Raw genomic sequence first — 57,671 nt, 5'->3', positions numbered from 1 at the left:
AGTAATTCACCATCCCCAGCTCAATGGCTTGCTGACGATTATTGGCAAGCCCTAGCGCTAAAATAAAGCAGATTTCATAGCTAACAAATAAAAATGCCCCCCAAAATAAATAGCGTCTAGGGAAAAGATGAATTTTCGGTAATCCCATTACAACAACCAAAACCAGGCTGCCTATCGAATAGATCAGTGCCGCACCACCAATAGGACCAAAGTTTTCGCTCGTACTGCGAACAAGGCCTACCATCGTGCTCCACAATAAAATGGATACGACCCCGTAAAATGTTGCTGCATATCGTCCGAGTTTCATCTTCCTGATCAACACCTTATTTCATATTTATCTTGGTTATTATTTTCCTCCAAAACCTTACGCTCTAAAGGCAATAAAGCAAGTTTTTTATATTTATTGACCAGAGAATGAAGAATAAAAAAGGCGCCTAGAAACAAATCTAAGCGCCTTCTATTTTCTTTCAACTGTGGTCAATTGCAGCCAACAGCGATCAGCGGCTGCAAAACTAATGGGCTTCGTTCTTAACCCACTGCTCAACTGACTCTTTTTCCCAAATTCCTTCATTGAGCTGTTTTTTCAGCTCTGGATGTTCATTAATATCAAATGTTGGAATTTTTCCAGCGCCTAATTGCTGGTTGTAATCTTTCGCGAGTTTGAATGCCACACCGGACAACAAGAGGATGGCAATCAAGTTGGTAATTGCCATTAATCCCATCGAAACATCTGCAAGCTTCCAAATCAGTGGCATTTCACCGAGTGCCCCGAACATCACCATCCCCAATGTTGCTAAGCGGAAAATAAACAGCCCGGCTGTATGGTTATTTTCCAAGAAAATCATATTGCTTTCTGCATAAGCATAGTTGGCAATGATTGATGTAAAGGCAAAGAAGAAAATTGCAATCGCAACGAAGATACTCCCCCAACTGCCCACCGCAGAAGATAAAGCTAGCTGAGTCAGCTCAATACCATTGATTTTACCCACTGGACCATCTAACACGCCAGAAGCCAAAATAATAATGGCTGTAGCGCTACAGATCACAATGGTATCCATGAATACACCCAACATTTGCACGTAGCCTTGGGAAGCTGGATGCGGTGGATAAGGTGACGCAGACGCCGCGGCATTTGGTGCAGAACCCATTCCGGCTTCATTCGAGAATAATCCGCGCTGAATGCCTTGCGTCATCGCTTGAGCGATACCATAACCAATGGCGCCGCCTGCGGCTTCCTGTAAACCAAAGGCGCTACGGAAAATCAGCATAAAGACATCCGGTAAACGCTCAATATTTTGACCAACTACCCAGAAAGCCAGCACTAAATAAGCAACAGCCATAATTGGCACAACAAATTCGGCAACTTTAGCAATTGATCTTAATCCACCAAAAATAATGATGCCACTGAGGATCACTAAGGCGATTCCAACATAGAGTGGGTTAAAATCAAATGCCACAGCAGTTGCTTGTGCAATGGAGTTCGCTTGAACTGCATTAAAAACCAAACCAAATGCAATGATTAATAAGATAGAGAACAGTACACCCATCCAGCGTTGTTTTAAGCCTTTCTCCATATAATAAGAAGGCCCGCCGCGATAGTTACCTTGGTCATCTTTGGTTTTATAAAGCTGCGCTAATGTGCATTCAACAAATGACGTTGCCATTCCTAGTAATGCAACGACCCACATCCAGAATATAGCGCCGGGGCCGCCTGCTGTAATCGCGATAGCAACACCCGTTAGATTTCCAGTACCGACTCGAGCCGCTAGGCTGGTACATAATGCTTGGAATGAAGAAATACCTGAACTGTCCGATTGAGTGCTATTTTTCAGTACTCCGAACATGTGACCAAAATGCCTGAACTGAATAAATTTAGATCGTATTGTAAAATATAAACCGGCTCCCAGTAATAAATAAATTAATAACGAGCCCCAAATAAGATTGCTGATTGAGTTTATAAATTCTATCAAATTATGCTCCTTTTATTATATCCACTAATAGAGGTATTAGTTGGTGAGTTATTTAGCTCCATATTATTTAAGTAATTAAAAACATAAAAATATAAACCATGATGGTTCATCATGAATAATCAATGTTATTAAACAAGACCCATGAATTATATTTTTTTTACTTTCTCTGTAAATTTTTTTCTGGCTCTCAGCCTATTTAATACTTAAGACAGCGAAAAATCATGTAAGTCAGAATAAAAAAATGAAACTAAATAGCAGTTAAAACAAAATGATACAGATTTATTGACTACTTTAAGAACAATCTCAATCAATTGATTAAAAACATGCCAATTTTTAACCAGAATTTACAATTATAAGTAAAAAAATATTAAATTTAATTAACTGAAAGCGTATTTAATTAAAATAATATTTCCGTACTTTTTAAATTGAATAACTAATTGATGGCTTTTAATTATTACTCTTTTGAATAACCATTGAAGATAAATATTAAATATAGTTTGATACGTCTTTACTGAATTATATTTACTTATTTTAAATCTACCGATTAAACCTATTTCAGATCAAAATAATCATTTTGCAATCATCATAATAAGATTATTGCTAATGTTTTATGATACCAATACACTTATCGCTAATTTGCTTTCTACATCAAAGGGTAATATATGGAAATCCACATCAAAGTTTCTGACGATTTAGTCTCAACGCTCTCTGAAAAATCCTATGACGCGTTCACTGCTGAATTGCACGCCAGAGTTTTAGAAGTATACCCAGGTAGTAACCTTTTCATTACACATGACAGTGGTGCAACCACCTTCAATACCAAAGGCTTCCATGATGATAAAGAAGCGCATATCGTTCTTCATGAACTGGTTGAAGATGTTTTCCGTCATGGTCACTGGTTAAAAGCATAATACTCTAGCCCTATTTTCCAGCCTCTCGCGATAACCGCTAGGCTGGAACTCATCGCTCTCACCCTTCTCCCTATTTCAAACCCTGATCAAGATCATAGTTAATGATGATGTTAGTCAACTTTGTATAAAAGTCCTTTTCTTTTAAGCGTTATATGATAATGTATATAACGAATTTTCATTTACATTGCTTTTGCTAATTTATAGCAGCCAGTATCTATTACTGGCTTTTTTTATAGGGGAAATTTAGGCGAACGCCTGAATTGAGTTCTCAGATATTCCGTCAATCTCGCAGAGAAAACTACTGCGATTTTTCACATAATGACACAATGGCAGTGCGTAGTTCCGGTGTATCACTAGTAATCAATTGATGATGCTCAGAGAATTTTCCACCTTGTACACTGACGCTAGCAACAAATGGTAATTTATCACTTTGCTCACGGGTTTGATAAAAACCACAGACTCGGTAACTTTCACCTTCTTTGAATTCGCTTTTCAGAACAATTTTGACATCATCAAAAGTCAAAGGGCTTCCTGAACTTAACTTGTTCTCGATAAGCTTTTCAGCTTGCTTGGTGACATCGCTATCACCGATTGTTGTATAAAACTGATAAGCAAATACGCCTAACGCCAATAAAATCACTATCAGTAGCTTGCTTTTTATACGTTTCAATCTCAAATCCTTCTCATACTACACTTATGGGCTTATCGATCATGTTAACACCTTTCCCCTGTCAATAATAAGTATCTCGATATTCATGCCGCACAAAAAGCTCCATCTAATTGACAAAATAAAAATGAATTTGTTTTACATTTAAAATTTTATGATTTATATAATATTGACTCTCAGTCTTTATAATACGACCACAATTTATTTAACAAATATTTATCAGTGTGAAGAAATAATGAATAACTGTGTTTGAAATATGAAACCCTCCTATATTTAGGTAAATCAGATTGAAATAAAAAACCACAATGACAAACTGATAATAAATAAAGAGGAGAATCAAAATGAAAAATTTTAAATCACTTATTTTAGTCGGTAGTTTATTAGCGGTGAGTTTCTCTACATTTGCTTATCATGGTAATGGTTATCACCGAAATGGCAATGGAAGTTGGTGTAATGGATCTAACCAAGCTCAGTATGATAGACCATGCGATGGTAACTACCGTGGGCAATACATGGGGCGCCATCAAGGCATGATGCAATACTCCACAGCTGTACAAACCACTCAACCAGAAGAGGCGTTAAAGAAAATTACAGCGGAAGTGCCAAAAGGTGAGAATAACAAAAAATACATGGTGAAAGTGGCAGTGGTTGAAATCTCACCAAGCTTAGCCACACAGGAAGTCCAATAAATTTTACTCTGTATAATAATAGCCAGTAATATCTTTAATAATGCTGGCTATTACGTATTAACTAAAAATTAGCTATTTATACCTATTGGTAAATATCCTTGCCATAATGCTTGATATTTATTTCCATTCTTATTTTTATTTAGATGAATATAATATTCACCAATTTTTTGTAGCAATAAACAATCATCGACATCTTTTAAATTATCTTTATGCTGTTGCTGGCTATTAACTAAAAGTTGGCTAATTGCTTTTTGTTTAGCTTCTTGGGCATTTTTTGCCACAAACAGATCAAACTCATGCAGCTCTGCAAGTGTAGATGAAATATATCCGCCTACATTGATAAAATAGAGTTTGTATTCACTGTCTGATGGTTCTTTGCTCAAACTGATGTCGAATCCATCTGCCCAATTGATATCTGCATACCCATCCACATGGATTTTATCTTTATCCCCAAACCAAGCATCTCGCAATAATGGCCAAGCTTCTTCTGGTGTGTTGACTGCGGCAAACTGCACATCATGTACTTCAATATTGGATTTTCCGGCATTACCACCAACATAAAACATAAATAGCTTCATTATTATCTCTCTGTGATTAGTTATCGCTGTATATTTTAATATATAACCATATCAATTCAACGTGCAATAATTAACATTATTGCAAAAAATAACCATTAAACTAAATTACTATTTAAAATCAAATAATTATATAAATTTAAAAATTAACCCCATCTAAAAACACTCCTTACAAACATAACAAAATGAATAAAAAATCACTTTAACTATATATTTATTTACAACTGAATTATTTCTAGTAATCTAATCACACAAAATAAATATATTTCAGGGACTCATTATGGATCGTCGTTCATTTCTAAAATCAACCTCACTTGTTGCTGGTGGCTTAGCACTAAATTCAGTTTTAAATCAAGCAAGTGCAAATACTAACGCCCTCGTCAAACCGAATGCTCAACATCCGTTATTACTCAATTTCAATGAGAACTCATTGGGAATGTCACCTAATGCACAAAAAGCGGTCATCGAAGCCTTACCAGGTTCATTCCGTTATCCTGATGATGCGCGCTCCGAACTTATCGGCAATATTGGTACACTGCATAGCCTAGACAGCAAGAATGTGACCCTCGGAAATGGTTCATCAGAAACCATTCAGGCGGCTGTCGCCATGCTCGCAAATAAGGCAAGAAAAGAAGGCATAAAAATTCAGCTTGTTACCCCAGATCCTACATTTAACTATGCTGAACTCTATGCACTCCCACTCGGTGTAGAAATTACTAAAGTTCCATTAAAATCAGATTTGAGTTTTGACCTGAAAAAAATGGAGCAAATCGCTAATGATTTCGACGGTTTATCCATTATCTATATCTGTAATCCAAATAATCCAACGGCAATGATAACGCCACATACTCCGCTCGATAGCTGGATGAAAAAAGTTTCAGACAAACAATTTTTTATTGTTGATGAAGCCTACGCCGAGTTTGTTGAAGATCCACAATTTGTGAGCGCAATCGAATTAGTCAAAGCAGGACAAAAAAACCTGATCGTGACACGGACTTTCTCGAAGATTTACGCATTAGCAGGTTTGCGAGTGGGATACGGTATTGCTACCCCAGAAATCATTGAAGCAGTCGATGAGTTTATCTCGATTGATAACACCAATACTGCGGGTGCAGTCGCTGCCATTGCTTCATTGAAAGATAAGAAATTCTTAGAATATAGCCTTAAATCTAACAATCTTTCGCGTAAAATCGTTGAAACTGCGCTCAATGAATTAGGCTTAGAATATGCGCCATCACAAGCTAACTTTATTTTCCACAAAGTAAAAGGCGATGTGAAAACCTATAAACAGCGCATGAAAGAGGCCAATATTATGGTTGGCAGAGAGTTTCCACCTGTTATGGGCTGGAACCGTTTAACCTTAGGTACCCCACAAGAAATGGAACAGTTCGTTGCGGTACTTAAAGAATTTCGTCAAAAAGGTTGGGTGTAAGTAAAAACCCCCCTTCTTTACCAAGCATCTTCTACCCTACCATTCTCTATAAAGTAGAAGATGCTGATAACTAAAAAGGGCCTTTAAAAATAAAAAATGCGCCTGCAAAAATAAGAATAAAGCCAATAATATGGTTTATTGTAAAACTCTCACCGAGATAAAGCACAGAGAACCCAACAAATACACATAACGTAATCACTTCCTGCATCGTTTTCAATTCAGCAGCGCTGTAATATTGATGCCCTAAGCGATTTGCAGGTACCGCGAAGCAATATTCTACAAATGCAATTAACCAACTAAAGAATATGACAATATATAATGGCTTATTCGTAAATTTTAGATGCCCATACCAAGCGAACATCATAAATACATTGGAAATAACCAATAAGATGACAGGATAAAATTTTGCAAGCATGATAAGCCAATGGCAAGTTCAAATATGCATATATTATGCGAATAACTCCCCCTAAATTCAACCATCTTCCCATACTTGTTCATTATTACTCTCACGTATAACCAACTAAATAGCTTGCATTTTTTCCCAGCAGGAAAATAAATTGTACTTATAGGTACATTTTATTATTTACTTTAATCTCACCGCGACTACAATGAACTCAATTAATGTATTTAGAGGTACACTTTATGACGGATTTTATCATTGCAAATCAAAAGGCATGGGATCAACAAGCTGCATCTCAACAACCTTGGTCTACTCCGGTTGACAGCCAAACAATTGAAGAAGCAAAAAGAGGAAATTGGGAAATTCATCTAACGCCAACCCCATTAAATAAAGCTTGGCTTGGTAACGTAAAAGGGAAAAAAATTCTCTGTTTAGCTTCTGCCGGTGGACAGCAAGCGCCTGTCCTGGCCGCTGCGGGTGCCATCGTGACAGTATTTGATTTGTCAGAAAAACAGTTAGAACAGGACAGCATGGTGGCTAAGCGGGATAATTTAACATTGACGACAATTCAAGGAGATATGCGTCATCTCCCTATGTTTGAAGACAATTCATTTGATATTATTTTTCACCCAATTTCAAACTTATATATTCCTGATGTTAATCCTGTATGGCAAGAATGCTTTCGGGTACTTAAACCGCAAGGTCGATTGCTCTCAAGTTTTTTTAACCCTGTCGTATTTGTTGGTGATAGAGAATTTATGGATGATAAAGAAAAAAGTTCTGCTGAAAATACCATTATTCGACCTCGATATACCATGCCATTTTCAGAATTAGATCATTTATCTCAAGAAAAAATGGCGTTAAAACAAGCGAAGCAAGAAGCGTTTGTCTTTGGTCATTCACTGACTGACTTAATTGGTGGGCAAATACAGGCGGGCTTTAACATTGCAGGTTTTCAAGAAGATTGGCAGCCGAATCCTCGTTTTGTTATCGATAATTTCTTACCGACATTCCTAGCGACACTGGCAATAAAACCATAAGATCATAAGGCAGAGTTGATAATACAAAGACTAGTCTGCCTTTTAATTATTATGATTTATGACTATCGATTGCAATAACGTTCCCAGATCGGGTCAAATTGTTCAACGGGGACAATGTCATCAACTTTTTCAACCAGTGGAATAGATACCACTGTTTTACCATCTTTGTTTTTATGTAAACGAACAATGAATCGTTTATATCCGTAAGGTAAACCATCTTCAAACCCAAAAACTTCACCACAATAGTAGCCAGTCTCATCGCCCTCTTCATTCTGATTCAGGACATGATATTTCACATTTTTGTATGTTGCGGCTGATGGATATACCAGAAAATCTTCAACGGCGCTTTTGACTTTACTCTCCGCGTCCATCTCAGTATCTGAAGAAACTTCTGTCATCACACCTGCTATGTAGGAACAGCCAGCAACTAATAATAATACAAGGACTCTTAGTAACATTTTTCTCTATAGAATGGCGAATTAGAACACACTAAGTATTATTATAAATCGTCTAAAAAATAATTCGAGTGCAAATCTAACACAGAAATGTTGTATATGAATTTAAATGCTAAAAATCGCATTTTTTATTTGGTTTACGCCACGAAGGCGTTAAATTGATAAATTTCACTGGGTAAGCTGCCAGAAATACACTAAAACAGCTGCAGTGACTATCCAAATCAATGTTGCTAAACTTAAACAAATCCACGGTGTTAATTTGGTTGCAAAGACATAAACAGTGATTAAATACATTGCATAAGGGATTAATGACCATAAACCAAATAATGCTGTTTTTCTTAAGGCCTCCGCTCCTTGCTCCTGAACCACAATCACATGGGCAATTAATGCAAAAGTGGGAAACAAAGGAACCAATCCCGCAATATAATAAACTTTGCTTCGCGAGAGGATCGCAATAACTAAAACAGCAAGTGCACCAAATAGGCATTTTATTAATAAAGAAATCATAGCAAACTCAATAGGGTTAAGAGTAATTGTACTGATTATCACTCTAAACTACTCACATTGACTAGTTAGCTTTCATGAACAATCCTTTCCCGATCACATATTTAGACATGTGATTTTTTACACCCTATATGTTTATCGATGGTTGAATATTTTTTGCCATTATTCTGATATAACCTCTTTGTATAATGAAACAACTAAAGAGATAAAAATGACAATAAAAATTTCTGTACTCGTTGATAACAACACCCTGATTGACAGCTATTTCTGTGGTGAACCCGCAGTTTGCTACCACATTGAAGCTGACGGTAAAAAAATCCTATTTGATACTGGCTATTCCGACGTTTTCATTAACAATGCCAATATCCTCAATATCGACCTTGCTCAAATTACTGACCTCGTTTTATCCCATGGTCATAATGATCATACATGGGGAATTAATCACCTTATTCAATATTTAGACCGCCGAAATGTTGAATCCCAGCAATCCAAAAAATTGATTTATCACCCAGACGCTTTGCAACCTAAAAGTTATCACTCAAAAGTTATTGGCGCGAATACTCCAAAAAATGTTTTAACAGCCTACTTTGATACTGTTGAAACCAAAGGTGCTTACTCTGTTTCTGAGAATGTGATTTTCTTAGGTGAGATCCCAAGAAATAACACATTTGAAGGGAAAGAGCCGGTAGGTAAAACTATCGATGAACATAACAACAGCGTTGATGATTATGTTCTTGATGATAGCGCCCTCGCGATTAAAACCTCCGAAGGGCTGATTGTTATTACGGGATGCTCACACTCAGGGATCTGTAATATTGTCGAGCATGCTAAGCGAGTCACCAAAATAGACAAAATTGTGACTGTCATTGGCGGATTTCATTTACAACAAGCTTCCGATGAGCTGTTAAACCAAACCAGTGACTATTTTAAAAAACAGAATTTATTGCAGATCCACCCATGCCATTGCACTGACTTGGCTGCCAAAATTCATTTAGCGAAACACGCCCCTGTTCAAGAGGTCGGAGCCGGCATGCAACTCATCTACCCTGCATAAAATAACACTTAATCATGTAGCTAATTGAAATAGCATTTATATTAGCTACATGGCTTCATACTGATTGCCTTTACAAATATATTTATGTTCTTGAGCCCAGATCATTATCGTGTTTTGAGCCTGATAACATTCTCGTCAGCTCTTCACATCGAATAATTTTTCCATTCATCAAATGGAAACAAGCAAATACTTCAAATTCACTCACTGTGCCCTCTTTCTTTATTGCTCTCGCAATATGTTGTGTATGAACACAGTTTTCACCTTCTGCAATTGACTTAATGTCTATCGTGATGCTCTCGGTGGCTTCTTTTAACACTTGCATATGCGTACAGAACTCAGTGAAGTCAATCAATTTCCCATCAACTACTTGCACATAATCCGATGAAAAAAATTGTTTAATTACTACCAAATCCCCAATTTGTTTACCAAGAACCGCTTTCAATGCCTGTTCCACAAATACCATCTTATTCATGCCTATTCCTCTATATAATATTATTTTTTCATTTCTTAATATTATATTTGGCCAACTCACATGACTTTCAATCACACTGCTTTATTAGAATAAAAATAATTCTTATTTACATTAAGCAAATCCATTCATCTAATTTTTATCATCAAAACAAACTTATTGAATTTCATAAGTAGAAAGACTACAACGTAGAGTAATCGAGAAAGATTTCTTTTAAGGAATAATATGAAGCTGTTTAAATCTATTTGGCAGTTTTTTGGTATTTATCAAACACCCGCCGTTCGCTTAACTCATTGCATGATATTTTTATTGGTCATTGGCCAAATTATCATCAGCAATTGGATGTCTGTCAGTAAAAGTGGCGTGATCCCAGCAAGTGGGCTTGCGTATTATTTTACTTGGCTACACATTATCATTGGGCTTTGTTTATTATTTTTGGCGACTATTCTCATTTTTATCTGCCTTTCAAATCGAGGATTTAAATACTTCTATCCTTATTTATGGGGGGATCTCACTCAGATAAAAAATGATGTCAAAAGCTTATTTAATTTAAAGCTTCCCGACAGCTCACCAAAAGGGTTAGCAACAAGTGTCCAAGGGCTTGGATTGGGTGCATTGGCGCTAGTTGTCCTTTCTGGTGTGACTTGGTTTATTTTATGGTGGCAAAACTCACCATTAGCCCCTGAAGCGAGAAATATTCATAAAACACTCACGGGGTTAATCGAAGCTTATATTGTGGGGCATGGTCTCATGGGATTATTGCATTTTATCCTATGGAGAAAAGCACCCCATTAACCTACAGTTAATAGAATGAAGCATCCGTCGTACTATGTTTCTTCAATGTAATTTGCTTTCCATCCGAAATAAGTGTCAATACAAATTGGCACTTATGCGACACGCCCTGCTGGTTATACTCACATTGAGTATCAACAGTTAGCACAGACTGATCGAGCACTTTAACTTCTAGAATAAGATCATACGGCTTAGTTTCATCACTCGTATACCTTACGGAAATCTCTGAAAATAATTTATTATCATTGTAATAGGCAACATTGTATGAGCGATTATTTTCATCATAGTGAAACGTACTGAGCTTAGTTTTAGGTTCCGCGACCCATGAGCTATTAATGAAACCATCAGCATTATACTGGTAGGTTAATTTACCATCGGAGTCTTTTTTAGATAGAATTAAACAATTATTTCCAACTTCCATTTCTACTGGCCCATTAGAATCTTGACCAATCAATTTATTCTTCTCACGTTTAACAGAAAGCTCATTATGTACACTGTTGATATACTCATCTTTTGTACGAGTCATGCTAAAGCTTTCTATACAACCATCCTTTGCTATTTTCAAATCTGACTCATAGTTTATAGAACCATCTTCATTATAAACGACAGATTTAACATGCTTAACATTGCCTTTTACTGGATTAAAATCATACAGTTGAGCCATATTAAAAACAACCGGGTTATATTTATCCATAGGGACTGCACCGGCCTGAAATGGTAAAAAAAATGTTGTTATGCTGGAAGCCAGCGATAAGAACTTAATATTCATGCTGCCCTCTAATTTTTATATTTATTCTGATAGTTAAATTACTATTTATTTTAATGAACTTGAAATTTTATACGTAAAAACACCACCAGAAGGATGCGCCTAATTTTACTGTGCTTACGTTTAAAGTTAAAGGTAGACTACCTCACTGAGCTCAAGAAATTTAGAGCTTAGACGCGCTATCATACAAATGCTCTCGGCCATACTATCTTTATCTCTAACATAAAACTATTTTCATTTAAGTCATACATTTTTAAAATAAGAAAAAACCAGCACAATCTTTTAGCAAAGTGAAATAAGCTGCTAGAATTAATGTAAAGTTTCGCAAGTATGCCTGTTTTTAACAGATTATCTCATGGAAGATAAATTAATTTATTGAGAGTTATCTTACTGTTATATTGAAATATACAGATAATGCTGATTTACACAAATTTAAGTTCTACCTATACTCACCACTCAATTTTTCGTTAAGGAATAAACATGAATTGGTATTTAGAAGTCATCAAGAACAACTATGCTAATTTCGAAGGTCGTGCTAGACGTAAAGAGTATTGGATGTTTACTCTTATTAACATGATCATCATTATGGTTCTATATGCATTGATCATTTCATCTGTTGATTACACAACAGGTGAAATGGGTGGATTAGGAATGATTGCTAGAATTTTATTAGGGATCTATGCGTTAGCCACTATCGTCCCTTCTATTGCTGTATCAGTCCGTCGCTTACATGATACTGAAAAATCAGGTTGGTGGTATTTAATCTCATTTATCCCATTTGGTGCGATCGTATTGCTCGTCTTCATGTGCTTAGAGGGTACTAAAGGCGATAACCGTTTTGGCGCAGATCCAAAAGCATAAAAATAGTGCCCCTTATTAAGTAAGGGGCTTATTTAACCGTCTTTTAAAACTCTCTTCATAGCATCTTTAATCTATTTACTTCAATCCATTAGCCGCTAGTAAAATACAGTTTCCGTAACACTTCTTTTAGGTAACTTTATTGTTTTTCCATTTGATACGATTGTGAGTATAAAATTGCATTTGTGTGCAATATTTTGCTTGTCATAATCACATTTAGAATCGACAACTAAGATTGGCAATCCAAGTGCCTTAATTTCCATTTGAAGATCAAATGGCTTTGTTACGTCCTTGCCGTAACTAATGATACTTTCCGAGAACACAATATTATCTTTATAATATTTTATCGTCTCAGGAAGGTTATTTTTGTTATACGTGTTTTCGCTGTATTGAACTTTAGGCTCTGCACTCATTGAGCCTATAATTATCCCATCATTATTGTACTGATATATTAACTTTCCGTTACTATCAGTTCTGGAAATAATCAAGCAATTCGCAGCCACTTCCATTTCAACTGGCCCATTCGCATCTGAACCCACCAATTTATTTTTTTCTCGTTTGATTGAAAGCCAGTTATCAATGCTATTTAAATATTCATCTTTTTTTTGTTTCATTGTAAAACTATCAACACAACCATCACGACCAACCTTTAACGCAGATTGGTAATTAATGCTTTCATCCTCATTATAAACAAAGGTATTCAATTCTTTGATATTGCCTTTAACTGGATTAAAATCATAGAGTTGAGCAAGATTAAAAACGATCGGGTTATACTCATTTTTTTGAAATGCAGCAGATTGGAAAGAGACGGTAAATAATGCCAATTGAACAATTGAAGCTAAGTATTTGTTATTCATATAATTCTATACCTCAGAATTGCTAATTTGCTGTGTTCTAAATTTATAACTATTCTTTTCTAATTTTTATTTACATCATTAATTTTACTACAAATAATCCTAGTCATATTAACATTTATCAAACTAACTTCCAGCGCCATTTTTTATAAAAAAACAACAAATACGTATAAACACTTATTTGTTAAATCTCTTCACGTTGCATTCAGATAATCTTTAGGTAATAAGATTTACACGTATTTATACCTATTTAATTATTTAAATTTAATAAAAAACCGCACTAGGCGGTTATTGGTTCAAAACGAAACGGGATTAATTAATATAACTTTCAACAGGTTTTAGCGATAAAATAGCGCTTATTTTGTAGCCGGTTTTGCAGAATAGTTTTGCAGGGGTTTTGCAGAAGAATTTTTTTAGACAAAATAAAACGGGAGCTTTTAGGTTCCCGTTATTATTCACACTACGTAACAAATTACATGTGTTTAATGATTGCGTCGCCGAATTCGCTACATTTCAGTAACTTAGCGCCTTCTAATTGACGTTCGAAATCGTAAGTTACAGTCTTAGCCGCGATTGCGCCTTCCATACCTTTAACGATTAAGTCTGCCGCTTCAACCCAACCCATGTGGCGCAGCATCATTTCTGCGGACAGAATGATAGAACCTGGGTTTACTTTATCTTGGCCTGCATATTTCGGTGCAGTCCCATGAGTTGCTTCGAACAGTGCACATTCAGAACCGATGTTTGCACCCGGTGCAATACCAATACCACCAACTTGTGCAGCTAATGCGTCAGAAATATAGTCACCATTTAGGTTCATACACGCGATAACATCATACTCTGCTGGACGCAGCAGGATTTGTTGTAAGAATGCATCCGCGATAACGTCTTTAACAATGATATCTTTGCCAGTTTTTGGATTCTTGATTTTAACCCATGGACCGCCATCGATTAATTCACCGCCGAATTCTTCTTGTGCTAATTGGTAACCCCAATCTTTAAATGCACCTTCAGTGAATTTCATAATGTTGCCTTTATGAACTAAAGTCACTGAATCACGGTTATTATCGATCGCATACTCAATTGCCGCGCGAACTAAACGTTTTGTGCCTTCTTCAGAACATGGCTTGATACCAATACCGCAATCTTGTGGGAAACGAATTTTCGTCACGCCCATTTCATTTTGCAGGAAGTTGATCACTTTGTCTGCTTCTGCGCTGCCCGCTTTCCACTCAATACCTGCATAGATATCTTCTGAGTTTTCACGGAAGATCACCATATCAGTGAGTTCAGGCTGTTTAACTGGGCTTGGTGTCCCTTTATAGTAACGTACTGGACGTAGGCAGATGTATAAATCAAGCTGTTGACGAAGTGCAACGTTGAGGGAACGAATGCCGCCACCAACTGGAGTGGTTAATGGGCCTTTAATAGAAACGCGGTAATCGCGGATTAAATCGAGGGTTTCTTGCGGTAACCAAACATCTTTGCCATATAACTGAGTGGATTTTTCGCCCGTATAAATTTCCATCCAAGAAATTTTACGCTCACCGTTATAGGCTTTTTTAACTGCAGCATCGACAACTTTTAACATTGCTGGAGTGACATCAACCCCAATACCGTCACCTTCAATGAAAGGGATAATTGGGTTGTTCGGAACGTGTAATTTGCCTTTTGAATCAATGGTAATTTTAGCGCCTTCTGCCGGAACTACTACTTTGCTATCCATTAACCTCTCCTTCACTTGCGTATTTTGCTTGTTAATTTTTTGTAAGAGACCTGTCAATACTACTGCAATCTGCGTCGAACGCCAATGATTACTAAGCTAAGCTTTTATGCAGATCGCATTTAACGCATTATCTTCGTGTCCAAACACTCAATGAAATCAAAACAACTTCAATTAAATCATACCATTAAAACAAACATCAATACTCTAAAAAGTCAAATGCTAAGCTAAATAACCACCTAAATACTGAACGGCCTTATTCCATAGCTTATCTAAAATACTCTACCCAAACATTCGTACTGCTCACAGAAATTAATATATTGTCATATTATCTTTATGATTTAATAGATTTAATTAAATTATTCGTACTTAATGGTTTTAATGCACACAAACCAAAATCGCATTGATTTTTAATAATTTTAAATTATTGCCAATTTGATTAAATTCTATTTAAATAAATAATGAAATACCGTAATAGATTAAGAAAGATAAACTTTTATTTATTAAAAATATAATTATTAATTCAAGATAATATAAAAGGTGAATATATGGAAAAGTTATCGGACTTAATCAATCTCAAGCAAAAAATCTTCTTACAGCATCCTTTTTTTCTAAAACCCATCAACCCATCCTTACCCATCAAAGAGTCACTGGCATTTTTACCGAAACTTACATTCTTTATTTTGGCCTTTGGGGACATTAATAAATACATTCTTCCCTTTGAAAATCCTCAAGATGATTTAGAGATAGCGGTCAATAATCATGCTTTAGAAGATTCCGACCATTGGTATTGGTATATCGATGATCTCCGCACATTGCGAATGAATGAGCCACAACTTATTACGGATACCTTGGTATGGTTATGGTCGCCACAAATGGAAGCTAACCGTAAGCTCGTTTATGAATTAATCAGCGCCATTGTCAATCAACCGGCTAAAATTCGCTTAGCTGTCATTGAAAGTATGGAAGCAACAGGGCGTACATTCTTCACTTACGTCAATCAAATCGCTAAATTATCGCCAATACCACTGAAATATTGCGGTGAGATTCATTTGGCTCACGAATCCGGTCATGCCATGGGCAGTGATGCAGAATTAATTGATACCATTAATTATACAGATGAAGAACACGCTCTTTGTGTGCATTTGATAGAACGAATATTTATCGCTTTTTCTCATTTTATCGATGAAATAAATCAATAAGCTATAAATCAATAACACCATAAATCAAGGGAGAGCTGCCTGTTGATTGCTCATATCTCTCCCTTAAATAACCAACCAAGACAGCCTTACTTTATCGCCAAAATATCGCTATTCTATTGCGCATTACATAAATGACTTTCAATAAATAATGATGAACGCACCTAACCGTAACCGCACCAAGCACACATCCTCACCGTCAAAGCCACATCGTTCATTGGCAACGAATTCATCTTCTCGCGTGGCACGCTCAACCCAGCCACGTAAAGTGATTATTTTCAATAAGCCATTTGATGTACTACCGCAATTTACAGATGAGCAAGGACGGGAAACGTTAAAAAACTATATTCCCATCTCTGATGTTTATGCCGCGGGACGTTTAGATAGAGATAGTGAAGGTCTGTTAGTCCTCACCAATGATGGCAAATTACAAGCTCAGCTTACCCAGCCGCAGAAAAAAACAGGAAAAATCTACTATGCTCAAGTAGAAGGCATTCCCGATGAAAGCGCGCTCGCAAAATTTCGTCAAGGATTAACCCTAAATGACGGACCCACCCTACCCGCAGGCATCGAATTAGTCAGTGAGCCAGAATGGTTATGGGCGCGAGTTCCACCGATCCGTGAGCGGAAGAACATCCCTACTTCTTGGTTGAAGATCACGCTTTATGAAGGAAGAAATCGACAAGTTCGTCGGATGACTGCCAATATTGGTTTTCCCACATTGCGATTAATACGCTACGCCATGGGGAATTTTACGCTCGATAACTTATCTTCCGGCGAATGGAAGGAGGTCACTGTTGTTTAAACCCAATGTTACCGTTGCCACCATTGTCCATGCCCAAGGGCGTTTTTTAGTGGTCGAAGAGTGGATTAATAACAAACCCACATGGAATCAACCCGCAGGACACCTTGAAGCCGATGAAACATTAGTACAAGCTGCCGTTCGTGAACTGTATGAAGAGACAGGCATTATTGGTAAGCCTCAGACATTAATTAAAATTCATCAATGGATAGCCCCCGATAAAACCCAATTTATTCGTGTCTTATTCGCCCTTGAACTGGATGCTCCATGTGAAACTCATCCTCACGATGATGATATCAGTGCTTGTCATTGGGTTAGCGCAGAAGAAATTCTGACTAGCCAATGCCTTCGATCCCCTTTAGTTGCCCAAAGTATCCGCTGCTACCAAGAAGGTACTCGCTATCCTTTAAGCGTTTTAGCCGCCTTCGGTGATCATTACGAGTAACATTATTCTCCTAACGCTGGTGCAACAAGGGGGCAACGTGCTAAAGTATGGGGCTTGATTTTTCCGCATTGAGACTATTTCCCATGTCAAATAACAGTACCAAATCAGATAACAGCCAAATTAAGGTCATCGTCGGTATGTCCGGTGGTGTTGATTCATCCGTTTCCGCTTACCTGCTCAAGCAGCAAGGGTATCAGGTGGTCGGTCTGTTTATGAAGAACTGGGAAGAAGACGATAACGAAGAATACTGCACCGCAGCGACTGACCTTGCAGATGCGCAAGCGGTATGCGACAAACTCGGTATCGAACTGCGCACCATCAACTTTGCCGCTGAATATTGGGACAATGTATTCGAACACTTTTTAGAAGAATACAAAGCGGGTCGCACCCCAAACCCGGATATTCTGTGTAACAAAGAGATCAAATTTAAAGCCTTCTTAGAGTTTGCCGCCGAAGATCTGGGCGCAGACTATATCGCAACGGGTCACTATGTTCGTCGCCGTGATGTTGACGGCAAAAGCCAGCTATTACGCGGCTTAGATAACAACAAAGACCAAAGCTACTTCTTGTATACCCTCAGCCATGAACAAGTGGCAAAAAGCTTATTCCCTGTGGGTGAATTAGAAAAACCAGAAGTACGCCGCATCGCCGAAGAAATTGGTTTAGTGACTGCGAAGAAAAAAGACTCTACCGGAATCTGCTTTATCGGTGAGCGTAAATTCCGTGACTTCCTTGGTCGCTACCTCCCTGCTCAACCGGGTCCAATCGTTACCGTTGACGGTGAAACCATTGGCCAGCACGAAGGGTTGATGTACCACACATTAGGTCAACGTAAAGGGTTAGGCATTGGCGGCACCAAAGACGGTTCTGAAGAACCATGGTATGTGGTGGATAAAGACGTTGAAAACAATCAATTGATTGTGGCGCAAGGCCATGAACATCCACGTTTAATGTCTACTGGCTTAATTGCTCAGCAATTAGATTGGGTCGATAGACAAACGCTAACGGAGCCATTGCGCTGCGTGGTGAAAACCCGTTACCGTCAAGCGGATATCCCTTGTACAATCACCCCATTGAGTGCCGAGAAAATCCAAGTCACTTTCGATTATCCGGTTGCGGCTGTTACTCCGGGACAATCTGCGGTATTTTATATCGACGAAGTCTGCCTCGGTGGCGGCGTTATTGAAGCCCGTATTCAGGAGTAAATGTGGCTAAAAACTATTACGATATCACGCTAGCTTTAGCGGGTATCTGCCAAGCAAGTCTGATGGTACAAAAGCTCGCTCATGAAGGTACCTTTAATGAGCAAGATGGTAAAACCATGGTCGATAGCCTGACCAACATGAATCCATCCACCACGCTGGATGTGTTCGGTAATGACGAAGCGAATTTAAAAACCGGTTTAACTGCCCTGCTGGGTATGTTAACCGGGGGTAATAGCGGGATCTCTGCGGAAATGACCCGCTATATGCTTAGCATCATGGCATTAGAGCGCCGCTTAAGCAAAGATGACAATGCCATGAACCAACTCGGTCAACGAATTGAGCAATTTGAGCGTCAAGCCAGCTATTTCGAACCGATGTCTGAAGGTGTTTTTAACGCACTCGCCGGAATTTATGTGGATGTAGTCAGTCCCGCAGGCCCCCGTATTCAAGTGACTGGCTCCCCTGATATTCTGAAAAATACCGTTGTTCAAGCCAAAGTTAGAGCCACATTGCTCGCAGGTATTCGCTGCGCAGTTCTCTGGCAGCAAGTTGGTGGAAGTCGCCTCCAACTGATGTTTTCTCGAAGCCGTCTGTCTAATCAGGCGAAACAAATTTTGTCTCACCTATAAATCTGGAGTTGCTACCAATGGAATTATCCTCACTGACCGCTGTATCCCCGATTGACGGCCGTTACGGTGATAAAGTCAGCGCTTTACGCACTATTTTTAGTGAGTTTGGCTTACTGAAATTTCGTGTGCAAGTTGAAGTTCGCTGGCTGCAAAAACTGGCTGCAACCGCTCAAATCAAAGAAGTTCCTTCATTTGATGCCAACGCAATCGCTTACTTAGATGAAATCGTCGCGAACTTCTGCGAAAAAGATGCAATGCGTATCAAAGAAATTGAGCGCACAACTAACCACGACGTTAAAGCAGTAGAATATTTCCTGAAAGAAAAAGTGGCGCATATCCCTGCTCTACATGCGGTCTCTGAGTTTATTCACTTTGCTTGCACCTCTGAAGACATCAACAACCTGTCCCATGCATTGATGCTGAAAACTGCTCGTGAAGAAGTTTTACTGCCACAATGGCGTCAAATCATTGATAAAGTTAAAGCGATGGCGCACGAATACCGTACTTTACCTTTACTGTCACGTACTCATGGGCAGCCAGCAACACCATCCACTATTGGTAAAGAATTTGCTAACGTTGCGTACCGTTTAGAGCGCCAATTCCGCCAGTTAGAACAAGTGGAAATCTTAGGTAAAATCAATGGTGCCGTTGGTAACTATAACGCTCACATTGCCGCTTACCCAGAAGTTAACTGGCACGAATTCAGTGAAACGTTTGTGACCTCACTAGGCATTCAATGGAACCCGTTCACCACGCAAATCGAACCGCATGATTATATCGCAGAATTGTTTGATTGCGTTGCACGTTTTAACACGATCGTGCTGGACTTTGACCGTGATATCTGGGGCTATGTTGCTTTAAATCACTTTAAGCAAAAAACCATTGCCGGTGAAATTGGTTCATCCACCATGCCACACAAAGTTAACCCTATCGACTTCGAAAACTCAGAAGGTAACTTAGGTTTAGCAAACGCTGTATTAGGTCATTTAGCAAGCAAATTGCCAGTTTCTCGCTGGCAGCGTGACCTGACTGACTCAACCGTTCTGCGCAACTTAGGTGTCGGTTTAGGCTATGCCCTGATTGCTTACCAGTCCACAATGAAAGGCTTGAACAAGTTAGAAGTTAACGAACAGCACTTACTGGATGAATTAGATCAAAACTGGGAAGTCCTAGCTGAGCCAATCCAGACCGTAATGCGTCGTTATGGCATCGAAAAACCATATGAAAAACTGAAAGAATTGACTCGTGGTAAACGCGTTACCGCAGAAGGCATGAAACAGTTTATCGATGGTTTAGAGCTTCCAGAAAGCGAAAAAGAACGTCTGAAAGCGATGACGCCAGCTAACTATATTGGCTATGCAGTTAATTTTATTGATGAAATCAAGTAATCAATAGTTATTAAAATAGGCGGCATTCGTGTCGCCTGTTTTTTTCCTTTCCAAAAAATCTCAGATTCGACTATTTTTCCGATCTGTTTGACTTATATTTAGTTAAGATCTTGTTCCCTATCCCATCTCTTTCTACCATACTCACTATAATATTATCATTTGCATGCTTTCTTTATGTGAGGTTCTCAGATGCGCATTCTTATCGTCGAAGATAACGCCCTACTTCGTCACCATTTAACGGTTCAACTCAAAGAATTAGGTCATCAAGTGGATTCTGCTGAAGATGCAAAAGAAGCGGACTATTTTCTGAATGAAAGCCATCCCGATATTGCAGTCGTGGATTTAGGTCTTCCTGATGAAGACGGGCTTTCCATGATCAAACGCTGGCGCAGCAACCATGTCAGCATTCCGCTTCTCGTCTTAACCGCACGAGAAAGTTGGCAAGAGAAGGTTCAAGCGCTCAATAGTGGCGCAGATGACTATGTCACCAAACCCTTTCAATTAGAAGAGTTGGTCGCGCGGATGCAAGCGTTGATGCGCCGTAACAGCGGGTTAGCCTCCCAAGTGCTTGAACTTGAAAATTTTGTTATCGACCTTTCCCGCAAAGAATTTACGGTTAACGGCGAGTCGGTCAAACTCACCGCATTTGAATACACGATTATTGAAACCTTGCTGCGTAATAATGGAAAAGTGGTCAGTAAAGACTCCCTTATGCGCCAGCTCTATCCAGACGCAGAATTACGCGAAAGCCACACCATCGATGTGCTTATGGGGCGTTTACGTAAAAAAATCCAACAGTTCCATTCCCAAGAAGTGATTGTGACTGTTCGCGGTCAAGGCTACCGTTTCGATGTGAACAGCTAATATGAAACTGAGTAAATTTAGGTTCAAGCCCCTCTCTTTACAGGCGCGTTTTATTTGTGCAACGTCAGCCGTCATCCTTGCGCTAACCCTCGCCTATGGGATTGTGGCTGTTGTGGGTTATTTAGTCAGTTTTGACCGAACCACCTACACCTTACTACGTAGCCAAAGTAACCTAATTTACAGCCTTGCTCAGTGGCAAGATAATAAAATTGATATTCGCGTTCCCCCAAACTTTACGTTGAACAACCCCTCGTTGATCATTATTTATGATAAGAATGGGCAAACCGTCTGGCGCCAACGTGAAGTCCCCAGCGTCGAGCGTCTTATTCAACTCGACTGGTTAAAAAAGAATGGGTTATACGAAATTGATACTGATTTCGATGAAACGCGTCAATTAATGAATAATAACCCAGACTACAGCCATCGACTCAATGATATTGATAATATCGATGAGCCATTAACGCACTCCGTTTCAGTTAACCAGTATTTAGAAACTGAAACCATGCCAGCACTGACGATTGTTGTTGTCGATACATTACCTCAAGACTTACAAAGCACTGGCGTTGTCTGGGACTGGTTTGGTTACGTGTTACTCGCTAACTTTATACTGGTGATCCCACTGTTATGGCTCGCAGCCTATTGGAGTGTGCGCCCCATTAAGTCACTGATTTCGCAAATTAGTAGCCTTGAAAAAGGCGAACGAGAAACGTTGGATGAAAACCCGCCAGCAGAGCTGCGAGGCCTAGTGCGAAATTTGAATATTTTGCTGAGCAACGAACGCAAGCGCTATAGCAAATACCGCACTACATTGTCTGATTTAACTCACAGCCTAAAAACGCCTTTGGCGGTGTTACAGTCCACATTGCGGCTCCTACGTTCCGGTAAGCAAATGACCATCGAACAAGCAGAGCCTATCATGTTGGAACAGATAGGACGTATTTCTCAGCAAGTTGGCTACTATTTGCATCGCGCCTCGAACCAAGGGGATGAAAACCTGATGCTACGGGAAATTGCATCGGTGCCGTCTATCTTAGATAGCCTCTCTAGCGCACTGCATAAAGTGTATCTCAACAAAGGTGTCTCCATCACCGTCGATATCTCCCCTGAAATCACATGGCTAGGCCAGCCTAATGATTTTATGGAAGTGATGGGCAATGTTATGGAAAACGCTTGTAAATATTGCCTTGAGTTTGTGGAAGTCACCGCGCTTGTTGATCATGATAGCCTAACCATTTTTGTGGATGACGATGGTCCTGGCGTTCCCGAAAGTAAACGCAGCATGATATTTATGCGTGGGCAACGCGCTGATACCCTGCGACCGGGACAAGGTTTAGGGCTATCAATTGCGGTGGATATCATCGACCAATATGATGGCGAAATCACTATTTCGGATAGTCCACTTGGTGGTGCTCGCGTCGCCGTCACCTTTAGGCAGCAAGCGGTGATTGAAGATGCTTAGGCCTTGAATTGAGATAGCTAGGCATAAACGAAGATAATTCGTTCATCCGTCAATGAAGATGGCTAATCTGTGAACTGACGCCCTCTAAGCCCTGTTTTACAATCCATTTCCGGTATACTATTTAGGAAGTTTTGTCATAACTAGGGAACAATAAGATGGATTATAAACTGAATCTTGACTGGCAGAGTTTTCTGGACAGTCATTGGCAGAAACGACCTCTGCTTATCAAACAGGGTTTTACGCGTTTTATTGATCCTATCTCGCCTGATGAACTCGCGGGATTAGCGATGGAAGATGAGGTTGATAGCCGTTTAGTCAGTCATCAAAACGGCCTCTGGCAAGTTGCCCACGGCCCATTCGAGAGCTACGATCATTTAGGTGAAGAAAACTGGTCAATCTTGGTTCAAGCGGTTGACCACTGGCACCACCCAAGTGCCCAACTGATGAAACCTTTCCGTGTCCTTTCTGATTGGCGTATGGACGATTTAATGATCTCCTACTCCGTTCCGGGTGGCGGTGTAGGCCCTCATCTCGACCAATATGATGTATTCATTATTCAAGGCGAAGGTCGTCGCCACTGGCGTGTTGGGGAAAAAATCCCAATGAAACAACACAGCCCACATCCTGACCTACTGCAAGTACAGCCTTTTGACGCCATTATCGATGAAGAGATGGAACCCGGCGATATCCTGTATATCCCGCCTGGATTCCCACACGAAGGTTATGCCATTGAGCCATCACTGAATTATTCTGTCGGTTTCCGTGCACCCAATGCCCGTGAATTAATGAGCAGCTTTGCTGATCATTTAATCTCCAATGAGTTAGGTAGCTACCGTTACAGCGACCCTGATCTTTCTTTCCGTGATAATCCGGCTGAAATTTTGCAAGGCGAACAAATTAAGTTGCGCGAAATGATGGAATCACTGATTCATGATCCTGAGCTATTCCGTAAATGGTTAGGTGAATTCATTTCTCAATCACGTCACGAGCTGGATTTGGCACCGCCAGAGCCGCCTTATGAACAAGATGAGATTTATAATTTATTGAAAGACCAGCAAGAAACCCTATATAAACTCAATGGGTTGCGCGCTCTTCGTGTTGGTGACCAATTCTTTGTTAATGGTGAGTCTTTAGAGACTAAATGCTATGAAGCCGCAGATAGCCTGTGCCGTTTCGACTCCGTCAACCATGCAAATCTTGGTGACGCGTTAGACGATGTCAATTTTATCGCCTTAATGACAGCATTGATTAATAGTGGATATTGGTATTTTGACGACTAATTATTCCTATAATTAACCGCCAAAAAACAGCAAAATGCCCCGAATGTCATCACCTCACATCGGGGCATTTTTATCACTAATTTTTATATTAAGAACGTATCAAAACTATTTATCAGTATTACGTTTTGCATGGATAGCCGTTAATTCCGCAATTCGCATAATCACGCTCACCGCCTGCTCCATGCCTTCTTGAGTAATAAACTCATGTTTACTATGGAAGTTATAGCCACCAGTGAAAATATTCGGGCATGGTAAGCCTCGGTATGATAACTGCGCACCATCCGTTCCTCCACGGATGGGCTTGATAACAGGTTCAATATCGCAGTCCAGCATCGCTTGTTTAGCTAATTCAACAACATGCGGATATTTCATCACTTCTTTATGCATATTGTAGTAGCTATCATCCAATGTCAGTTCGATATAGCAGCTTGGGTGCAGCCCTTCACCTACTTTTTCCGCGATGCGAATAATATTTTTCTTTCTCGCTTCAAAATTGGCTAAGTCAAAATCACGGATAATGTAGTTCATTTCCGCTTTTTCCACGTTCCCCTTAATGGACGTTAGGTGATAAAAACCTTCATAACCTTCCGTATTTTCAGGGGTTTCATCCGGCGGTAACATGGAGTGAATTCGCGTTGCTAAACCTAGCGCATTAACCATCACGCCTTTGGCACTACCGGGATGGGTATTGTTCCCCACAATTTTGATGGAGACGTTGGCCGCGTTAAAGTTTTCGAATTCGAGTTCACCAACGCCACCACCATCAACGGTATACGCCCAGCGAGCATCAAATTCTTTAAAATCGATATGTTGTGCACCACGACCGATTTCTTCATCTGGCGTAAAGGCAATACAGATTTTTCCGTGTGGAACATTTTGCCCTTCTAAACGCACAATCGCGGTAATAATTTCTGCGATACCCGCTTTATCATCCGCCCCTAATAAAGTTTTGCCATCGGTCATAATCAGCGTTTTGCCAATCATTTCGTGCAATACAGGGAACATAACGGGGGATAAAACTTCATCACCAATACCCAGAGCAATATCGCCACCACGATAATTCTCAAGCACTTGCGGGCACACATTTTTGCCCGAATAATCTGGGGCGGTATCCAAATGCGAAATGAAACCTATCGCAGGCACATCCCAATCAACATTGGATGGCATGATAGCCGTTAAACAGCCGTGTTCCGACAGCGTCACTTTTTCAAAGCCAAGGATATTTAATTCTTTGGCTAACGCGCGGGCAAATTTTAGCTGGCCTGTGCTACTAGGTACTGTTTTTGCATTCAGTTTTGATTGTGTATCAAACGCAGTGTATTCAAAAAACCGCTCCAAGAGTTTGTCCATACTTCCTCCCCCTAAATATCAATGGGGATATTATGGGAAAGATCACAGAAACAATTATTGTTTCAAATCAGATTTGCAGCTAAAGAGTGAGGAAGATAACTAATTAATTTAATTTATTGTTCATTTTGGGCTGCACTTTTGGATAACGCAACGCGTTAAGTACTATGTTATATAATGACTATCTTATATAACTAAATGCGCTATAGAATGATTTCTAAGGTGGGAATACGATGGCAAAAACATTTTTAATTTACGGTGTCAGTAAAGGGTTAGGTAAAGCATTAGTTGAAGGAGTGCCTGACCAAACTGATACTGTGTACGGTGTTTCTCGCACTGAACCACCTTTCGGTGATGCGCAATTTCACTGGATACCTGCTGATCTTAGTGACACTCAATCAGCCTCAATCATCAAAAAGCAGCTAGGCGAAAAACCCATTGATACCCTCATTTATAATGTCGGCATTTGGGAAAAGCTCGCCTTTACTGAAGAATATGATTTCGAGTCCACCAGCGATATTGAATTACTCACCATGATCCAGACCAATATCAGCGCCTGCCTGTTGAATTTGAAAGCACTGCTTAGCAACTTGCGTTTAGGTACCAATAGTAAAATTATTTTAATTGGCTCTACGTGGGGGCTGGATAATCATAATGGTAAAGAAGTCACCTTTAGCGCAACCAAATATGCCTTACGCGGGATTGTACAATCACTGAGAGAAACCTTGCGCCAAGATAATATTGGTATTTCTATTTTGAACTTAGGTTATCTCGCCACGGAATATCCGTTATCTATGCCAGTTAGTGAGGTGATTGAAAAAAGTGAAGGTGCGTTAATTCCGCTGCAAGATGTGGTGAATGCGGTGCGCTTTATTCTTAGCACCAGCAGCGCCACCTGTGTAAAAGAAATAACCATGCCTGCTATGTTAGATGAGAATGTTTGATATCTACCATAAAAAAGGGAGCTAAAGCTCCCTTTTATCTTTATTCTTCGCTGTTTAACTTTGCCAGCAAGTCATCCACATATTCACTAACCACTTTACTCGCCAACCCATAATGGCGCTCTTCAAATTCGCTTTCCACTTGGCTTGGTTCTAAATTCAGTTGTACCGTATGAGCACCTTGTAAACGCGCCTCATGTACAAACCCTGCCGCAGGATAAACATGCCCCGATGTTCCGATGGAAATAAACAGCGTGGCTTCCCCAAGTGCTTGGTAGATCCTGTCCATTTCAAACGGCATTTCACCAAACCACACAATATGCGGGCGTAATGGCTGTGGGAACTGGCAGCAATGGCAACGCTCTTCTACGGATAAATCACCTTTCCATTCGAGGACTTGGTTTGACCAATTACAACGCACTTTTAATAATTCACCGTGCATATGCACCACGCGCTTGCTACCTGCACGTTCATGTAAATTATCAATGTTTTGCGTCACTAGCAGAAATCTATCCCCGAGCACTTGTTCTAATTTTGCTAATGCGTAGTGCGCTGCATTAGGTTGAATATTCTCTTGTTGCAGCTGTCGACGCCGTTCATTGTAAAAGCGCTGAACTAATTGCGGATCACGGGCAAAGCCTTCAGGCGTTGCCACATCTTCCACACGATGCTCTTCCCATAAACCATCTGCTGAACGGAAGGTTTGAATCCCTGACTCTGCAGAAATACCCGCACCGGTTAATACAACCACGTTAATGTTTTGCATACTGAGCAGTCTATTATCAATGTAGTAAGAACGATTGCGAAGTCGCTGACGGCGTTTACATTTATTTTTACTTATTTTTTTCAATCTACGGCGAAATCGCAACATCGGAAATTTCCTTTCATCCTTGCAGTGAATTTGTCGGTATAAAAAGTGAAAGTATAAACATGGTAAATTATGTTATTTATACATAATTTGGATAGTAACATACTAAAACCCTTCATCTCCTGCAAAGTAAAACAAATATCTCAATAACCTCGATTTAATAACTTTTTTATCATCAAAAAGACATTTTTTTCACTTTCAGATGACAAAAAACTTTATCCCCATCACACCTAACGGCTAAAATAGCCGCCATCTCACTATTTTGATTTCTCTTATTTGAAGGATTTCCATGGAAAAGTTTTTTGAAAGAATGATGTACGCTTCACGTTGGATCCTAGCGCCCATTTATTTGGGGCTATCACTGACATTGCTGGCGTTAACCATCAAATTTTTCCAAGAAGTATTTCATATTCTGCCCGATATTTTTAACATTCCAGAATCTGATTTGATCCTCACGTTGCTGTCGCTCATTGATATGGCGTTGGTGGGTGGATTACTGGTGATGGTAATGTTCTCAGGTTACGAAAACTTCGTCTCCCAATTAAATTTGTCTGATCATCATGAAAAGCTGAATTGGATTGGAACCATGGATGCAACGTCACTGAAAAATAAAGTGGCAGCCTCCATTGTCGCCATTTCATCCATCCACTTATTGAAGATTTTCATGAACCTCAAAAACGTCGAAAACGATAAGTTGATGTGGTATGTGATCCTTCATTTAACCTTCGTGCTATCAGCGTTTGTAATGGGTTATTTGGATAAAATGACCAAGAAAGCCAAGTATTAATCTCTCTCAATACACGCGATTCGGCATAAAACAAGGGAAGCTTACCGTAGCTTCCCTTTTTGTTTCCAAAATTATTTTTTCAAAAACGGTAAAATATAGCTCATTAACTGCTCAGGACACTCTTCTGTCACAAAGTGGCCACACTCGCCAAGCATCGCTCCTTGTAATTGGGTTGCTCGCCCTTGTAATGTCAATTGCGGCGCATCCCGGGTTGCCTGATCCGCCCCTATCGCCAATACCGGCATAGTGAGTTTTTTTTGCGCTCGCAGTTTATTTTGCTCAATCGTCTGTGGAATAGCGCGATAATAGGCAAAACCTGCCCTCAGCCCACCCGGTGAAGCATACGCATCAATATACGTCTGTGCGGCAACGCGATCACGACGATATGCCCAATGATCAAAAATAAAGTTAAGATACTCACGCTCTTTACCTGCTGTCAGCGTTTCCGGTAAATCTCGCACTTGGTTAAACATAAAATGCCAGAGGAAAATATTCTCCTCAGGATCCACAAAAATACTCGGTGCTGGCGCTAACCCCGGAATAACCGCTTCGGTTAAGGCTATCTTTTTCACGTCTGCGGGATAATCACTGGCCAGCGCATACCCCACCCACATGCCAATATCATGCCCTATCACTGAATAGTGAGTATGACCTAGTTGCTTCATCATTTCGTGTAATGTAGTTGCGGCAGCGCCCGTATCATAGCCATTGTCTGGCTTATCAGAATACCCTGTTCCCAGTGGATCGACAGCAATAGCGGTATAACCATTAGCTGCGAGCTCCGTCATCACATAGCGCCATGTATACCACGTTTGTGGCCAGCCGGGGATCAATAAGACCGGCTCCCCTTCCCCTGCGGTAACATAGTGAAGGCGCTGCCCGTTCACTTTCACATAGTGATGTTGAAAGCTAGCTTCATTCGCCTCAATGGTTGGAAGCGCAGCACTTTTGGCTGTTTGAGTTAGATTTCCTGCTGCTAACGTCGCTGTTACTTGCAAAGAGAGCGTCATCAGGGAGACGAGCAACACCTTTTTAAATACCGAATTCATATTTGTTCCATACACTTTTATGTGAGTAAAAAAGCCACTCATTCACGAGTCGCATTAATTGTTTGTCGATCAACAATAAATAGGTTAAAGGTTTTTTTAATTCTTTGTCAATCGATAAACAATAATTATTTGTCATTCGACAAAGAAGTGATAGTATGAACGCATTCTCATTCAGCGCATCATTATCATGTTTTAGGGGGACCATAGTTATGGCGGGAAGACCGAGAGAGTTCGACCGAGACGCAGCATTGAATAAAGCTAAGCTTGTCTTTTGGCAGCGCGGTTATGAAGGCACGTCGATGTCAGATTTAGTTTCTGCTCTGGGCATCGCTTCTGCTCGCATTTATGCGGCGTTTGGCTCGAAAGAAAACCTATTTCGCGAAGCTATCGCCCTGTATCTAAGCCAAGAAGGCGCTTTTGCAGATACCGCGTTACAAGAACCAAATACACGTCTAGCGATAACGCAGTTATTAACCCAAGCTGTCGAAACTTACACCCAACAAACGCATCCACAGGGGTGCATGGTTGTTTTATCATTGACCAACTATGCCAGTGAAAATGAAAACATTATGTCTTGGCTGGCGAGTTACCGGAAAGCCCGTACCATCGCCATCATACAACGTTTAAATGAGGGCGTAACTCAAGGGGATTTACCCAAGGAAACGAATACCCAAGCACTTGGCGATTATATATCAACACTATTTCACGGCATTTCGATTCAAGCTCGCGACGGGGTGAGTAAAGCGCAGTTGCTCGCGATGGTTAACGTTGCTATGACCGGGTTTGATTCTTTTATAACAGCATCAACTACCCACTGATTATCCGCTTCAATTTTAGGAAAAAATCGCTATGTCCTCATTCGGTTCATCTCGCAGTCATGCATGGGTTTGCACATGGCTTTCAACATCTCAACCCACCACCGGTGAGGCATTTCCGTTTCCATTGGAGATCCCAACCTTATTGAATAACCAAACCCTACAGCAAACACTGCGCATCACATTAGGCGGACAACAATTACGCCTTGTGTTTTCGAATCGTTATGGCTCTCAACCCTTAGTGCTGGGTGAAAATGCCATTGTTGTAAACTCACCATCTGGAAAATCATGGAGTGCGTCTGTTCTGTTTAATGGGCAATCTGGTGTTTCTATCCCCGCAGGACAAGTGGTGTACAGTGATGAAATCATCCATCCTATTGACGATTTGTCTGAAGTCACCCTACGAACCTATCTACCGGCCCCTACGCTTGTAGAGACCTTTCATTGGGATGCGCGACATTATTCTCAATTAACATCGGGTAACGGCGTTCATTCCAAAACGACGAAAGAAAGCCTGCCAATTAGTTCGCGTTTATTATTAGAGGCTGTTGAAATCCAGAATCAGGCGCCAAGCCAAGCGATTGTTGTCATTGGCGATTCCATGGTGGATGGCAATGGTGTCGAAATGGGAACTTATCACCGTTGGGTGGATTTTCTTGCTGAGCGTACCGTTTCTCAACACACTGCGGTGATCAATGCGGGGCAATCGGGCTCCCGTTTACTCAAAGATGGAATTGGCATCAGTACATTATCTCGCTTTACTCGGGATGTTATTGAGCAAGCTAGCGTAACCACTTGCGTTGTACAAGTGGGTCTCAATGATATAGGGCTTGCTCAAACTGCCCTCGCGCCTGCGGATATGACGCCTTCCGCTAGCCAGTTAATTGAAGGTTATCGTCAGTTACTTGATATAGCGCATCAGCATAATATTCGCGTCGTCGGCGTCACTCTTGTTCCGTTACGTTGTACAGACGAATATGGATTAGATAACTTCTATACCCCCGAAAAAGAAGCTATTCGCCAAGAAGTGAATGAATGGATACGCACTAGCGGTGAATTTGACGCATTAATTGACACTGAGCAACTTGTGCGCGACTCACAAAATCCTCAGCAATTAGCATTAATCTATGATTCCGGTGATCATCTCCACCTTAACCACGCAGGACATCTGTTGGTTGCGAATTCGATTTCCCTTGATACTGTTATTGGAGTTTAAAACAGTCATTAGCATTGAAAACCTTATCATTGAAAACCATAGGTACGAGAATAGCTTTTCGTACCTAATTATTCCGCTATTCTTTGATACGGCTTAACATTATCTTTAGCCACGCCATCATTCCCTATGTTACTATCCACCTACCTAATCTATCATTTAAAACAGCCTTGGATAACAGAATGAGTGACCATTTTGTCGGGAAATTTGAAGCCGAAATTAAGTTCAAACTACCCAATTCTGACACTTTTCTTAAGCAGCTTATCAATGATAACGCTGAAGCATTTACCGTAAATAATCATGAAGTTGATGACTTTTTTGATTATCAAGATGGGCACTTAGCCGCACAAAATATCAGTATGTCCGTGCGGGAGATGACGCCGTCTGGGATCAAACTATGGATAGTCAAAGGACCAAGCAGCTCCGAGTGTAAAGCGATTGATATTGCAGACTGCCAACATGTCAAAAATATGCTGAGCACTTTGGGATATCAATGTTACCTAACGATTGCGAAACAGCGCAGCATCTATTTCCTGGGTGATATTCATATCACCATTGATTATTTAGAAAGTATTGGTTGGTTTGCTGAATTTGCGATTATGACGGACGATGAGAGTGAGCTAGACAACTTATATACAAAGTTACTGTCTACAGCGCAACATTATGGTTTTACTGAAGCATTAATTGAAACCCGCAGCTACAAACAGATGTACCTAGAGAGTTTGATGAAATAGCCTTAGATAACATGATGAAATAAGGCGCGACTGTTGCCACTCGCGCCTTGTTGATTACTGACCGCTTAGAATACGGGCTGGGTCTAACTTACTTGCGCGTCTTGCTGGATACCAGCTGGCTAATAAGCTCAGAACAACCGTGGTGAACAGCACGTAAATCACATCCATCACATGCAGTTCGGAAGGCAGGAAGTCAATAAAGTAGACATCCCCTGATAAGATAGGATGACCGATAATCACTTCAAGTCCCTTAATCATCGTGGTTAAATTCAGGGAGATTAATACCCCCAGCACCACGCCGATAAGTGAACCAACCAGCCCCCCGATTAACCCATACCACAGAAAGATAGCGCGAATTTGCCTATCTTTTGCCCCTAATGTCCTCAGAACCGCAATATCGCTGCTTTTATCTTTGACTGCCATCACGAGCGTGGAGACGATATTAAAACAAGCGACCCCGATGACTAAAATCATCGCCAAGTACATGACACTGCGAACCACCTGAATGTCGTTGTACATATAGCCGTAATCACCTATCCAGCTTTTCACCACCACATGATGCATGGTTTTCAGCCCAGCGTCATACACCACTTTATCGGCTTCGAAAGGATCTTTCGCTTTAATTTCAAAACCGCTAATGCCGTTTCCATAACCGAGATATTCCTGTGCATCCGCCAGCGGAACTAAGGCGAGCTGATGGTCGAGTAACCCACTTAAGCGGAAAATCCCCGTTACTTGGACACGAATACGCTTAGGCTGCTGAATTTTCATGCTGTCATCGGTATTCGGGATCATAATAGTCACCCAATCCCCGACTTTCACATTCAGTGAATTCGCTACCCCTTGACCTAAAATGATCGACTGTTTACCCGCTTCAAAATGTTGCCACGCATCATTTAAGATAAACTCTGGCAATGCACTGACTTGGGACTCCGTCTCGTGAGACACGCCCATAATCTGGATGGCTTTCAGGTTCGCGCCGCGCTCAAGTAGCCCCGTGAAATTCACATAGGGGCTGACCCCTTGAACACCCGGCGTTTTGCGGATCACATTTTGGGCGAATTCCCAATCTTGATAAGGGGCTTCAACGGCGTAGATTTGCCCGTGAGGCACCACCGAAAGCACGCGGTTATTCAGTTCTCGCTCAAAGCCATTCATGGCGCTTAAGCCGATAATTAATACCGCAACACCTAAAACAATCCCGAGGGTCGAGACAATCGATACCAAAGACACCATGCCTGTCCTACGGCGTCCTCGGCTAAATCGCAATGCCGCTAATAGCGTCAGAGGCATTTTAATCATTACATTGCCCCCAACGTAATTTCCTGTTGCAGATGACCATCACGCATTTCTAAACGGCGGGATAAACGGCTCGCCAGTTTCATATCATGGGTGACCACTAAAAATGCGGTTTTTTGCTTACGGTTTAACTCACCCAATAATTCAAAAATCGCATCCGCATTACGCAAATCGAGGTTACCTGTTGGCTCATCCGCCAGCACTAACGCTGGGTCATTCACCAATGCACGGGCAATCGCAACACGTTGACGCTCACCACCGGATAATTCAGATGGACGGTGATTGGCTCGGTGCTCTAACCCTACCGCTTTTAACATTTCGGTGGCTTTCGCAAACGCCGTTGCTTTCGCCACACCGCCAATTAACAGTGGCATAGCCACATTTTCTAATGCCGTAAAATCAGGCAATAAATGGTGGAATTGATAAATAAAGCCTAGGTCTTTATTCCGAATAGCCGCACGCGCATCAGAAGAAAGCTGGTTAATCTGCTGCCCACGGAAAATCACATTACCTTGAGATGGCGTATCTAACCCGCCAAGTAAATGCAATAAGGTACTTTTACCGGAACCGGAGCTACCCACGATAGCCATGGTTTCGCCTTCATTCATCGTGAAGCTGACATTCTTTAACACTTCTGTGGAGAGTGCGCCTTCTTGATAAATCTTGCTTAAATGTTCACAGACCAGAAGTGGTTGGTTATTCATATCGTAAAGCCTCAGCAGGTTGTACCGCTGCCGCACGCCAAGAAGGATAAAGCGTCGCCAGCAAAGAAATCAGCATCGCGCACAGCGCAATAATTAAAATACCCGGATAATCGAGTACAATCGGGAGTGCCACTCCCCGTGGTAATAAGCCAATTAGCGGCATAATTACGTTCAGTTGGCTCGACAGCAGCGTGCCCAATACGGTACCAATCAATGTCCCGATAATGCCCGCGCCCGCACCTTGGATCATAAAGATAGTCAGGATTTTGCTACGCTTGAGCCCCAAGGTTTTCAAAATCGCCACTTCGCCTTGTTTTTCCATGACTAATAAGGATAACGAGGTAATGATGTTAAAGGCCGCTACCGCGATAATCAGGCTCAGTAGCAAGCCCATCATGTTTTTTTCCATTCTCACTGCTTGGAAAAATTCGCCTTTACGCTCACGCCAATCTGTCCAAACTAACCCTTCTGGCAGTGTCTGTTTACTCGCCACATCCACTTGCAGAGGTTCGTCCAGATATAAACGCCAGCCAGTAATATTTCCTGTTGGATAACGTAGCATTCGCGCTGCATCAGGCTGAGCAACAATCAATTCGCTCGTATCCGCTTCGCCATTGGTTTGAAAAATACCCGCAACCGTAAATAAACGCTGGCTAGGTATACGCCCCATTGGGGTTAATTGGCTCACCCCGGGGATAATCAAGCGCACTTGGTCACCGCGTTTTACGCCGAGGGTTTCCGCCAGTCGATTACCGAGAAAAACGTTGTATTCGCCATCGACTAAATCACGGCGATCCCCGCTTATCAGCTTATCGAGTAACAAGGAAGATTCATCGGAACGAATTCCCCCCATCATCCCCACCCCCACGTTAGTTCGGCTTTGTAAAACCACTTCCGACTGAACAATCGGCTCGATTTTCTTAACGCCTTTGAGGTTTTTTAAGTCCGTGATGGGATGTTGATTGGGATCGATATTTCCGGTATTTGAGGTCAATATGGCCTGTGGCATATAAGCAAGTATGCTATCTTGTAACGAACGTTCAAAACCATTCATCACAGACGTCACGGTAATCAATGCCGCAACACCAAGGGTTATGCCTATCGCCGACAAGCTGGACACAAAACGTCCAAATTTATCGACCGCGCGCCCACGCATATAGCGCAGACCTATAAAGAGTGAGACAGATTGATGCATGAAAACGTAATGTCCCTGTTGCCAAAGCGAAGTGTTCAGGGATAATAAAGGGTACGATTGATGAATGGAACCACCCAACCGCGCTTTTGTGGTTTTTTTTATTATAAATACTATTTGTTTAGATCACTTTCAGACTACTCAATGAGTTCTGTGGGTCGTTTAATTAATTTTTAATTGCCTAACTAATAATTAATTAACTAGTTAGCTATGAGAAGCTGAATATTTCTATGTCGTCAAATTATCGTTATGAACTGCCCAGTCGTGCTGGAGATGTCCGCCATTTAGGCTGCTTAATTGGTGCTGCAGGCCCCTTAGAATGCGCAGAAATGATTGAACGCCATCAAGGTCCTGTCGTGATTGTCACACGTGATATGCAAAACGCATTACGCGTTCGTGATGAACTTCAACAGTTTACCCAACATCCTATAGAGACACTGTCGGATTGGGAAACGTTACCCTACGATAATTTTTCGCCGCATCAAGAAATCATTTCTCACCGTTTATCCACTCTATACCGATTGCCAACCCTGCAAAAAGGGGCGCTGATCCTCCCCGTTAATACCTTAATGCAGAAAGTGTGCCCTGCTGATTTTCTAACGGGACATGCCTTGGTGATGGCTAAAGGCGATAAACTCTCGCGCGATAGTCTACGAGACGAGCTGGATAAAGCTGGATACCGCCATGTTGAGCAAGTACTTGAACACGGTGAATATGCCATTCGCGGGGCATTACTTGACTTATTCCCAATGGGTAGCGACCTGCCATTTCGTATCGACTTTTTTGATGATGAAATTGACAGCTTACGTACCTTTGACGTTGATACCCAACGCACCTTAGAAGAAGTTAGTGCAATCAACTTATTGCCTGCTCACGAATTTCCGACCGATAAAGACGCTATCGAGCGTTTTCGAAGCCAGTGGCGCGAACGCTTTGAAGTTCGCCGTGATCCCGAACATATCTATCAGCAAGTGAGTAAAAATACCCTACCAAGTGGGATTGAGTATTGGCAGCCACTGTTTTTCGCTGAGCCATTGCCTTCTTTATTTGAATATTTACCCGCTAACACCCTATTTGTTTCGCAAAATCTGCAAGAACCTGCAGAACGATTCCAACAAGACGCTCAACAGCGTTATGAAAGCCGTGGCGTTGACCCAATGCGCCCATTACTTCCCCCTGCCGAGTTATGGTTAACCGTCGAACAACTGAATCAGAACTTAAAAAATTGGCCTCGGGTGCAGCTGTCTACGGAAAAGTTACCGAAGAAAGCCGCCAATACCAATTTAGACTATCAGCCACTTCCGGATATTAGCACTCAAGGGCAAAGTAAAAATCCACTGGAAAAACTGCGTCAGTTCACCGAACAGTTTGATGGCACGATTGTGTTCTCCGTGGAGAGTGAAGGACGCCGTGAAACGGTGAGTGAATTACTCGCACGCCTGAAAATTCGTCCTGAAATTATCAGCAACTATTTTAGTCAAACCCAAGACCGCTTTGCCATTACGATTGGGGCGGCTGAACATGGTTTTATTCAACCAGAAAGCCACCGCGCATTAATTTGCGAAAGCGATTTACTGGGTGAGCGAGTCGTACGCCGCCGCAGTGACCAACGCCGCACCATCAATACTGACACGCTCATTCGTAACCTTGCAGAGTTACGCCCGGGTCAACCCGTGGTTCATATTGAACATGGTGTCGGCCGCTATCAAGGCTTAATCACCTTAGAAGCAGGTGGTATTCCCGCGGAGTATTTGATCCTCACCTACGCAGGCGAAGATAAACTGTATGTCCCTGTCTCTTCATTACATTTAATTAGCCGTTATGCGGGTGGTGCCGATGAAAATGCGCCGCTGCATAAATTGGGTAGTGACAGTTGGGGACGCGCTCGCCAAAAAGCGGCGGAAAAAGTGCGGGATGTGGCCGCTGAACTTCTGGATATTTATGCTCAGCGAGCCGCGAAAGCAGGCTTCGCCTTCAAACATGATAAAGAGCAGTATCGGGAGTTTTGCCAAGGTTTCCCATTCGAAACCACCACTGATCAAGAAATGGCGATTAACGCAGTATTGAGTGATATGTGCCAGCCACTAGCAATGGATCGCTTAGTCTGTGGCGATGTGGGCTTTGGTAAAACTGAAGTCGCCATGCGCGCCGCATTTTTAGCGATCAACAATAATAAGCAAGTGGCTGTACTGGTTCCTACCACGCTATTAGCCCAGCAACATTATGATAATTTCCGCGACCGCTTTGCGAATTGGCCAGTACGTATCGAAATGCTATCGCGTTTTAAAACGGCCAAAGAGCAGCAGCAAATTATTGCTGAGGCCGCTGAAGGCAAAGTGGATATTTTGATTGGTACCCATAAATTGCTACAAAGCGATATTCAGTGGAAAGATCTGGGTTTGCTGGTGGTGGATGAAGAGCATCGTTTCGGGGTTCGTCATAAAGAGCGCATTAAAGCGATGCGCGCTGACGTGGATATTCTGACCTTAACGGCGACGCCAATTCCACGCACCCTGAATATGGCAATGAGTGGCATGCGAGATTTATCGATTATAGCGACCCCACCCGCTCGCCGCTTAGCTGTAAAAACCTTTGTTCGCCAATATGATGATTTAGTCGTGCGCGAAGCGATTCTGCGGGAAACGTTACGCGGCGGTCAGGTTTATTATCTTTATAATGATGTGGAAAATATCGAAAAAGCCAAAGCGCGCCTGGAAGCCTTAGTACCTGAAGCGCGATTTGTTGTCGGTCATGGGCAGATGCGTGAGCGCGAACTTGAGCGAGTCATGACAGATTTCCACCATCAACGGTTTAATGTCCTGATCTGCACTACGATTATTGAAACGGGTATCGATATCCCAACGGCGAACACCATCATTATTGAACGTGCTGACCACTTCGGTTTAGCACAATTGCATCAGCTACGCGGTCGTGTGGGTCGTTCCCATCACCAAGCCTATGCTTACCTTCTGACGCCGCATCCAAAAGCCATGACCACCGATGCACAAAAACGCCTCGAAGCCATTTCTTCCCTTGAAGATTTAGGGGCTGGCTTTGCACTGGCGACCCATGACCTTGAAATTCGTGGTGCTGGCGAACTATTAGGTGAAGACCAAAGTGGGCAGATGACCACCATCGGCTTCACCTTATATATGGAGCTACTCGAAAGTGCGGTCGATGCACTGAAAGAAGGACGCGAGCCATCCCTTGAAGATCTCACCAGCCAGCAAACTGAAGTGGAACTGCGCATGCCAGTACTGCTGCCTGATGAGTATATCCACGATGTGAATATTCGCCTGTCTTTCTATAAACGTATTGCCAGTGCTAAAGACCAGACCGAACTGGATGAGCTGCGTATCGAGCTGATTGACCGCTTTGGGACTTTACCTGATGCAGGTAAATTCTTGCTATCTACAGCAGGCATTCGTTTACAAGCACAAAAACTGGGCATGAAACGTATTGAAGCTCATGAAAAAGGCGGGTTTATTGAGTTCAATGAACGCAACAAAGTCGACCCGATGTTCTTAATCAGCTTACTGCAAAATCAGCCAAAAACGTTCCGCATGGAAGGCCCTGTCCGTTTGAAATTCTTCCACGATTTAGCCGACAGAGCGACGCGTTTAGACTTTATCAAGCAGCTAGTCGCTGATTTTGATGAGCATCAGCTAGCGCCATAAACCAGAAATTGACAACAAAAAAGCCATCGATTCATGATGTTTCGATGGCTTTCTTTTATGTGGTTTTAACCAATAAATGACTACTTTTTATTATCTATAGAATGACCTATTGTTTCTAAGTGCCCCAGTGCATTGCTATTGCCCTGCGCCGCAGATTTTTGGAACCATTCTAAGGATAGGTGAGAATCACCGGATAAATGCTCACTGGTTTCATACATCATTCCCATCATATATTGCGCTTGAGAATGCCCTTGGCTAGCGGCTTTCAGATACCACTCAATGGCTTTTTCCTCATTCTCTTCAACCCCTTCCCCCACATCATACAGAGTACCAATTTCGTACTGCGCATCGAGGTCGCCACTTTTGGCTTTCAACATGAGTTCATTAAATGAGGGAATATTGCGCGACGTGAAACCTAAAAATTCCAGTAATTTTTTAAGCATAGTTTCTCTTTCTACTCAAACATTCCAAAGGTATTTTTGCCCGTTTTGACTTCCAGTACGGTAGACGGCTGGTAAGCTTTTGGTAGGTCATCTGGCTTCATACAGTAGAATGGCAAAATACTTTTTGCCCCTTCGCGCAGGGTTTCGCATGCTGCTTTACTGGACATGGTTAAATCTAACTGCCCATTTTCATTGAGAGGAATAAACACCGTTGGCTCATACGGCATTCTCACCTTACCAATCGTATCGCCAATACGGTAAATTACATCATAACCCACAATAATCTGCTCTAAACTTTTGGTGATCACACACGTTCTTGGTTCATTGCTCGAAAATGGCGGTAGCGACCTTCCTTGTAAGGATTGGATCATCAAAATGGTTCTGCATTCGCGTTGTGCGGGGTGCCAGCGAGATAACGACTCTTGCGTGAATGTGCCTAGAATACCCGTGACCGAACAGTTTTCATGTTCCACCATACGCGTTGCTCTAATGGGTTCGGTAGATAAAACAGTGGCAATTTTCACTTCGTCACTGCGCACAAAAGAGAAATAAACGACAGCAATTAGGCAAACAACAACGAATGCGGCTAACAACAACTTAATTTTTAGCTTCATCGCTTGCCCTTTTTTAAATAGTGAATGTGTTAGCTATTGTAGCTTATCTAGTATCAACTACATTAATTACATACAATAAATATGGTTTTTTAGATTAGTCTGAGTATGAGACATACATCTTATTTACTTACGCGTAATAAGTTTACCGCGAATAGTCGTAAATAATTAACTAAATCCATTTCAATATATTACATAAAATATAAAAGCCATCTATTTATTTGTTTTATAACAAAAAAATAAATCCTACCAATTAATGAGTATCAAGAGTGATTTAAATTAAAAATATGTCGCCTTTTTGTATTAAATCACACTTAACCCAAACTCATTAGGGTAATTAGCTGACTTTATGGCGTCTATTTAATGAATAAATATTTAAAATATATGTACCGCTTTAACTGGGTACTATTATTCTAAATACATCTTTATTCTGATTGGAGGATACACACGATTATTCACTAATAACCGTATGTATCCTTGCGATTGCAGAACCGAAAAAACGATAACTACAGATTAATGTAATTTCAGTTTAGGTCGAATAATACGGTTAATGCTGCCAACCAGCATCATTAAGCCCGTTTTTATATAGCCATGTAATGCAATTTGGTGCATGCGATATAGGGAAATGTAGACGAAACGCGCTATACGCCCTTCTACCATCATATCTCCACGCATTAAGTTCCCCATCAAGCTACCTACAGTACTAAAGCGAGATAACGAAACTAATGAACCATGATCTTTGTAAATGTAGTTTTTCAGTGGCTTATCTTTCATTAATGCCACGATATTGTCATAGCAAAGGCTTGCCATTTGATGAGCTGATTGCGCGCGTGGTGGAACAAAGCCGCCTTCCGGTTTTGCGCAAGACGCACAGTCACCAATCGCGAAAATTTTATCATCCAACGTGGTTTGCAGTGTCGGCTTAACCACCAATTGATTGATACGGTTGGTTTCTAACCCTGCAATATCTTTCATAAAATCAGGTGCTTTGATCCCTGCAGCCCACACCATTAAGTCCGCATAAATTTTGCCATCTTCTTTGGTATTTAAGCCATCGGCATCCGCGCTGGTCACCATGGTTTTGGTTAATACTTTCACGCCCAATTTATTCAATTCTTGGTGTGCAGCGCTTGAAATACGTGGAGGTAGCGCAGGTAAAATACGCTCGCCCGCTTCCACTAGCGTCACATTTAACGCATCAGTGTCTAACCCTTTAAAACCATAGCTCGTTAACTGCTCCACCGCATTATACAGTTCAGCAGAAAGTTCCACTCCCGTTGCCCCACCGCCGACAATAGCGATATTCACTTTTTCTTCCGCATTATCACGTACTGAATAACGCAAGAATAAATTCAGCATTTCATCGTGAAAACGGTGAGCTTGTGCAGGACTATCAAGGAAAATGCAGTTTTCTTTTACACCTGGGGTACCAAAATCATTCGAGGCACTTCCCAACGCCATGACTAAAATATCGTAATCAATTTCACGCAATGGCACTAACAGCTCGCCGTCTTTGTCACGCAATTCACCGAGAACCACTTTTTTATTTTCTCGGTCAATATTCGTAAGGGAGCCTAATTGGAAGTGAAATGCATTGTGACGAGCATGGGCTAAGTAGCTGATAGCATCAACACCATCATCCAGTGAGCCTGTTGCGACTTCATGAAGTAATGGTTTCCATAAATGACTTGGATTACGGTCAATCAGCGTGATATCCGCACGTTTTTTACGCCCTAATTTACGTCCTAAACGTGTTGCCAGTTCTAAACCACCAGCACCACCGCCTACAACAACGATTTTAGGTTGAGTTAAGGTCATACGCCCCTCATATAAAATATATTAATGTTATTTAAGATTTCTAATAACAAAAAACTTAAATAACACTAATTCGCCATGTTTTATTTTGTTTGGGTTTGAAGAATATCACGCTTGGGTATTTGGTCATACCAAATGTTGATGCAAATCAATTTAGTTGATTATTATGACAACGATCACGCTCGTCAAATCATTTTTTGAAAAAAAAAGAAACGAGTCAGCTTTATTTAACTTAGAGACAAAAAAGCCCGAGAATGGCGTTATTCTCGGGCTTGGAAACCTAGCATTTTGTGAGGGTATTTTACTTCACTTTCTTAATACGCTCGTCCGTCGGTAACTGAATTGGCGAATTATCTTTGAAGTATTTCATAAGCGCTTCGTTATCCGGCAAGCTATAGATACGATCTTTACCTTGTTTAAAGGCAGAGAAACGGCTACCACCAGTTGCCAGAAATTCATTGGCAGCGACACGATAGCTTTTTTTCATATCGATTGGCTTGCCATTTAATTTCATGGAACCTGCAATCACTTTATCACCTACCGCACGACTATCATCCCATTCGTAATAAAAACCGTGGGAAACTGGCATGACTTGCGGGCGTTCACGATCCCACTGTTGCTCTAACGCTTGTTTAATTTGCGCTCCAGTTAATGATTGCGTAACGACCACATTCGAGAAAGGCTGCACCGTAAAGATATCTCCGTAGGTCAGTTCCCCTGCTTTAAGATCAGCACGAATACCACCGCTGTTCATAAAGGCAATTTGGGCGCCGCCCGCATCTGGAGTAGCAGCAGCATATAATTGAGCATCCGCGATAATCTTACCTAATGTTGAATCGCCACCCGCCGCTAATTTCTTATCCGCAGGCGCACTCAACGTACCCATGACTTGCTCAGCAATCGGTTTAGAAATGCGTTCATAGTTTTGGATAAAACGGCTTAATTGTGGGTCTTTCTCATAACGGCTGGTTTCAACCGGAATATTTTTCGCATTAATACTGACGATATCGTTGGTTTTTCTATCAATTTCAATATTCAATTGAGACAATAATGTCCCGTTAGATTGTGCTGAAATAACTTTTTTACCATTAATATCACAGTTATACGCTTGATGCGTATGGCCGCTCACCACAAAGTCCACATCGGCATCGAGCTGCTTAACGATCTCAACAATAGGTCCTTTGATGTTATCGCAACGGTTAATATCTTTAACCTTGGTATCCACTTGCTGAGTTGCCCCTTCGTGGATCAACACACCAATGCTACGAATACCTTGCGCCTTAAGCAATTTCACTTGTTGGTTAATGGTTTCGGCTTCATTTTTAAACTCTAAGCCCGCAGTACCACTTGGTGTAACGATGGCTGGCGTTCCTTCCAGCGTTAAGCCAATAAATGCCATTGGTACGCCATCAAATTTCTTAACGTAATAAGAAGGGAATAGCGTTTCACCGGTCTCTTTGACAATCACGTTCGCGGCTAAATAGTTAAAGTCAGCCCCAGCAAAAGACTCTTTACCCACACAGCCTGCGGTTGGATGGCATCCACCATTTTGCTTTCTCAGTAACTCGATTTTACCTTTATCGAACTCATGGTTACCGACAGCACTGGTCTCAAGACCAATTGCGCTAAGCGCTTCAATAGTAGGCTCATCGTAGAACATCGATGACAGTAATGGACTCGCGCCCACTAAATCCCCTGCGCCCACAATAATGGTGTTGGCGTTTTCCGCTTTTAATTGCTTGACCAGTGTTGCAATGGATTCGATTCCACCGAGTTTACCATCCCCCGGCGCTTGTAATGCACCGTGGAAATCGTTAATACCAATGACTTGAACTTTGACGGTATCGCTCTGTTTCGTGGCACAGCCTGCTAATAAAGCACCTGATACCAGCAATGTCACTAAACTGATTTTATGATTCATCTATTCATTGCCCCCAATTACATTTTAAAGCGATAAGTGGTTGTCATCGAACCGGACAACGAATGTGCGCGACGCGACTCACCATCATACAGTTTTGGAGTGGAGTTATCAGACTCTTGCTGATGGTGCCAACCCATACCGCCACTTAATGAAACTGACAAGTTCTCAGTTGGCTTCCAGTAAGTAAATAAGCCAACCTGACCTTGTTTTAAACGCTCACCTGAGTAAGAGAATTCACTGTAGTTACTATTAGCCCCGACTGACCACGTTGGGTTAACTTGATATTCTGCTTTTAATGCCAGCATGGTTTCGCCATCACGCACATAGTCGATATCTGCATAAGCTGGTGAGTTAAAACGTCCACGGGTGTTACCAATTGGGTTACGCGCAAATTGCCCTACACCATTAGTTTTATGTGCGGTGGTATGCGTGATACCTGTCATTAAAGTCCATGGCGTTTCTGGAACGCGCCACTCAATTTCACCCGCATAGTGCCAAGCACGCTTATCAAAGTTTTGTTTGCCGCGTTTGGTATCTGTCGATGTACGTTTACCATCGCTACCGTATTCATGACCATAAATTTGAGAAGATAAGGTGATATCTGAGTTTAGTTTGTATTTGATCTCTAAGCCTTGTTGACGGAAAACATCATCCGCCTGACCAATAAAGTAAGAGGCTTTCAATGGTTTGGTGTTGTAGTTAATGCCACCCGTAACCACATGGTTGATATCATGATTGACACCATTTCCGTCACGGAAATACATTCTGTCAATATTCGGGCTATCACGACGCATTACTTTGCCATCAAGATAGAGTAAATCTAAGTTCCAATCGCTAATTGCGGTGTTGGTATAATAACCATTATAGGTGTTTAAAGATAAACGCTGGGAGTTGGTAAAAATACCTGTATTTTTCAACGTGAACCAACCCGCTTTACCTTTGAAATTAACGGGTTCAAAGTCTAATTTGAATTTAGCGTAACGTTGACCAATTTTGTTATAGCCTTTCGCTTCACCATCATCGTTATATAAAATCGCTCGGGAGGCGAAGTCTTTACTTGCCGCCAGTTTGATCGCGCCATAATAAGAGGCATCAAACCCGATAAAATCGGCAAAATATCCGGATTGGTAATCTAACTGAATATTCTGACCCCAAGCTTGTGCAACTTGTTTTCTGTAACGCTGCTCATTGGCATCGTAACGGTTTTCTGACTTTAGGTATTTCCACATATTTCGTGTAGAAAGCTCTAACTCAGAGTCTGCAACAAATGAGTTTTCCTTGATGGCATTTTCCCAATCGCCAGCATTAGCCCCAAACGCAACGAAACAAGATGGAAACAATATTAACGCTATTTTTTTGACTTTCATTTAAATTAAACCTAGTCGTGATTATTAGAATATAACTACCCGCACCCAATTTTTATTGGGCGTTATGACACCTTGCTATCTTTCAATAAGTAACAATTTTATTTAGCTTTAATTACTGCAATAGTCTTTAATGATTATTTAATTTAAGTAGCATCCTCTATTCTTTAAGCACAATTTATTTTCTGAGCATTAAGAATAAAATTTAATTATTTTATAAGTCGAAATAATTAATCCAAACATACGGATTTGATTTAAGTTCACACTATGATTTCAGACTTATTTGGGCAATATTCAACCGCACTCTTAAGGAGTGTTTTGGGTTGATATTCATAATGAAAAGTATGCTAACGTAATTTTGTGTCAATTAACACGATCGGTGTCACAACAAACTAGATGCATTGCAAATCACACATCATTCGATGTGATATTAATCACTTTATTGGCTATTACATCTATTAATTGAATTTCATATTTAAACAATAATTTTGCTATTTTAATCGCCTATATTTTAATGAAATGTTATTTACTAAAGTGAAATAACATTTTTATTTAAACCAATAATATTAAAGCATGACCTAGCTCTCCATTTTAAATAAATGGCCAAGTCAATCATCCTGTTTTTAAGCAATATACTGGTTTGATCAGTCACAATGGAGATTATTTATCACATATAGATAGATTATTTAACGCCAAATTTTTATTTGAACTAGGAATTATTCCTAGTAAATTCCATGTGGCAGCCAATATTGATGCGTGTTTTTTACACATATATTGAATATAGATACAGTATTACTAATCAAATAGGACAATCCCTTTCCTTGTTCCTATTCAACTTATACCAATAAGGTTACCCGTAACTTATTCAGTGAATTTAAGATAAAAAAAACCGATGGGTTATTATCCCATCGGTTCATTTTCAACACGATTTAATTAGCGGCTACGGTGTTCTTGCCACTTTTCATGTAATTCGACTAATTGACGGTGACTTTGCTTCCAACGATCCACAGATTGTAGCTCATTCAATGAATACTGGCGGCCACTGTGATACAGCTTAGAAGCGCGGCTGTCATTTTGTTTCGGTAGGTTATCCAGTACGCTCACCGCACCTTCACGATTATTACAAACAAGGATCATGTCGCAGCCCGCATTCAATGATGCTTTCGCTCTTTCTGGATAACTGCCCATAATGGCAGCACCTTCCATCGATAAATCATCAGAGAAGATAACGCCATCAAAACCAAGCTGCTCACGTAATACCGATTTTAGCCAGAATGGTGAACCACTCGCAGGACGATCGTCCGCTTGAGTATAAACCACGTGAGCTGGCATAATCGCATCAAGCAATTCACGCTGAATAAAGTCTTTAAAAATAGACATGTCTTTGCCGCGAATTTGCTCGAGTGGGCGGTCATCTCGTGGCGTTTCTTTATGGGAATCGGCTTTGACGGCGCCGTGCCCTGGGAAGTGTTTACCTGTGGTTTTCATTCCTGCGCTGTGCATACCGCGAATAAAACGCTCTGCCATCACCATTGCAATTTCAGGATCTGCATGGAATGAACGTTCACCAATGGCGATGCTTTCATGTCCTAAATCCAGTACAGGCGCAAAGCTAATGTCGATATCCATAGCAATCATTTCTGCCGCCATTAACCAGCCTGCTTCTTGTGCTAATTTAGCGCCGTCCATCTGGTTGTTCAGTGCAGCAAAAGCTTGCGCGGAAGGTAATGCGGTAAATCCATCACGAAAACGCTGTACACGGCCACCCTCTTGATCCACTGCAATCAATAAACGGTGTCTTGATGCATCACGGATTTGTCGCACTAACTCACGCAACTGTGCCGCATCATGGAAGTTACGGGTAAATAAAATCAACCCGCCTACCAGTGGATGAGCTAAAATTTCACGCTCTTCGTTGTCCAGTTCATAACCCTGAACATCCAGCATTATCGGACCCATAACATGCCTCACTTGATTAATTTTCACAAATTCTCGTGTATTCACGGAGATTTTATATTGCCCAATCAAAGACCAAAATAGTCTCGTAATGGGGAAGAATCATTTAAAAACTGCGCTTCTTGACGCTGGCACCACTGAACTTCATACCACATTAACGTCATGTATTTGACCCATGGCTCCCATTGTAGGCAGCGCTCTGCTAAACGCGGTTTATCTTTATAGGCGCCATAGGTGTGGCAATATTGCGTCAAAAAATAATCTCGTTGTTCTACCGTCAAGCTATTGAATTGAAAATAGGTTTCTAGGGACAACCCAATATCGGTATTTGCTGCATATTCCCAATCCACTAGCATTTTTGGCACCCCTTGCTCACACAGCACATTGCCCGGGTGAATATCCATATGGGCGGGTGCGAGCTTTAACACCTTTGGCATTGGCGTGCGGAGGAAGCGACGATGTATTCGCTTCCAGCGTGCAGAGACTCTTTTATTATCAATTAAATAGCCGTAATGAGCAATCTCATTACGTAACGGTAATCGGTAATTTAATACGCCATGATTATGGAGCTTGGCAACGACTCCTGCCAAGTTTTTTTGAAATTCAAAGGAAAGAAATTGTTCGCGGCTAGGATGATCTCCATCAACCCATTCCAATAATAACCAATGGGCATTCCGCCCAATGACTTGGGGGGAATAAGGAAAATCTTTCAGTTGCTTAAGAATATGCGCTTCTTTGCGGCGATTAACATACAACGCATTTTGCGCTTGCCCATCTGAGCGGGCGATTAATTTAATGGAGGGAGCCGTGTCTTGGGTTTGAATAGAGTCTCGATATTCAACTAAATAGCTGCCACCCGATAACCCCGCTAATGGAGAGACTTCCCAGCATGATGCTAAAACTGCTGGGAAGCATTCAGAAAGTAATGCAAACAGTGATGATTGATTACTCAATACTCTGTTTTCCAGACCACACAATTTCACCGGTTTGCACTTCCATTAACTGCATTTCAATGCTGCGTTCTTTGGTAGAGCCTGACATGACACTGTAAATCACATATTGCGCTTGGACATAACGCCCTAAACCAATCGCTTTACTACGAGTGACCAGACTATCATCCTGTGACAATCCCAATGTTTTGCGGGCTGCACTGACGACACCTTGAGGAACCACTTTAAACTTATTGGTTTTCATGACTTCATTGGTTAATGCAGCCGTTACTGCCTGTGAAGGCAAGCTTCCACTGGTATTATTTTTGACAGAATCAACCAGTAAGACTTTGCCACTTTCAACGCCATCATCCGCCACCATTTTATTGACTAAAGGCTGTAATGCCCCAGCCCAATCAATGGTTTGCTGCTTTGGTGGCATCGGTACTGTGTCTGTTGGTGGTGGCGGTGTTAATTCCGGCTGCTTTTCAGGCTGTTTCGGTGTTCCACCCGGTTCAACAGGAACAATTGGGGGTTTAGGCCCTTGAGGGACTGACGGACAACCTGCCAAAATAAATGCTGCTGCTGCGACCAATAAGATCCGTTTCATTGTGACTCTCCAGCCGTTGAAGGTAAGAAAACATAGATACGCGCATTACGTGCAAGCGGAGATGTCGTGACCTCTTTTAGCATCACTGACGAATTAGCAGGGATGACTTGAGGTTGACTCTTTGTTGAATCCACTCTCAGTCCTTGCTCGTCATACCAAAAGATACGATACATCACAGTCACCGGTTTCTTTTCAATATTGCTCATATTGATCGTTGCGGTCGCCGTTACGCTACCGACCTTAATCACCGGTTTTTCTACAATCACGCCCGCGGCTAGCACGGAAGGCTCCATCACGATGCGCTGCTGATCATTAAATGATAACCCTGTTTTTTTGTTCCAAGCACAACCACTGAGAAACAGCATAAGTAAGCCCAGTGTGGCGACGTATTTTAAGGTTGATGCAGCGCGTTTCATGATGAATTACTTAGCCAATAATGGGCCTAATGGACGTCCACCCACTAAGTGCATATGAATGTGGAAGACTTCTTGTCCTGAATGTTTGTTGCAGTTCATAATCAGGCGATAGCCATCTTCTGCAATCCCTTCTTCTTTCGCAATTTTCGCCGCCACGGTAAATAAGCGCCCTAATGCCAGCTCATCATCAACCGTCACATCATTCACGGTTGGAATTAATTTGTTCGGAATGATCAAAATATGCGTCGGCGCTTGTGCCGCGATATCACGAAATGCAGTGACCAGTTCGTCTTGATATACGATCTCAGACGGGATTTCACGTCGAATGATTTTACTGAAAATAGTCTCTTCTGCCATGACAAATTCCTTAATAATTTAATAGTTATCTATTTATTGCCCAGCGCGTAAATGGAATAAACGGTTGAAGTTTTCGGTGGTGATTTGTGCCATTTCCTCAACACTCACCCCTTTCAATACAGCCATATACTCCACCACATCACGTACATACGCAGGTTGGTTCTCTTTACCACGATGCGGTACTGGGGCTAAGTAAGGTGAATCTGTTTCCACTAAAATTCTATCCAATGGCACAACTCGTGCAGCTTCTCGGATCTGTTCAGCATTACGGAACGTGACAATACCGGAAAAAGAGATGTACATCCCTAAATCCAGTAAATCGATAGCCGTTTGTTGGTCTTCCGTAAAGCAGTGCAACACACCGCCACACTCGTCAACTTTCTCTTCGCGTAAAATAGACAGTGTATCTTCTCGAGCGGAACGAGTATGCACAATCACTGGCTTATTCACTTGACGACCAATGCGAATATGCTGACGAAATGACTCTTGCTGCAGTGCCGCATTCTCTTGCTGATAATAGTAATCTAAGCCCGTTTCACCGAGCGCGACCACTTCACTCCCCGCCGCTAATTGCGCCAACTTTTCAAAATCATAACCTTCATCCAAATTTAGTGGATGAATACCGCAAGAAAACGCGACATTGTCGCGCTTTCCAATTAACTGTTTCATGCTTTCAAAACCTGGCAAGGTGGTTGCCACGGCTAACATAAAGCCGACATCTCGTGCAGATGCCTTTGCGATAACATCATCGACGTTAGTGTGTAATTTTTCATAATCTAAACAGTCGAGATGGCAGTGTGAATCAACAACAAACATAGTCTACTCTTTTTATCTTGAAGGCGAAGCGAATAACGCTTCCCAGTGTAATAATTGGTTGGTCAGGATCAATTCCTGGTTCAGCGCAGGCACGGTTAATAGCTGATAACGACACGCTTGCCACTGGCTATACACATCTAATAGCTGCGAGCTGCTCATGGATGTTGCCAACAAAGTGACGCACGCCATTTTATCTTGGTTAACAACATACTGTCCTGCTTTTTGCTGCAATTTTATGCCATCGGCAATTAACCCGAGTAGCCAATTAATGCATTCAGGCCCATTGTCGGTATTTAACGCTGGCAGAAGCTTTAAAAAATCTTTCTGACGTAAGCTCTGCTCTAACTCGTTGCACAATAGCAGACGTCGTTGCCACTGCTCCGGCTCAAGCAACTGTAAAGCAGCAACAGGCGCGCCTTGGCACAAGGTTAACGCAGTCACAGCATCCTCTACGGATAAACCCGCCTGCTGTTTTTGCAGCCAATACAACGCAACTTGCTGGTCAGGCGCCGGTAAAAAGTGAGTTAAACTGCGACTTCTTAATGTGGCCAGCAAGCTATCTAATTTTTCACAGCCTAATAAAAAGTAGGTCTGCCCTGCGGGTTCTTCTAAGGTTTTGAGCAGCGCGTTAGCCGCAGCATCCGTCAATACTTGTGCATCGGGAATGGAAACGACTTTTGCACCACTTTGCTGCGCATGACCACTTAATGTATCAGTTAGCTTACGAACCGCATCAACACTGATGGTCGTTTTCCCTTTTTCAGGTTCTAGAACATGATAATCAGGATGTGTACCTGCCAACATTAAGCGGCAACTATGGCATTCTCCACAGCTTTTTAAACCATCTTTATTTTGGCAAATCAACCAACGGCTCACACCATAGCTTAATGCTTCAGCCCCATTGCCCGCTATTGAGTGAATCAACAACGCGTGGTGTCCACGCCCTGCTTGATAAGCGCTAATTAATTGACGGTAAGTTTCATTAAGCCATGGATACCAATTCATCATTAGTGCCTTATTTTGCCAGCCATGTCAGTAATGTGCTGCGAATATCGGCTTGCACTTGTTCAATATTTTGACTCGCATCGATGGTTAAAATAGTGTCATCTGCCGCAGCCAGTTCTAAATAACGCGCTCGGGTGCGTTCAAAGAAAGCCAGCGATTCTTTCTCAATACGGTCTAATTCACCGCGAGAACGAGCCCGTTGTAAACCCAATTCTGGCGGTAAATCTAAATAAAGAGTCAGAGCTGGTTTAAATTCACCAAGAACTAAATCTCTTAATGAGGCCATTAAATGGCGATCGATTTCACGACCACCACCTTGATAAGCTTGGGAGGATAAATCGTGTCTATCACCAATAACCCATTTTCCTGCTGCAAGTGCAGGTTTGATGACGGTATCAACTAACTGAACACGTGCCGCGTACAACATTAATAGCTCAGCTTTGTCGGTGACTCTATCACCTTCAATGCCTTGCTTTATCAATTCACGTAGTTTTTCCGCAAGCGGCGTACCACCCGGTTCACGGGTAAATACCATATCATGGATGCCAGCTTGCTTTAATGTGTCAACAACGGTGTTGATTGCCGTCGTTTTACCCGCACCTTCTAATCCTTCAATAACAATAAATTGGTTTTTCATTTCGTTTATCAATTCTTTTGCTCAATTTGTCGGTAAACCTTAACAGCGCGGTTATGGTCATTAAGATTGCGACTAAAAGTATGTCCACCTGTACCATCGGCGACAAAGTATAAATAATCTGTTTTTGCTGGGTGAGCCGCCGCTTTTATTGAGGCAAGGCTCGGCATGGCAATTGGCGTTGGTGGTAAACCATCAATTTTATACGTGTTATACGCGGTGTAGTTATCTAAGTCACTGCGATAAATTTTACCACGATAGTTTTCCCCTAACCCGTAGATAACCGTAGGGTCTGTTTGTAAGCGCATGTTTTTCTTCAAGCGATTCACAAATACCGAAGCAACCTGTGCACGTTCGTTGTCCACGCCAGTCTCTTTTTCAACAATCGATGCCATGATCAACATTTCATAGGCATTCTTATAGGGTAGATCTTTATCGCGACCTTTCCACTCTTCTTCCACCGCGGCTTGCATACGTTTATAAGCACGCTTGAGTATTTCAACATCACTGGTGCCCGCAGTGTATAAATAGGTATCAGGGTATAACCAACCTTCAAGGTTATCACCCTCTTTAAAATCCAGCATGGCATAAAGCTCAGTTGGCGTAGCATCTTGAGTCTTATGTTGCATATAAGGAGCGTCACGCAAAATATTGCTCCAATCCGCCAGTTTGTTACCTTCAATAAAACGAATACTAAATTGTGCTTCTTTGCCACTGGCAATCAACGCTAATAATTGCTCCACCGTCATGTTTGGCTGTAAGCGATAGGTTCCCGCTTTGAACTGAGCTAATTCAGGCCGTGCTTTTAGAAGAAGTTGAAAATTATGTCCCTCTTCAATAAATTTTTCCTTGATAAGCAACCCTTCTAAGGCCACTCGCCCTGTCCCAGCAGGCACAGTAAAGATTGTCTCTTGGACAACGTTGATAGGCTTTTTCGCATAATCAAGAACTTGGCGATATTGCAGATACACCACAATCGCGCCGATAACCGCAAGGACAAAGACAATCAGTGTTATTTTTTTCGCTAATTTCATTATGGGTCACTTAAATGTATTTTTTGTCGATGAATGATAAGAGTTAAATGGTTATCAGCTTTAAATTTGTCGCTGTAATAGTAAATACTCAAACAGTTCTCTTGATTGATAACTGATTGTTTTATCCTCTGAAAATCGGATGCTTTTCACCGGTAAAACCGGCATTAAAGCATTGCAAATAATCACTTCATCACATTGAGTCAAAATGGCAGGAAAGCGCTCGACTTCTGCCAGATGGTACTGGCTATTATTGAGCTGCGCTATGATCTTTTGTCTCATTAATCCATTAACGCCGGAGTGACTAAGAATAGGCGTATAAACATCACGCCCTATACGCCAAAAAATATTGGCGCTACAGCATTCAACAATGACGCCATTTGTATCCAACACCACGGCTTCATCCAATTTAGCATCGTCAATTTCTTGGCGGATCAACACTTGCTCTAAGCGATTTAAGTGCTTCATGCCTGCTAAGAGTGGATTGCGGCTTAATGGAATTTGGCTGAGCAACAACGATGCCCCTTGGCACTGTAATGCTGCGTAGTGTTTTGGGAAAGGCGAAACCATTACGATGATTGTCGGGTGTTCAAACCCTTGAGAGCTATAACCTCGACCACCCTGCCCACGACTTAACATGACCTTCACCACAAACTCTTCATCAGTTTGTTGTTCACAAATCTCTTCAATATGTTGCGTCAGTTGTGGCCAATCTATCACTGGTAATTTGAGTCGAGCGGAATCTTGCTGTAAGCGTAAAATATGCTTATCTAACATCTTTGCTTGTTGATTCACGCCATGGATAGTCGTAAAGCAGCCATCACCAAAGGCGATAGCGCGATCGGTAATATCAATTTGTTGACAAGAAACCCCGTTAACCCAATAAGTCATGACCATTTCTTATAATAAAAGCTGATAAATCAGGCAGTAACATAGTGTGTAATATCATAAACTAAAGCAAAGAGTACTGCAAAAAGAAGGCAAAAATAAAGCCCCAGCATCAAAGACACTGGAGCTTAGAAATGCACGGTATTATTGATTATTCCGCGTGATAGCGACGGAAAATTAAGGAACCGTTAGTACCACCAAAGCCGAATGAGTTACACAGAGCATACTCCATGTTTTCAACTTTACGGGCTTCACCAGGAACAAAATCAAGCTTACAACCTTCATCAGGATTATCTAAGTTGATTGTTGGTGGAACGATTTGGTCGCACAGAGACAGAATAGTGAAGATAGATTCAACTGCACCCGCTGCACCTAATAAGTGACCTGTCATGGATTTTGTTGAACTGACTAATACTTTTGTGTCTTCGCCAAATACAGAGATAACCGCTTGCGCTTCCGCTAAGTCACCTGCTGGTGTTGATGTACCGTGAGCATTGATATAGCCAATATCACTTGGCTTAACGCCTGCATCGTTTAGCGCATTTTTCATCGCTAATGCAGCGCCTTCACCATTTTCTGGTGGTGACGTCATGTGGTAAGCATCACTGCTCATACCAAAGCCTGCGATTTCTGCGTAAATTTTCGCACCACGCGCTTTAGCATGTTCATATTCTTCAAGTACGATGATCCCTGCGCCATCACCAAGAACAAAACCGTCACGGTCTTTGTCCCATGGGCGACTAGCCGCTTGTGGGTCATCATTACGGGTTGATAATGCACGCGCTGCACCAAAGCCCGCCACACCTAATGGTGTTGTTGCTTTTTCAGTACCGCCAGCCAGCATTACGTCTGCATCGCCGTACGCAATCATACGTGCTGCGTGTCCAATATTATGAACGCCTGATGTACAAGCTGTTGCAATTGAAATGCTTGGACCACGGAGACCATACATGATGCTTAAGTGACCAGCAGCCATGTTGATAATTGTTGAAGGTACAAAGAATGGGCTCACTTTGCGAGGACCACCGTGTAACATCGATTCACAGTTGTCTTGAATGAGACCTAACCCGCCAATACCAGAACCAATCGCTAAACCGATACGAGTAGCATTGGCTTCTGTTACTTCCAATCCAGAATCTTTGATGGCTTGATAACCAGCTGCAATGCCATACTGAATGAATGGGTCCATCTTCTTCGCATCTTTGCGAGAGATGTCAAAATCTTCGTAATTGAAATCTTTTACTAAGCCTGCAAATTTAGTTGCGTGGTTAGTAGTATCAAAATGATCAATTAGGCTGATACCACTCTGTCCGCCACAAACAGCTTTCCATGATGAATCAACTGTATTGCCGACAGGAGATAACATGCCAAGTCCGGTTACAACTACACGACGCTTAGACACGTATGTCCTCCAAGGAGGGAATTAGTTACAAAAGAAACATAGGCGATCGAATGATCGCCTAGATAAGTTTTACCGCTATTACTCAGATGCTTTGACGTAGTCAATTGCAGCCTGTACTGTAGTGATCTTTTCAGCTTCTTCGTCAGGGATTTCGCAATCGAACTCTTCTTCCAGAGCCATAACCAGTTCTACTGTGTCAAGAGAATCAGCGCCCAAGTCATCAACAAATGAAGCTGTATTCACAACTTCTTCCTCTTTAACACCCAGTTGTTCAACGATGATTTTCTTAACGCGTTCTTCGATAGTGCTCATACTATTAAAATTCCTATCAAAACTCGCTTTCGCGATGGTTTTCGTAGTTTATGAAATACAGGAAAAGATACAACCCAATCCCGGCTGTGGAAACCATTATTTTGCATAATTTTGCATTAGGCAACACAAAAATATGCAAATGGTTCCCTCATTTCTTTAGATCATGTACATGCCACCATTGACATGCAATGTTTCACCCGTGATGTAAGCAGCTTCGTCAGAAGCTAAAAATGCTACAGCACTGGCAATTTCTTGTGCATCACCCAGTCTATCCGCAGGAACCTGAGATAAAATGCCTGCACGTTGTTCGTCTGTCAATGCCTTAGTCATATCAGTTTCGATAAAACCGGGCGCTACAACGTTAACAGTGATACCACGAGAAGCGACTTCACGAGCTAATGATTTACTAAAACCAATCAGCCCAGCTTTCGCTGCCGCGTAGTTTGTTTGTCCCGCATTTCCCATAACACCCACAACAGATGCAATGGAAATAATTCGCCCACAACGCTTTTTCATCATGGCACGCAAAACGGATTTAGACAAACGGTAAACGGATGAAAGATTCGTGTCAATAATATCTTGCCACTCATCATCCTTCATACGCATCAATAAGTTATCACGCGTAATACCTGCATTATTGACCAAAATATCAATTTCGCCAAATTCCGCACGGATCTGGGTCAATGTTTCTTCAATTGATGCAGGATCTGTCACGTTTAACGCTAAGCCTTTACCTTTCCCATCTAAATAGGTAGTAATCGCTTCCGCGCCTTTTTCGCTTGTTGCCGTACCGATAACAGTCGCACCGCGTGCAGTTAAGGTTAAAGCGATTGCTTTACCGATCCCGCGGCTCGCACCAGTTACCAGTGCAATTTTTCCTTCAAAGCTCATTGTCGTCCTCAGATAGTTTCTAAAGCCGAGTCTAATGATACAGGATCATTGACTGCAACGGCAGTTAAATTAGAGACAATTCGCTTGGTTAGACCAGTCAGAACTTTGCCTGGACCCATTTCAACCAATTGCTCAATGCCTTGTTCCGCCATGAATTCGACTGTTTCAGTCCAGCGCACCGGATTATATAATTGGCGCACTAATGCATCACGGATATTTTTCGCAGACGTTTCCATTTTAACATCAACGTTGTTGATAACAGGATAGGCCGGCTCACAAAATTCAATTTTTTCTAATGCTTCAGCTAATTTATCTGCAGCTGGCTTCATTAATGCACAGTGGGAAGGCACGCTAACAGACAGTGGCAACGCACGTTTGGCGCCAGCTTCTTTACAAGCAGCACCTGCGCGCTCAACAGCAGCTTTCTCGCCGGCAATAACAACTTGGCCTGGTGAGTTAAAGTTCACAGGTGAAACCACCTGCCCTTGCGCCGCTTCTTGGCATGCTTTCTCGATAGATTCGTTATCTAAACCGATGATTGCATACATTGCGCCAGTGCCTTCAGGAACCGCTTCTTGCATCAGTTTGCCGCGCAGTTCTACCAATTTAATGGCTTGTTTGAAGTCGATAACACCCGCACAAACTAATGCTGAATATTCGCCAAGGCTGTGACCCGCCATCAACGTAGGCATTTTGCCATTTTTTGCTTGCCAAACACGGAAGATAGCCACTGACGCTGCTAATAATGCAGGTTGAGTCTGCCATGTTTTGTTTAACTCTTCTTCTGGTCCATTTTGAACTAATGCCCAGAGTTCGTAACCCAATGCTTCAGACGCTTCAGCGAATGTTTCTTTAACCAGCTGATTTTGTTCTGCTAAATCAGCTAACATCCCTAAAGATTGGGAACCTTGCCCCGGGAATACCATAGCAAATTGTGTCATGTCTGTTTTCTCAGTAAATTAAAAACGAACCAGTGCGGAGCCCCAAGTAAAACCGCCACCAAATGCTTCTAATAACACTAATTGGCCACGCTGAATGCGACCATCGCGCACTGCTTCATCGAGTGCTGTTGGGACTGATGCCGCAGAAGTATTTCCATGACGATCCAGCGTAACAACCACTTTATCCATGGTCATATCCAATTTCTTTGCGGTCGCGGAAATAATTCGTAAATTTGCTTGATGTGGTACTAACCAATCAAGTTCTTCTTTTGC

The 57,671-nt window shown here is 41.6% G+C and carries 51 protein-coding genes and 8 pseudogenes (2 of these 59 cut by a window edge); 22 read left to right on the top strand and 37 right to left on the bottom strand.

Annotated features, from left to right (window positions below):
• Both yddG and GKR74_RS11165 read right to left on the bottom strand, forming a co-directional pair.
• Window positions 1-307 (bottom strand): annotated as a pseudogene (yddG, locus tag GKR74_RS11170) (aromatic amino acid DMT transporter YddG); it reaches 617 nt to the left of the window's first position.
• Window positions 308-512: 205 nt separating this feature from the next.
• Window positions 513-1,970, bottom strand: a complete 1,458-nt coding sequence (locus GKR74_RS11165; protein WP_154603623.1) for an alanine/glycine:cation symporter family protein — start codon at window positions 1,968-1,970, stop codon at window positions 513-515.
• A gap of 662 nt (window positions 1,971-2,632) precedes the next feature.
• Here GKR74_RS11165 and GKR74_RS11160 point away from each other — a divergent pair.
• Window positions 2,633-2,881, top strand: a complete 249-nt coding sequence (locus tag GKR74_RS11160; RefSeq protein ID WP_154603622.1) for a DinI-like family protein — start codon at window positions 2,633-2,635, stop codon at window positions 2,879-2,881.
• 298 nt (window positions 2,882-3,179) lie between these two features.
• Here the strand turns inward: GKR74_RS11160 and GKR74_RS11155 are convergent, their stop codons facing one another.
• Window positions 3,180-3,551, bottom strand: a complete 372-nt coding sequence (locus tag GKR74_RS11155) for a hypothetical protein (protein WP_154603621.1) — start codon at window positions 3,549-3,551, stop codon at window positions 3,180-3,182.
• Between the two features lie 338 nt (window positions 3,552-3,889).
• Between GKR74_RS11155 and GKR74_RS11150 the strand changes: the two genes are divergently transcribed.
• Window positions 3,890-4,237, top strand: a complete 348-nt coding sequence (locus GKR74_RS11150; protein ID WP_154603620.1) for a hypothetical protein — start codon at window positions 3,890-3,892, stop codon at window positions 4,235-4,237.
• Between the two features lie 68 nt (window positions 4,238-4,305).
• Here the strand turns inward: GKR74_RS11150 and GKR74_RS11145 are convergent, their stop codons facing one another.
• The gene (locus GKR74_RS11145; RefSeq protein ID WP_154603619.1) at window positions 4,306-4,815 is read right to left on the bottom strand and encodes a DUF1543 domain-containing protein; all 510 of its coding nucleotides are present in this window, start codon (window positions 4,813-4,815) and stop codon (window positions 4,306-4,308) included.
• Between the two features lie 277 nt (window positions 4,816-5,092).
• On the opposite strand from GKR74_RS11145, the gene GKR74_RS11140 reads away from it, so the two are divergent.
• Window positions 5,093-6,244: a pyridoxal phosphate-dependent aminotransferase gene (locus GKR74_RS11140; RefSeq protein ID WP_154603618.1), complete on the top strand. Its 1,152-nt coding sequence runs from the start codon at window positions 5,093-5,095 to the stop codon at window positions 6,242-6,244.
• A 70-nt stretch (window positions 6,245-6,314) separates the two neighbouring features.
• On the opposite strand, the gene GKR74_RS11135 is transcribed toward GKR74_RS11140, so the two are convergent.
• Window positions 6,315-6,659, bottom strand: coding sequence for a DMT family protein (locus tag GKR74_RS11135; RefSeq protein WP_154603617.1), 345 nt, complete (start codon window positions 6,657-6,659; stop codon window positions 6,315-6,317).
• Between the two features lie 227 nt (window positions 6,660-6,886).
• Here GKR74_RS11135 and GKR74_RS11130 point away from each other — a divergent pair, with 227 nt between their 5' ends.
• Entirely contained in the window at window positions 6,887-7,684 is a 798-nt protein-coding gene (locus GKR74_RS11130) for a class I SAM-dependent methyltransferase (RefSeq protein ID WP_154603616.1), read from the top strand.
• 62 nt (window positions 7,685-7,746) lie between these two features.
• Here the strand turns inward: GKR74_RS11130 and GKR74_RS11125 are convergent, their stop codons facing one another.
• Both GKR74_RS11125 and GKR74_RS11120 read right to left on the bottom strand, forming a co-directional pair.
• Entirely contained in the window at window positions 7,747-8,142 is a 396-nt protein-coding gene (locus GKR74_RS11125) for a hypothetical protein (protein ID WP_154603615.1), read from the bottom strand.
• A gap of 150 nt (window positions 8,143-8,292) precedes the next feature.
• Window positions 8,293-8,646 (bottom strand): annotated as a pseudogene (locus tag GKR74_RS11120) (GlpM family protein).
• Between the two features lie 208 nt (window positions 8,647-8,854).
• On the opposite strand from GKR74_RS11120, the gene GKR74_RS11115 reads away from it, so the two are divergent.
• Window positions 8,855-9,697, top strand: coding sequence for an MBL fold metallo-hydrolase (locus tag GKR74_RS11115; RefSeq protein WP_154603613.1), 843 nt, complete (start codon window positions 8,855-8,857; stop codon window positions 9,695-9,697).
• Window positions 9,698-9,779: 82 nt separating this feature from the next.
• Here GKR74_RS11115 and GKR74_RS11110 read toward each other — a convergent pair whose 3' ends face one another.
• Window positions 9,780-10,169, bottom strand: a complete 390-nt coding sequence (locus GKR74_RS11110; protein ID WP_154603612.1) for a nuclear transport factor 2 family protein — start codon at window positions 10,167-10,169, stop codon at window positions 9,780-9,782.
• 222 nt (window positions 10,170-10,391) lie between these two features.
• On the opposite strand from GKR74_RS11110, the gene GKR74_RS11105 reads away from it, so the two are divergent.
• Window positions 10,392-10,961, top strand: a complete 570-nt coding sequence (locus tag GKR74_RS11105) for a cytochrome b/b6 domain-containing protein (protein WP_154603611.1) — start codon at window positions 10,392-10,394, stop codon at window positions 10,959-10,961.
• Window positions 10,962-10,968: 7 nt separating this feature from the next.
• On the opposite strand, the gene GKR74_RS11100 is transcribed toward GKR74_RS11105, so the two are convergent.
• Window positions 10,969-11,727 carry a YnfC family lipoprotein gene (locus GKR74_RS11100; RefSeq protein ID WP_154603610.1) on the bottom strand — a complete coding sequence of 253 codons (759 nt, stop codon included), beginning with the start codon at window positions 11,725-11,727 and terminating at the stop codon, window positions 10,969-10,971.
• Window positions 11,728-12,204: 477 nt separating this feature from the next.
• Here GKR74_RS11100 and GKR74_RS11095 point away from each other — a divergent pair, with 477 nt between their 5' ends.
• Window positions 12,205-12,585, top strand: a complete 381-nt coding sequence (locus tag GKR74_RS11095) for a DUF805 domain-containing protein (RefSeq protein WP_154603609.1) — start codon at window positions 12,205-12,207, stop codon at window positions 12,583-12,585.
• A gap of 95 nt (window positions 12,586-12,680) precedes the next feature.
• Here the strand turns inward: GKR74_RS11095 and GKR74_RS11090 are convergent, their stop codons facing one another.
• Together GKR74_RS11090 and icd are read right to left on the bottom strand one after the other, a co-directional pair.
• A complete protein-coding gene (locus GKR74_RS11090; protein WP_154603608.1) occupies window positions 12,681-13,439 on the bottom strand; it encodes a YnfC family lipoprotein in 759 nt (252 codons plus the stop codon).
• Between the two features lie 469 nt (window positions 13,440-13,908).
• Entirely contained in the window at window positions 13,909-15,162 is a 1,254-nt protein-coding gene (gene icd, locus GKR74_RS11085; protein WP_154603607.1) for an NADP-dependent isocitrate dehydrogenase, read from the bottom strand.
• A 545-nt stretch (window positions 15,163-15,707) separates the two neighbouring features.
• Here icd and GKR74_RS11080 point away from each other — a divergent pair.
• The 9 genes from GKR74_RS11080 (at window position 15,708) to GKR74_RS11040 (ending at window position 24,430) form a co-directional block, all read left to right on the top strand.
• Window positions 15,708-16,361: a hypothetical protein gene (locus tag GKR74_RS11080; RefSeq protein WP_154603606.1), complete on the top strand. Its 654-nt coding sequence runs from the start codon at window positions 15,708-15,710 to the stop codon at window positions 16,359-16,361.
• Window positions 16,362-16,512: 151 nt separating this feature from the next.
• Window positions 16,513-17,163, top strand: a complete 651-nt coding sequence (rluE, locus tag GKR74_RS11075; RefSeq protein WP_154604391.1) for a 23S rRNA pseudouridine(2457) synthase RluE — start codon at window positions 16,513-16,515, stop codon at window positions 17,161-17,163.
• Entirely contained in the window at window positions 17,156-17,605 is a 450-nt protein-coding gene (locus GKR74_RS11070) for an NUDIX hydrolase (RefSeq protein ID WP_154603605.1), read from the top strand. The genes rluE and GKR74_RS11070 overlap by 8 nt, the downstream gene beginning before the upstream one ends.
• An 83-nt stretch (window positions 17,606-17,688) precedes the next feature.
• The gene (gene mnmA, locus GKR74_RS11065; RefSeq protein ID WP_154603604.1) at window positions 17,689-18,810 is read left to right on the top strand and encodes a tRNA 2-thiouridine(34) synthase MnmA; all 1,122 of its coding nucleotides are present in this window, start codon (window positions 17,689-17,691) and stop codon (window positions 18,808-18,810) included.
• 2 nt (window positions 18,811-18,812) lie between these two features.
• On the top strand, window positions 18,813-19,439 hold the full coding sequence (hflD, locus tag GKR74_RS11060; RefSeq protein WP_181477243.1) for a high frequency lysogenization protein HflD: 627 nt from the start codon (window positions 18,813-18,815) through the stop codon (window positions 19,437-19,439).
• Between the two features lie 17 nt (window positions 19,440-19,456).
• On the top strand, window positions 19,457-20,827 hold the full coding sequence (gene purB, locus GKR74_RS11055) for an adenylosuccinate lyase (protein WP_154603603.1): 1,371 nt from the start codon (window positions 19,457-19,459) through the stop codon (window positions 20,825-20,827).
• A gap of 189 nt (window positions 20,828-21,016) precedes the next feature.
• Window positions 21,017-21,691 (top strand): two-component system response regulator PhoP, encoded by a 675-nt coding sequence (gene phoP, locus GKR74_RS11050; protein WP_154603602.1) that lies wholly within the window; start codon window positions 21,017-21,019, stop codon window positions 21,689-21,691.
• Between the two features lies 1 nt (window position 21,692).
• Window positions 21,693-23,150, top strand: coding sequence for a two-component system sensor histidine kinase PhoQ (gene phoQ, locus GKR74_RS11045; protein WP_154603601.1), 1,458 nt, complete (start codon window positions 21,693-21,695; stop codon window positions 23,148-23,150).
• 155 nt (window positions 23,151-23,305) lie between these two features.
• Window positions 23,306-24,430 (top strand): ribosomal protein uL16 3-hydroxylase, encoded by a 1,125-nt coding sequence (locus GKR74_RS11040; protein ID WP_154603600.1) that lies wholly within the window; start codon window positions 23,306-23,308, stop codon window positions 24,428-24,430.
• Between the two features lie 105 nt (window positions 24,431-24,535).
• Here GKR74_RS11040 and pepT read toward each other — a convergent pair whose 3' ends face one another.
• Window positions 24,536-25,780 carry a peptidase T gene (pepT, locus tag GKR74_RS11035; protein ID WP_154603599.1) on the bottom strand — a complete coding sequence of 415 codons (1,245 nt, stop codon included), beginning with the start codon at window positions 25,778-25,780 and terminating at the stop codon, window positions 24,536-24,538.
• Between the two features lie 230 nt (window positions 25,781-26,010).
• On the opposite strand from pepT, the pseudogene GKR74_RS11030 reads away from it, so the two are divergent.
• Window positions 26,011-26,733: pseudogene (locus GKR74_RS11030) on the top strand (SDR family oxidoreductase).
• A 28-nt stretch (window positions 26,734-26,761) separates the two neighbouring features.
• On the opposite strand, the gene cobB reads toward GKR74_RS11030, so the two are convergent.
• Complete coding sequence (gene cobB / locus GKR74_RS11025; RefSeq protein ID WP_154604390.1) at window positions 26,762-27,586, bottom strand: Sir2 family NAD+-dependent deacetylase; 825 nt, start codon at window positions 27,584-27,586, stop codon at window positions 26,762-26,764.
• Between the two features lie 289 nt (window positions 27,587-27,875).
• On the opposite strand from cobB, the gene GKR74_RS11020 reads away from it, so the two are divergent.
• The gene (locus GKR74_RS11020) at window positions 27,876-28,373 is read left to right on the top strand and encodes a TIGR00645 family protein (RefSeq protein ID WP_154603597.1); all 498 of its coding nucleotides are present in this window, start codon (window positions 27,876-27,878) and stop codon (window positions 28,371-28,373) included.
• A gap of 71 nt (window positions 28,374-28,444) precedes the next feature.
• Here GKR74_RS11020 and GKR74_RS11015 read toward each other — a convergent pair whose 3' ends face one another.
• Entirely contained in the window at window positions 28,445-29,422 is a 978-nt protein-coding gene (locus GKR74_RS11015) for an alpha/beta fold hydrolase (RefSeq protein ID WP_154603596.1), read from the bottom strand.
• Between the two features lie 209 nt (window positions 29,423-29,631).
• Between GKR74_RS11015 and GKR74_RS11010 the strand changes: the two are divergent.
• The 3 genes and pseudogenes from GKR74_RS11010 to GKR74_RS11000 form a co-directional block, all read left to right on the top strand.
• Window positions 29,632-30,234 (top strand): annotated as a pseudogene (locus tag GKR74_RS11010) (TetR/AcrR family transcriptional regulator); the annotation flags it as partial.
• Between the two features lie 37 nt (window positions 30,235-30,271).
• Entirely contained in the window at window positions 30,272-31,453 is a 1,182-nt protein-coding gene (locus GKR74_RS11005) for an SGNH/GDSL hydrolase family protein (RefSeq protein ID WP_154603594.1), read from the top strand.
• Between the two features lie 179 nt (window positions 31,454-31,632).
• Complete coding sequence (locus tag GKR74_RS11000; RefSeq protein WP_154603593.1) at window positions 31,633-32,184, top strand: class IV adenylate cyclase; 552 nt, start codon at window positions 31,633-31,635, stop codon at window positions 32,182-32,184.
• A 54-nt stretch (window positions 32,185-32,238) separates the two neighbouring features.
• Here GKR74_RS11000 and lolE read toward each other — a convergent pair whose 3' ends face one another.
• From lolE to lolC, 3 genes are read right to left on the bottom strand one after another with little or no spacing between them, the layout of a single operon-like run.
• Window positions 32,239-33,486, bottom strand: coding sequence for a lipoprotein-releasing ABC transporter permease subunit LolE (gene lolE / locus GKR74_RS10995; RefSeq protein WP_154603592.1), 1,248 nt, complete (start codon window positions 33,484-33,486; stop codon window positions 32,239-32,241).
• Window positions 33,486-34,187 carry a lipoprotein-releasing ABC transporter ATP-binding protein LolD gene (lolD, locus tag GKR74_RS10990; protein WP_036953112.1) on the bottom strand — a complete coding sequence of 234 codons (702 nt, stop codon included), beginning with the start codon at window positions 34,185-34,187 and terminating at the stop codon, window positions 33,486-33,488. Before lolD ends, lolE begins: the two co-directional genes overlap by 1 nt.
• Entirely contained in the window at window positions 34,180-35,382 is a 1,203-nt protein-coding gene (gene lolC, locus GKR74_RS10985) for a lipoprotein-releasing ABC transporter permease subunit LolC (RefSeq protein ID WP_154603591.1), read from the bottom strand. The genes lolD and lolC overlap by 8 nt, the downstream gene beginning before the upstream one ends.
• Before the next feature lie 227 nt (window positions 35,383-35,609).
• Between lolC and mfd the strand changes: the two genes are divergently transcribed.
• Window positions 35,610-39,056 (top strand): transcription-repair coupling factor, encoded by a 3,447-nt coding sequence (mfd, locus tag GKR74_RS10980; protein WP_154603590.1) that lies wholly within the window; start codon window positions 35,610-35,612, stop codon window positions 39,054-39,056.
• Between the two features lie 80 nt (window positions 39,057-39,136).
• Here the strand turns inward: mfd and GKR74_RS10975 are convergent, their stop codons facing one another.
• The 20 genes and pseudogenes from GKR74_RS10975 to GKR74_RS10880 all read right to left on the bottom strand — a co-directional run.
• Complete coding sequence (locus tag GKR74_RS10975; protein ID WP_154603589.1) at window positions 39,137-39,499, bottom strand: tetratricopeptide repeat protein; 363 nt, start codon at window positions 39,497-39,499, stop codon at window positions 39,137-39,139.
• 11 nt (window positions 39,500-39,510) lie between these two features.
• The gene (umoD, locus tag GKR74_RS10970; RefSeq protein ID WP_154603588.1) at window positions 39,511-40,113 is read right to left on the bottom strand and encodes a UmoD family flagellar biogenesis regulator; all 603 of its coding nucleotides are present in this window, start codon (window positions 40,111-40,113) and stop codon (window positions 39,511-39,513) included.
• Window positions 40,114-40,623: 510 nt separating this feature from the next.
• On the bottom strand, window positions 40,624-41,928 hold the full coding sequence (locus GKR74_RS10965) for an NAD(P)/FAD-dependent oxidoreductase (RefSeq protein WP_154603587.1): 1,305 nt from the start codon (window positions 41,926-41,928) through the stop codon (window positions 40,624-40,626).
• 298 nt (window positions 41,929-42,226) lie between these two features.
• On the bottom strand, window positions 42,227-43,846 hold the full coding sequence (locus GKR74_RS10960; protein WP_154603586.1) for a bifunctional metallophosphatase/5'-nucleotidase: 1,620 nt from the start codon (window positions 43,844-43,846) through the stop codon (window positions 42,227-42,229).
• A 17-nt stretch (window positions 43,847-43,863) separates the two neighbouring features.
• Window positions 43,864-45,213, bottom strand: a complete 1,350-nt coding sequence (locus GKR74_RS10955) for an OprD family outer membrane porin (RefSeq protein ID WP_036953100.1) — start codon at window positions 45,211-45,213, stop codon at window positions 43,864-43,866.
• A gap of 930 nt (window positions 45,214-46,143) precedes the next feature.
• A complete protein-coding gene (gene nagZ, locus GKR74_RS10950) occupies window positions 46,144-47,181 on the bottom strand; it encodes a beta-N-acetylhexosaminidase (protein ID WP_442959346.1) in 1,038 nt (345 codons plus the stop codon).
• Window positions 47,157-48,149 (bottom strand): annotated as a pseudogene (locus tag GKR74_RS10945) (phosphotransferase). Before GKR74_RS10945 ends, nagZ begins: the two are co-directional and overlap by 25 nt.
• Window positions 48,112-48,666 carry a penicillin-binding protein activator LpoB gene (lpoB, locus tag GKR74_RS10940; RefSeq protein ID WP_336431348.1) on the bottom strand — a complete coding sequence of 185 codons (555 nt, stop codon included), beginning with the start codon at window positions 48,664-48,666 and terminating at the stop codon, window positions 48,112-48,114. Before lpoB ends, GKR74_RS10945 begins: the two are co-directional and overlap by 38 nt.
• Window positions 48,567-48,998, bottom strand: a pseudogene (locus GKR74_RS10935) (DUF1425 domain-containing protein). The gene lpoB and the pseudogene GKR74_RS10935 overlap by 100 nt, the downstream one beginning before the upstream one ends.
• Window positions 48,999-49,127: 129 nt before the next feature.
• Window positions 49,128-49,478, bottom strand: a complete 351-nt coding sequence (hinT, locus tag GKR74_RS10930; RefSeq protein ID WP_006660814.1) for a purine nucleoside phosphoramidase — start codon at window positions 49,476-49,478, stop codon at window positions 49,128-49,130.
• A 33-nt stretch (window positions 49,479-49,511) separates the two neighbouring features.
• Window positions 49,512-50,294, bottom strand: a complete 783-nt coding sequence (locus GKR74_RS10925; protein WP_154603581.1) for a metal-dependent hydrolase — start codon at window positions 50,292-50,294, stop codon at window positions 49,512-49,514.
• Between the two features lie 12 nt (window positions 50,295-50,306).
• Window positions 50,307-51,299, bottom strand: coding sequence for a DNA polymerase III subunit delta' (holB, locus tag GKR74_RS10920; RefSeq protein ID WP_154604389.1), 993 nt, complete (start codon window positions 51,297-51,299; stop codon window positions 50,307-50,309).
• Between the two features lie 10 nt (window positions 51,300-51,309).
• A complete protein-coding gene (gene tmk, locus GKR74_RS10915; protein WP_154603580.1) occupies window positions 51,310-51,936 on the bottom strand; it encodes a dTMP kinase in 627 nt (208 codons plus the stop codon).
• 5 nt (window positions 51,937-51,941) lie between these two features.
• Window positions 51,942-52,967, bottom strand: a pseudogene (mltG, locus tag GKR74_RS10910) (endolytic transglycosylase MltG).
• A gap of 60 nt (window positions 52,968-53,027) precedes the next feature.
• A complete protein-coding gene (gene pabC / locus GKR74_RS10905; protein WP_154603578.1) occupies window positions 53,028-53,855 on the bottom strand; it encodes an aminodeoxychorismate lyase in 828 nt (275 codons plus the stop codon).
• A 148-nt stretch (window positions 53,856-54,003) separates the two neighbouring features.
• Complete coding sequence (gene fabF, locus GKR74_RS10900; protein ID WP_181477254.1) at window positions 54,004-55,254, bottom strand: beta-ketoacyl-ACP synthase II; 1,251 nt, start codon at window positions 55,252-55,254, stop codon at window positions 54,004-54,006.
• A 78-nt stretch (window positions 55,255-55,332) separates the two neighbouring features.
• Complete coding sequence (gene acpP, locus GKR74_RS10895) at window positions 55,333-55,566, bottom strand: acyl carrier protein (protein WP_006660807.1); 234 nt, start codon at window positions 55,564-55,566, stop codon at window positions 55,333-55,335.
• A 156-nt stretch (window positions 55,567-55,722) separates the two neighbouring features.
• Entirely contained in the window at window positions 55,723-56,457 is a 735-nt protein-coding gene (gene fabG, locus GKR74_RS10890; protein WP_154603577.1) for a 3-oxoacyl-ACP reductase FabG, read from the bottom strand.
• Window positions 56,427-57,398: pseudogene (gene fabD / locus GKR74_RS10885) on the bottom strand (ACP S-malonyltransferase). Before fabD ends, fabG begins: the two are co-directional and overlap by 31 nt.
• An 18-nt stretch (window positions 57,399-57,416) precedes the next feature.
• On the bottom strand, window positions 57,417-57,671 hold the 3' end of the coding sequence (locus tag GKR74_RS10880) for a beta-ketoacyl-ACP synthase III (protein ID WP_036953071.1). 696 nt of this gene lie beyond the right edge of the window; the window shows 255 of its 951 coding nt (coding positions 697-951); its start codon lies beyond the right edge, outside the window — the gene reads right to left on this strand; the stop codon is at window positions 57,417-57,419.

Origin of the sequence: Providencia sp. wls1914 (genome assembly GCF_009706645.1) — a bacterium.
In the GTDB taxonomy this organism is placed as follows: Bacteria; Pseudomonadota; Gammaproteobacteria; order Enterobacterales; family Enterobacteriaceae; genus Providencia; species Providencia zhijiangensis.
Note: the sequence above shows the minus strand (reverse complement) of the source record. Positions and strands in the feature narration are given on the sequence as shown.

Bases quoted from the DNA above. Each gene is read 5' to 3' on its own strand.
- GKR74_RS11160 (WP_154603622.1), top strand. From the start codon at position 2,633: ATGGAAATCCACATCAAAGTTTCTGACGATTTAGTCTCAACGCTCTCT.
- GKR74_RS11150 (WP_154603620.1), top strand. From the start codon at position 3,890: ATGAAAAATTTTAAATCACTTATTTTAGTCGGTAGTTTATTAGCGGTG.
- GKR74_RS11145 (WP_154603619.1), bottom strand. From the start codon at position 4,815: ATGAAGCTATTTATGTTTTATGTTGGTGGTAATGCCGGAAAATCCAAT.
- GKR74_RS11140 (WP_154603618.1), top strand. From the start codon at position 5,093: ATGGATCGTCGTTCATTTCTAAAATCAACCTCACTTGTTGCTGGTGGC.
- GKR74_RS11135 (WP_154603617.1), bottom strand. From the start codon at position 6,659: ATGCTTGCAAAATTTTATCCTGTCATCTTATTGGTTATTTCCAATGTA.
- GKR74_RS11130 (WP_154603616.1), top strand. From the start codon at position 6,887: ATGACGGATTTTATCATTGCAAATCAAAAGGCATGGGATCAACAAGCT.
- GKR74_RS11125 (WP_154603615.1), bottom strand. From the start codon at position 8,142: ATGTTACTAAGAGTCCTTGTATTATTATTAGTTGCTGGCTGTTCCTAC.
- GKR74_RS11115 (WP_154603613.1), top strand. From the start codon at position 8,855: ATGACAATAAAAATTTCTGTACTCGTTGATAACAACACCCTGATTGAC.
- GKR74_RS11110 (WP_154603612.1), bottom strand. From the start codon at position 10,169: ATGAATAAGATGGTATTTGTGGAACAGGCATTGAAAGCGGTTCTTGGT.
- GKR74_RS11105 (WP_154603611.1), top strand. From the start codon at position 10,392: ATGAAGCTGTTTAAATCTATTTGGCAGTTTTTTGGTATTTATCAAACA.
- GKR74_RS11100 (WP_154603610.1), bottom strand. From the start codon at position 11,727: ATGAATATTAAGTTCTTATCGCTGGCTTCCAGCATAACAACATTTTTT.
- GKR74_RS11095 (WP_154603609.1), top strand. From the start codon at position 12,205: ATGAATTGGTATTTAGAAGTCATCAAGAACAACTATGCTAATTTCGAA.
- GKR74_RS11090 (WP_154603608.1), bottom strand. From the start codon at position 13,439: ATGAATAACAAATACTTAGCTTCAATTGTTCAATTGGCATTATTTACC.
- icd (WP_154603607.1), bottom strand. From the start codon at position 15,162: ATGGATAGCAAAGTAGTAGTTCCGGCAGAAGGCGCTAAAATTACCATT.
- GKR74_RS11080 (WP_154603606.1), top strand. From the start codon at position 15,708: ATGGAAAAGTTATCGGACTTAATCAATCTCAAGCAAAAAATCTTCTTA.
- rluE (WP_154604391.1), top strand. From the start codon at position 16,513: ATGAACGCACCTAACCGTAACCGCACCAAGCACACATCCTCACCGTCA.
- mnmA (WP_154603604.1), top strand. From the start codon at position 17,689: ATGTCAAATAACAGTACCAAATCAGATAACAGCCAAATTAAGGTCATC.
- purB (WP_154603603.1), top strand. From the start codon at position 19,457: ATGGAATTATCCTCACTGACCGCTGTATCCCCGATTGACGGCCGTTAC.
- phoP (WP_154603602.1), top strand. From the start codon at position 21,017: ATGCGCATTCTTATCGTCGAAGATAACGCCCTACTTCGTCACCATTTA.
- phoQ (WP_154603601.1), top strand. From the start codon at position 21,693: ATGAAACTGAGTAAATTTAGGTTCAAGCCCCTCTCTTTACAGGCGCGT.
- GKR74_RS11040 (WP_154603600.1), top strand. From the start codon at position 23,306: ATGGATTATAAACTGAATCTTGACTGGCAGAGTTTTCTGGACAGTCAT.
- pepT (WP_154603599.1), bottom strand. From the start codon at position 25,780: ATGGACAAACTCTTGGAGCGGTTTTTTGAATACACTGCGTTTGATACA.
- GKR74_RS11020 (WP_154603597.1), top strand. From the start codon at position 27,876: ATGGAAAAGTTTTTTGAAAGAATGATGTACGCTTCACGTTGGATCCTA.
- GKR74_RS11015 (WP_154603596.1), bottom strand. From the start codon at position 29,422: ATGAATTCGGTATTTAAAAAGGTGTTGCTCGTCTCCCTGATGACGCTC.
- GKR74_RS11005 (WP_154603594.1), top strand. From the start codon at position 30,272: ATGTCCTCATTCGGTTCATCTCGCAGTCATGCATGGGTTTGCACATGG.
- GKR74_RS11000 (WP_154603593.1), top strand. From the start codon at position 31,633: ATGAGTGACCATTTTGTCGGGAAATTTGAAGCCGAAATTAAGTTCAAA.
- lolE (WP_154603592.1), bottom strand. From the start codon at position 33,486: ATGATTAAAATGCCTCTGACGCTATTAGCGGCATTGCGATTTAGCCGA.
- lolD (WP_036953112.1), bottom strand. From the start codon at position 34,187: ATGAATAACCAACCACTTCTGGTCTGTGAACATTTAAGCAAGATTTAT.
- lolC (WP_154603591.1), bottom strand. From the start codon at position 35,382: ATGCATCAATCTGTCTCACTCTTTATAGGTCTGCGCTATATGCGTGGG.
- mfd (WP_154603590.1), top strand. From the start codon at position 35,610: ATGTCGTCAAATTATCGTTATGAACTGCCCAGTCGTGCTGGAGATGTC.
- GKR74_RS10975 (WP_154603589.1), bottom strand. From the start codon at position 39,499: ATGCTTAAAAAATTACTGGAATTTTTAGGTTTCACGTCGCGCAATATT.
- umoD (WP_154603588.1), bottom strand. From the start codon at position 40,113: ATGAAGCTAAAAATTAAGTTGTTGTTAGCCGCATTCGTTGTTGTTTGC.
- GKR74_RS10965 (WP_154603587.1), bottom strand. From the start codon at position 41,928: ATGACCTTAACTCAACCTAAAATCGTTGTTGTAGGCGGTGGTGCTGGT.
- GKR74_RS10960 (WP_154603586.1), bottom strand. From the start codon at position 43,846: ATGAATCATAAAATCAGTTTAGTGACATTGCTGGTATCAGGTGCTTTA.
- GKR74_RS10955 (WP_036953100.1), bottom strand. From the start codon at position 45,213: ATGAAAGTCAAAAAAATAGCGTTAATATTGTTTCCATCTTGTTTCGTT.
- hinT (WP_006660814.1), bottom strand. From the start codon at position 49,478: ATGGCAGAAGAGACTATTTTCAGTAAAATCATTCGACGTGAAATCCCG.
- GKR74_RS10925 (WP_154603581.1), bottom strand. From the start codon at position 50,294: ATGTTTGTTGTTGATTCACACTGCCATCTCGACTGTTTAGATTATGAA.
- holB (WP_154604389.1), bottom strand. From the start codon at position 51,299: ATGAATTGGTATCCATGGCTTAATGAAACTTACCGTCAATTAATTAGC.
- tmk (WP_154603580.1), bottom strand. From the start codon at position 51,936: ATGAAAAACCAATTTATTGTTATTGAAGGATTAGAAGGTGCGGGTAAA.
- pabC (WP_154603578.1), bottom strand. From the start codon at position 53,855: ATGACTTATTGGGTTAACGGGGTTTCTTGTCAACAAATTGATATTACC.
- acpP (WP_006660807.1), bottom strand. From the start codon at position 55,566: ATGAGCACTATCGAAGAACGCGTTAAGAAAATCATCGTTGAACAACTG.
- fabG (WP_154603577.1), bottom strand. From the start codon at position 56,457: ATGAGCTTTGAAGGAAAAATTGCACTGGTAACTGGTGCGAGCCGCGGG.